At 60.3% G+C, this 54,430-nt stretch carries 40 protein-coding genes and 1 tRNA gene; 17 read left to right on the top strand and 24 right to left on the bottom strand.

Annotation, left to right across the window (positions count from 1 at the left end):
* A partial coding sequence (locus tag AC6FTP_RS07245) for an NUDIX domain-containing protein (RefSeq protein ID WP_497206241.1) occupies window positions 1-367 on the top strand: 367 nt, incomplete at its 5' end.
* Here AC6FTP_RS07245 and AC6FTP_RS07250 read toward each other — a convergent pair.
* Window positions 354-7,442 carry a beta strand repeat-containing protein gene (locus AC6FTP_RS07250; protein WP_497206242.1) on the bottom strand — a complete coding sequence of 2,363 codons (7,089 nt, stop codon included), beginning with the start codon at window positions 7,440-7,442 and terminating at the stop codon, window positions 354-356. The genes AC6FTP_RS07245 and AC6FTP_RS07250 overlap by 14 nt on opposite strands.
* Window positions 7,443-7,522: 80 nt before the next feature.
* The gene (locus tag AC6FTP_RS07255; RefSeq protein WP_497206243.1) at window positions 7,523-8,887 is read right to left on the bottom strand and encodes a DUF1552 domain-containing protein; all 1,365 of its coding nucleotides are present in this window, start codon (window positions 8,885-8,887) and stop codon (window positions 7,523-7,525) included.
* Window positions 8,888-9,071: 184 nt separating this feature from the next.
* Between AC6FTP_RS07255 and AC6FTP_RS07260 the strand changes: the two genes are divergently transcribed.
* The 5 genes from AC6FTP_RS07260 to AC6FTP_RS07280 all read left to right on the top strand — a co-directional run bounded on the left by AC6FTP_RS07260 (window position 9,072) and on the right by AC6FTP_RS07280 (window position 16,520).
* Window positions 9,072-10,208, top strand: a complete 1,137-nt coding sequence (locus AC6FTP_RS07260; RefSeq protein ID WP_497206244.1) for a c-type cytochrome domain-containing protein — start codon at window positions 9,072-9,074, stop codon at window positions 10,206-10,208.
* A gap of 86 nt (window positions 10,209-10,294) precedes the next feature.
* Window positions 10,295-12,313 carry a c-type cytochrome domain-containing protein gene (locus AC6FTP_RS07265; protein WP_497206245.1) on the top strand — a complete coding sequence of 673 codons (2,019 nt, stop codon included), beginning with the start codon at window positions 10,295-10,297 and terminating at the stop codon, window positions 12,311-12,313.
* A gap of 180 nt (window positions 12,314-12,493) precedes the next feature.
* The gene (locus tag AC6FTP_RS07270) at window positions 12,494-13,156 is read left to right on the top strand and encodes a hypothetical protein (protein WP_497206246.1); all 663 of its coding nucleotides are present in this window, start codon (window positions 12,494-12,496) and stop codon (window positions 13,154-13,156) included.
* A 59-nt stretch (window positions 13,157-13,215) separates the two neighbouring features.
* A complete protein-coding gene (locus AC6FTP_RS07275) occupies window positions 13,216-14,520 on the top strand; it encodes a cytochrome c biogenesis ResB family protein (RefSeq protein WP_497206247.1) in 1,305 nt (434 codons plus the stop codon).
* 20 nt (window positions 14,521-14,540) lie between these two features.
* On the top strand, window positions 14,541-16,520 hold the full coding sequence (locus AC6FTP_RS07280; protein ID WP_497206248.1) for a cytochrome c biogenesis protein: 1,980 nt from the start codon (window positions 14,541-14,543) through the stop codon (window positions 16,518-16,520).
* Window positions 16,521-16,585: 65 nt separating this feature from the next.
* On the opposite strand, the gene AC6FTP_RS07285 is transcribed toward AC6FTP_RS07280, so the two are convergent.
* The 10 genes from AC6FTP_RS07285 to AC6FTP_RS07330 form a co-directional block, all read right to left on the bottom strand.
* Window positions 16,586-16,676 (bottom strand) — tRNA-Ser (locus tag AC6FTP_RS07285).
* A gap of 126 nt (window positions 16,677-16,802) precedes the next feature.
* Window positions 16,803-17,327 (bottom strand): ferritin, encoded by a 525-nt coding sequence (locus AC6FTP_RS07290; RefSeq protein WP_497206249.1) that lies wholly within the window; start codon window positions 17,325-17,327, stop codon window positions 16,803-16,805.
* A 29-nt stretch (window positions 17,328-17,356) separates the two neighbouring features.
* A complete protein-coding gene (locus tag AC6FTP_RS07295; protein ID WP_497206250.1) occupies window positions 17,357-17,557 on the bottom strand; it encodes a hypothetical protein in 201 nt (66 codons plus the stop codon).
* Entirely contained in the window at window positions 17,554-18,657 is a 1,104-nt protein-coding gene (locus AC6FTP_RS07300) for a S41 family peptidase (protein ID WP_497206251.1), read from the bottom strand. The genes AC6FTP_RS07295 and AC6FTP_RS07300 overlap by 4 nt, the downstream gene beginning before the upstream one ends.
* Window positions 18,654-19,466, bottom strand: coding sequence for a bifunctional hydroxymethylpyrimidine kinase/phosphomethylpyrimidine kinase (gene thiD / locus AC6FTP_RS07305; RefSeq protein WP_497206252.1), 813 nt, complete (start codon window positions 19,464-19,466; stop codon window positions 18,654-18,656). The genes AC6FTP_RS07300 and thiD overlap by 4 nt, the downstream gene beginning before the upstream one ends.
* Window positions 19,467-19,515: 49 nt before the next feature.
* Complete coding sequence (locus AC6FTP_RS07310; RefSeq protein WP_497206253.1) at window positions 19,516-21,711, bottom strand: molybdopterin oxidoreductase family protein; 2,196 nt, start codon at window positions 21,709-21,711, stop codon at window positions 19,516-19,518.
* Between the two features lie 2 nt (window positions 21,712-21,713).
* Window positions 21,714-23,261 carry a DmsC/YnfH family molybdoenzyme membrane anchor subunit gene (locus AC6FTP_RS07315; protein WP_497206254.1) on the bottom strand — a complete coding sequence of 516 codons (1,548 nt, stop codon included), beginning with the start codon at window positions 23,259-23,261 and terminating at the stop codon, window positions 21,714-21,716.
* Window positions 23,258-25,000 (bottom strand): NirA family protein, encoded by a 1,743-nt coding sequence (locus AC6FTP_RS07320; protein ID WP_497206255.1) that lies wholly within the window; start codon window positions 24,998-25,000, stop codon window positions 23,258-23,260. Before AC6FTP_RS07320 ends, AC6FTP_RS07315 begins: the two co-directional genes overlap by 4 nt.
* Window positions 24,990-26,612 (bottom strand): diflavin oxidoreductase, encoded by a 1,623-nt coding sequence (locus AC6FTP_RS07325; RefSeq protein WP_497206256.1) that lies wholly within the window; start codon window positions 26,610-26,612, stop codon window positions 24,990-24,992. The genes AC6FTP_RS07320 and AC6FTP_RS07325 overlap by 11 nt, the downstream gene beginning before the upstream one ends.
* 29 nt (window positions 26,613-26,641) lie before the next feature.
* A complete protein-coding gene (locus AC6FTP_RS07330) occupies window positions 26,642-28,033 on the bottom strand; it encodes an alginate export family protein (RefSeq protein WP_497201336.1) in 1,392 nt (463 codons plus the stop codon).
* Between the two features lie 244 nt (window positions 28,034-28,277).
* On the opposite strand from AC6FTP_RS07330, the gene AC6FTP_RS07335 reads away from it, so the two are divergent.
* Window positions 28,278-29,618: a voltage-gated chloride channel family protein gene (locus tag AC6FTP_RS07335; protein WP_497206257.1), complete on the top strand. Its 1,341-nt coding sequence runs from the start codon at window positions 28,278-28,280 to the stop codon at window positions 29,616-29,618.
* A gap of 57 nt (window positions 29,619-29,675) precedes the next feature.
* On the opposite strand, the gene AC6FTP_RS07340 is transcribed toward AC6FTP_RS07335, so the two are convergent.
* The 5 genes from AC6FTP_RS07340 to AC6FTP_RS07360 all read right to left on the bottom strand — a co-directional run bounded on the left by AC6FTP_RS07340 (window position 29,676) and on the right by AC6FTP_RS07360 (window position 34,773).
* Window positions 29,676-30,536, bottom strand: coding sequence for an ABC transporter ATP-binding protein (locus AC6FTP_RS07340; RefSeq protein ID WP_497206258.1), 861 nt, complete (start codon window positions 30,534-30,536; stop codon window positions 29,676-29,678).
* A gap of 17 nt (window positions 30,537-30,553) precedes the next feature.
* Window positions 30,554-31,474 carry an ABC transporter ATP-binding protein gene (locus AC6FTP_RS07345; RefSeq protein ID WP_497206259.1) on the bottom strand — a complete coding sequence of 307 codons (921 nt, stop codon included), beginning with the start codon at window positions 31,472-31,474 and terminating at the stop codon, window positions 30,554-30,556.
* Between the two features lie 20 nt (window positions 31,475-31,494).
* Complete coding sequence (ntrB, locus tag AC6FTP_RS07350; RefSeq protein ID WP_497206260.1) at window positions 31,495-32,337, bottom strand: nitrate ABC transporter permease; 843 nt, start codon at window positions 32,335-32,337, stop codon at window positions 31,495-31,497.
* 70 nt (window positions 32,338-32,407) lie between these two features.
* Complete coding sequence (locus AC6FTP_RS07355; protein WP_497206261.1) at window positions 32,408-33,670, bottom strand: CmpA/NrtA family ABC transporter substrate-binding protein; 1,263 nt, start codon at window positions 33,668-33,670, stop codon at window positions 32,408-32,410.
* The gene (locus tag AC6FTP_RS07360) at window positions 33,667-34,773 is read right to left on the bottom strand and encodes a CmpA/NrtA family ABC transporter substrate-binding protein (RefSeq protein ID WP_497206262.1); all 1,107 of its coding nucleotides are present in this window, start codon (window positions 34,771-34,773) and stop codon (window positions 33,667-33,669) included. The genes AC6FTP_RS07355 and AC6FTP_RS07360 overlap by 4 nt, the downstream gene beginning before the upstream one ends.
* Window positions 34,774-34,880: 107 nt before the next feature.
* Here AC6FTP_RS07360 and AC6FTP_RS07365 point away from each other — a divergent pair, with 107 nt between their 5' ends.
* Window positions 34,881-35,786 carry a LysR family transcriptional regulator gene (locus AC6FTP_RS07365; RefSeq protein ID WP_497206263.1) on the top strand — a complete coding sequence of 302 codons (906 nt, stop codon included), beginning with the start codon at window positions 34,881-34,883 and terminating at the stop codon, window positions 35,784-35,786.
* Window positions 35,787-35,789: 3 nt separating this feature from the next.
* Here the strand turns inward: AC6FTP_RS07365 and AC6FTP_RS07370 are convergent, their stop codons facing one another.
* Window positions 35,790-38,507 carry a DUF1592 domain-containing protein gene (locus tag AC6FTP_RS07370; protein ID WP_497206264.1) on the bottom strand — a complete coding sequence of 906 codons (2,718 nt, stop codon included), beginning with the start codon at window positions 38,505-38,507 and terminating at the stop codon, window positions 35,790-35,792.
* A gap of 98 nt (window positions 38,508-38,605) precedes the next feature.
* Window positions 38,606-38,836 carry a hypothetical protein gene (locus tag AC6FTP_RS07375; protein WP_497206265.1) on the bottom strand — a complete coding sequence of 77 codons (231 nt, stop codon included), beginning with the start codon at window positions 38,834-38,836 and terminating at the stop codon, window positions 38,606-38,608.
* A 214-nt stretch (window positions 38,837-39,050) separates the two neighbouring features.
* On the opposite strand from AC6FTP_RS07375, the gene AC6FTP_RS07380 reads away from it, so the two are divergent.
* Entirely contained in the window at window positions 39,051-40,751 is a 1,701-nt protein-coding gene (locus tag AC6FTP_RS07380; protein ID WP_497206266.1) for a phosphopantetheine-binding protein, read from the top strand.
* A gap of 4 nt (window positions 40,752-40,755) precedes the next feature.
* On the opposite strand, the gene AC6FTP_RS07385 is transcribed toward AC6FTP_RS07380, so the two are convergent.
* Genes AC6FTP_RS07385 through AC6FTP_RS07400 form a run of 4 tightly spaced genes read right to left on the bottom strand, consistent with a single transcriptional unit; the run spans window position 40,756 to window position 44,131 of the window.
* Window positions 40,756-41,997 (bottom strand): glutamate racemase, encoded by a 1,242-nt coding sequence (locus AC6FTP_RS07385; RefSeq protein ID WP_497206267.1) that lies wholly within the window; start codon window positions 41,995-41,997, stop codon window positions 40,756-40,758.
* On the bottom strand, window positions 41,997-42,380 hold the full coding sequence (gene cdd / locus AC6FTP_RS07390; RefSeq protein ID WP_497206268.1) for a cytidine deaminase: 384 nt from the start codon (window positions 42,378-42,380) through the stop codon (window positions 41,997-41,999). The genes AC6FTP_RS07385 and cdd overlap by 1 nt, the downstream gene beginning before the upstream one ends.
* 48 nt (window positions 42,381-42,428) lie before the next feature.
* The gene (locus AC6FTP_RS07395; protein WP_497206269.1) at window positions 42,429-43,478 is read right to left on the bottom strand and encodes a DUF5685 family protein; all 1,050 of its coding nucleotides are present in this window, start codon (window positions 43,476-43,478) and stop codon (window positions 42,429-42,431) included.
* A 38-nt stretch (window positions 43,479-43,516) separates the two neighbouring features.
* Complete coding sequence (locus tag AC6FTP_RS07400; RefSeq protein WP_497206270.1) at window positions 43,517-44,131, bottom strand: DNA-3-methyladenine glycosylase family protein; 615 nt, start codon at window positions 44,129-44,131, stop codon at window positions 43,517-43,519.
* Window positions 44,132-44,224: 93 nt separating this feature from the next.
* Between AC6FTP_RS07400 and AC6FTP_RS07405 the strand changes: the two genes are divergently transcribed.
* Window positions 44,225-46,318 (top strand): alpha/beta hydrolase family protein, encoded by a 2,094-nt coding sequence (locus AC6FTP_RS07405; RefSeq protein WP_497206271.1) that lies wholly within the window; start codon window positions 44,225-44,227, stop codon window positions 46,316-46,318.
* 340 nt (window positions 46,319-46,658) lie between these two features.
* Here the strand turns inward: AC6FTP_RS07405 and AC6FTP_RS07410 are convergent, their stop codons facing one another.
* Window positions 46,659-47,009 (bottom strand): fibronectin type III domain-containing protein, encoded by a 351-nt coding sequence (locus tag AC6FTP_RS07410; protein WP_497206272.1) that lies wholly within the window; start codon window positions 47,007-47,009, stop codon window positions 46,659-46,661.
* 340 nt (window positions 47,010-47,349) lie between these two features.
* Between AC6FTP_RS07410 and AC6FTP_RS07415 the strand changes: the two genes are divergently transcribed.
* The 7 genes from AC6FTP_RS07415 to AC6FTP_RS07445 all read left to right on the top strand — a co-directional run.
* Window positions 47,350-48,018 carry a tetratricopeptide repeat protein gene (locus tag AC6FTP_RS07415; RefSeq protein ID WP_497206273.1) on the top strand — a complete coding sequence of 223 codons (669 nt, stop codon included), beginning with the start codon at window positions 47,350-47,352 and terminating at the stop codon, window positions 48,016-48,018.
* Window positions 48,019-48,036: 18 nt separating this feature from the next.
* Window positions 48,037-48,216 (top strand): type I restriction enzyme endonuclease domain-containing protein, encoded by a 180-nt coding sequence (locus AC6FTP_RS07420; protein WP_497206279.1) that lies wholly within the window; start codon window positions 48,037-48,039, stop codon window positions 48,214-48,216.
* A 145-nt stretch (window positions 48,217-48,361) separates the two neighbouring features.
* Window positions 48,362-49,375 carry an AAA family ATPase gene (locus AC6FTP_RS07425; RefSeq protein ID WP_497206274.1) on the top strand — a complete coding sequence of 338 codons (1,014 nt, stop codon included), beginning with the start codon at window positions 48,362-48,364 and terminating at the stop codon, window positions 49,373-49,375.
* A 323-nt stretch (window positions 49,376-49,698) separates the two neighbouring features.
* The gene (locus AC6FTP_RS07430; protein WP_497206275.1) at window positions 49,699-50,613 is read left to right on the top strand and encodes a DUF58 domain-containing protein; all 915 of its coding nucleotides are present in this window, start codon (window positions 49,699-49,701) and stop codon (window positions 50,611-50,613) included.
* A gap of 419 nt (window positions 50,614-51,032) precedes the next feature.
* Entirely contained in the window at window positions 51,033-51,518 is a 486-nt protein-coding gene (locus AC6FTP_RS07435) for a hypothetical protein (protein ID WP_497206276.1), read from the top strand.
* Entirely contained in the window at window positions 51,515-52,543 is a 1,029-nt protein-coding gene (locus tag AC6FTP_RS07440; RefSeq protein WP_497206277.1) for a VWA domain-containing protein, read from the top strand. Before AC6FTP_RS07435 ends, AC6FTP_RS07440 begins: the two co-directional genes overlap by 4 nt.
* Before the next feature lie 180 nt (window positions 52,544-52,723).
* Window positions 52,724-54,430 (top strand): vWA domain-containing protein (locus tag AC6FTP_RS07445; protein WP_497206278.1); only part of this gene is annotated, 1,707 nt, incomplete at its 3' end.

The raw sequence follows: 54,430 nt of genomic DNA on the forward strand, positions 1-54,430 counted from the left end.
GCTCGTCGGGCAATGGCGCTACTGCCATGAAAGCTACGAGTGGGAGATTCCCGAAGGCGGCTGCCCGCCGGGAGAAGACCCTGCTGAGTGTGCCCGCCGCGAACTGATGGAGGAGACCGGTATCCGGGCAACGATCATCGAGCCGCTGCTCTCGGGCCTTCAGCTCTCAAACTCGACGACGAACGAGGTCTGCGACCTCTTCGTGGCACGGGGGCTGACGATGGGTGAGTCGGCCCCGGAGGAGACGGAGAAGCTGAATGTGTTGCGACTGCCTTTGAGGGAAGCGATTGCGATGGCGATGGATGGGCGGATCAAGGACAGCCCGAGTGTGCTGGCGCTGCTGAGGCTGGCGGTCACGGACGCGTGACCCGGAGTCGCATGAAGCGCTGGGCACCTATGTTCATCGGGGTGCTATCACGGACAACGAGGGTCGTGCTGCTGCTGGATTCGATGACGATGCCGGAAGAGGTCCAGGCGGCTGGATTGGCTAGGTCGTTGGTGATTTCGACAATGTAGGTGAGGTCTGTCGCCAAAGGATTTTTGGTGATGGTGAATCGGAGATGTCGGTCGCTGGCCTGGGGCACGACGTCGAGCGCCATGTTGGCTGCGGAGGGATTCGAACTGTTGGGTGATAGCCCCAGGGCGTATTCGAGCAGGTTGGGGATGCCATCGAGATCCGTGTCGGCGGTTTCAGCCGAGTCCCCGGTCTGGCTGACAGAGCCGAAGTTCTGCTGCCACCATGTCTGGCTGGGGGTGCCGGTGACGGTGACGACAAAGGATGTTGTGACTGTGGTGCCTGAATCCTGGGCTCCGAGGGTGATGATGGCACTGCCAACTTTGTCCGTCGCTGGAGTGACCGTTACCGTGCGGTAGATGCCGGTGCCGCTGATGTTGATACTGCTCAGGGGCACCAGGGCAAGGTTGGAGGACTGCTTGGTGATCGTCAGAGCTGTGATTGGCGTTTCCAGATCATCCATGCTGAAAAGCTGGGAAGAGGTGGAGCTGTTGAGAGGGATGGTTTGATCGCTCAAAGCGGTGATCGACGGGAGGTCATTGCTGCTCGTCACGTTTAGAACAAAGCTGTCCGAGGCCGTGAGGATGCCATCACTCACGGTGAGGGTGATGGTCGCCGAGCCGAACTGATTGCTCATCGGGGTGATTGTGACCGTCCGACTGGCACCGCTGCCTGCCAGTACGACGGCGGCATTGGGAACGAGAGCTTGATTGGAGGAACTGATGCCGACGGGCAGTGCGCTGGCCGAAGTCTCGGCATCGCCCACAGTGAATGCAATGGCACTTGTGGCGCTGTCTTCGCTGATTTCGAGGTCGGCGACATTGCTGATCGTCGGCGCTGTGTTTGGCAGGCTGGTGCCGGGTGCGGTGAAGTTGATGCCCGGAGCCGTGGAAACCATGACGGTAGCGGGAATGGCCACGCGTGAGATGCCAGGGCCGGACCAGGCGACGGAGACATGATCTCCACCGCCACCTTCTTGCTGCTGGGCCTCGATCCAATACACTTTGCCGGCAATGAGCGGGATGGTGGCAGATCTCTGGGCGCTGCTCTGATCCCAGGACTGGTAGTTCGTCCAGCCATTCACGGAGGCGATCAGGACTTTGTTTGCCTGATAGCCATCGGTGCTCAGATAGAGGCGGCAATCATCATCGCCCGCGATCCAGAAGGTGTAGTCACCCGTCGTCTGCGGCTTTAGGTAGGAAGTAAGACGGCGTGAGTAGTTGTCGCCAACTCCCTGGGCACTCGTGAGCATGGTGCGTGTGCCGGTGAAGCTGGGCGTGCCAGTCCAGGACTCATTCCAAAAGGCGGTGGTGCCGCTCCAGCGCTGCTCGACCACGGCCTGAGCACCGGGATTGCAGATGACATTGATCACGCCATCGCCAGAGGCACCGAGATCATCTGTGGCGCGGACGATGAGCTGAATGCCACCGGGATTCGGCAACGAGGCTGGCAGCACCAGTCTGAGCTGACCGCTAGCATTGATGGCAAAGATGCTGCTCGCATTACCGCTGACGATGGACCAACCAGTGATGGTGCGTCCCGGCTGCTCTGTCGCCGTGGCTGTGGTGAGCACGGTGTTGGCCGCCTGACTGGAGGCGGCGGTGATGAACAAGGTATCCACAACCGGCAGGCCTGGGTCGATCAGGGCGATGGTATGAGCCGAGGGATTCGAGAGCGAGGCACCGACGGGGTTCGAGATCGCCACGATGATGCTTTCTGGCAGCTCATTCACGGCGTCTGTGATCAGCGAGAGCGGAATGGCTTTCATCTGCTCGCCTGCAGCAAAGGTCAAAGTACCGGGAGTGAGCGTGTAGTCACTGCCTGCGGTGGCGGTGCCTGAGGTGGAGTAATCAACCGTGATGGGCGTGCTGCCCGCAGGACGGTCGAGGATGACCTGGAGAAGAGGCTCCGTGCCATCGGTCTCCAAACGTGTCGTGTTTGAGGTAGCCAGACGGACGGTGCGAGGTGCCGTGTCCGCCACTGGAGATGTGATGGGGGTTCTGGCAAAGCCAGGGCCCTGCCAGGCCACTGAGACGTGATCCCCGCCGCCACCTTCCTGATGCTGGACTTCCATGTAGTAGGACTGACCCGCGACGAGGGTGATATTGGCCGACTTTTGTGAGGCATTGGCATCCCAATTCTGGAAGCCTGTCCAGCCGCTCAGCGTGGCAATCTGAACCTTGTTGGCAGCATTTGCGGTCGTGCTCAAAAAGAGCCGCGATGAGTCATCCGAGGCGATCCAGAAGTTGTAAACGCCGGAGGTCGGCGCGGTGATCTGCCCGGTGATGCGGCGTGAAAAGTTGTCCGCCACATCCTGAGGTGAGGTGAAGCCCGTCAGGAAGGAGGTGGAGGATGGCGTGACGGTGTTCCAGGTGTTGTTCGTGTAAACCGTGCCTGTATTCCAGCGCTCCTCCGTGACCAGAACCGGGGTGGCATCGTCAAAGATGGTGACGGAATTTTGACTGCGACCGCTGGTCAAAGTGGCATTGAAGGGGCTGAACAATTGCAGAAGCGCGAGCTCACCACTTTCCATGACGGCGTCGTTTTTGACGCGAATGCGGATGTTCTGCGTCGTCATCCCCGGTAGGAAGGTGAGCATGCCGCTAAGGATCGGCCGGTTGCCATTGGCGGCATCGACAAAGGCCCAGTCCACGTCGTCACCCGATGCACTGCCTCCGGCTGAATGGTAACGCACGGTGATCGTGTTCGGAGAGGCGGCTGACAAGACGACGGGGATGTCCCGATACTCGCCGAGGGCTCCGGGCTGCTCGCTTGTGACGAGGGAGGATTGCTGGAAGCCGACCGTGATGGCCGGGGATTCATTGTCCGTGATCTCAAAGGTCGCCGAAGCGGGGCGATCTGCGCCATAGCCAGTCCCGGGCAGCACGGTGAGTGTCACGGTTTCGGTGCCTTCAGCGGCGGTGTCATTGATGGGGGTCATCACCAAATTGACGCCCGACTGAGTGTCTGGAATGACGACGTTGCCGCTGAGTGTGGCGTAGTCGCTGCCATTGGTGGCCGTGCCGGAGATGGCATAATTAACGGTGAGATCGCCCGCCGTGAGCGTGCGTGAGAAGTAGAAGGTGCCGCTCGTCGGTGTGGCCTCGCCGGGTGCATGATTGTAAGTGGAGACCGAGACACGATCCGCACCGCTGTCATTGTCCTGGATCACCATCTCGGCGCTGGCGTCATTGTAGGCGCGGTAGTTGGCGGAGGGTGTGATGGTGACGACGACGGTTTCGGTGGCCTCGGCAAGGGTGTCATTGCTCAGCGGGATGGTGACGGTGGTATCGTTGGAGCCATTCGCCGGGACGCTGACGCTGCCTGACAAGGCCGTGTAGTCGCTGCCTGATGTCGCCGTGCCGCTGACGGTATAGTTCACGGTGATGTTGCCTGTGCCATTGCCGATGGAGCGGAACACGAAGGTCGGATTTGTGCCACCTTCCGTGCCAACATTGCCAGAGCGGACATTGATGAGCGGTGTGTCGGCATTGTCCGTGATGTTCACCGTGCCCTGGAAGACACTGCCGATATTGTAGCCGTTATTGAAGTTGGCGATGGCGAGTGTCATGGACTCGACGGGCTCGGCGACGTCGTCGTCATAAGGAGAAATGACCACAGGAGCGCTGGTGGCACCGGCAGGGATGGTGACCTCTCCGTTGAGTGCGGCATAGTCCGTGCCGTGCATCGCACTTCCAGATAGGCCATAATAGACCTTCAACGCAGCAGCCGTGCTTCCGGTGCGGGTCAGGAGGAAAAGGCCGCCATTGGCCGAACCCTCGGCTGCGCTGGAATCAGGCACGCTGACGCTGACATAGGGCGTGTCATCATCGGTGATCGTCACGGTGGCGGTCGTCGCCGAGGTATCGCGGATGTAGGCCGCGTTGGTGTTTATCGTGGCGATGACGTCCTCGGGCGTTTCGATCAAAGAATCGTCAATGGACGTTACCGGCAATGTGAGTGAACTTTGCCCCGCTGGGATCGTCACGGTGGTGGGCAGCGTGCTGTAGTCGGTGCCGTTCGTGGCCGCGCCGGTCCATGCGATGGACAGATTGAGGTCTGCATCCGTGCTGCCAACGCGAGTGAAAAGGAAACTGCCCGTATCGCCGCTTGGCGCTTCCAGCGCATAGGGATCAGGAGCCGTGACTCTGACCTGCGGCAGCGTGGTGTCATTGTCCACCACGGTCATGACGACCGCGCTGGCCGTTTGGGCAAAGTAGCCCGTGGCACCGGCGAGCTGCATCGTGATGGTCTCCGGGCCTTCTGCCGTCGTGTCCTGCACGCCGCTGGAGTTCACCGCAGCCACACTGATATCGAGTGAACTCGCCCCTGCGGGAATCGTGAAGGCGCGGAAGGAGCCCGAGGTGACAAAATCCGGCGTGAAGGTGTAGTCCGTGCCCTTCGCCGCCGTGCCGCCGACGGGTGAAACCAGCACGGTCAGGCTGGCATCGGTGCTGCCTGTGCGTGTGAGTCTGAAGGTGCCATTGGCTCCGCCTTCATTGGCATCGGCGATTTTTGCGAGGGTCACAAAGGTGGCCGAAGCAGCCGTCCAGTTGGCCGTGTTGGTGCCCGCCACCACGGTGAACGGATTGGTGAAGCCGGGAGTGAACGAGTATCCCGCCAGTGTCGCCGTGAGGGTTTGAGCGCCAGTCGAGATACCGGCCAGCGAGTAGCTGCCATCGGCATTTGTGTAGCTGGCTTTGCCACCGCCGGAAACATACACGCCCTGCAAAGGCTGCCCGTCCACGGTGATGCTGCCGCTGATGGTTTGCCTGCCGTGGCTGCCGACATTGATCACGATGGATCGCCTCACCACACCGCCTTTCATGTCGGAGACCGTGAGCATGGCATTGACCTGGGCGGCGGCGGTGAAGGTGCGGGTAAATTCAGCGCTGTTTGTGCCGGAGGTGCCGTCATCAAAGAGCCAGTGATAGGCCAAAGCATCTCCATCAGCATCCGACGCCGTGGCCGTGAAAGTCACACTTCCACCCACAGCGATCGTGGTAGCACTGGCCGCGAGTGTGGCGGTCGGTGCCGCATTGCCTGGAAACGGTCCGCGATTGTAAGCGATGTCGAGTGAGGGCGGGTTGGTGTTGTTTTGACTGAGCACCGTGAAGTGCATGTCGCCTTCATGATCGGAGAAAGTGCGCCCGATGGCGATGCCGCCATCATCTTTGCCATTCAGGCTGCCTTGAGTCGTATCGAGCAGATGCCCGGCGTTTGAACCCATGCCGCTGTAAATCACGAGCGCGTTGTTCGCGAGGAAGCCGCCGCGAGCCGGGTGATACTCGATGTTGTACTGCCGCACGCTGTCCTTGGCGACATTCAGGCCGTAGCGCTTGCCCTCCTCCAGCGTCGGCTGGTCGTAGGCAAAGATGCGATACACGCCATTGCCTTTGGCGAGGTGCATGTAGCTGTCCGGCAGCCAGGCGAGAGCGCGTTTGCTGATGATGTTGTAGTGCGCACTGAAGCCGCCACTGCCGCCCATGACATCGAAGGGATTGCCATACTCGCCATTCTGTCCGTAGCCGTAGGGTGTGCCGTCCAAAGAGTCCCAGGAGTTGGCGTGATTGCGTCCGAGCGAGTGCCCGATCTCGTGATTGAGCACGTCCATGCCATTCCAGGTGATCCACACGCTGGTGCCGCCGCCCCAGGAGATGCCTTCCAACCGTGGCCCCTGGTTCACACGCACGATGATGCAGTCATACTGGCTCGGGTCATAACCCGCCGATCTGGCTGCCGCGCGTGAGTCGTTGTGAACGAGCCCAAGACCATCCACCTCCGCATCCTTGGCTTTATACCAGGCCACGGTGCGTGGCAGGGTAAGGACCGGAGTGACGGTGGTAGTTTGCGTGAGCTTACCGTATGAGTTTTCCAGATAAAAACGGGCGTTGTCGCGCATGTCCGCATAAGCCTGCTCCTCCGTGTTTGGCTGGGCCATTTGGTCAGGATAAGTAACTCGGATGTAAAGGCAGCGCAGGTTGCCAATGGCACGCGATGAGGTGCCGGGGAAGTTATCCATGAAGAAGCCTCCACCGCCGGGACCGCTGGACTGGATGTAGGTGCGGAAGTCATCCTCCAGCACGCTGACATGGGCACCATTGCAGAGCGTGATGATGCGGCTGCCGATCTCCACCGTGGGAGACACTTCCGTGACCGTTTGACCTTCCGAGACAGCCTCGGTCGTCAGGCCGGACACGGGGCAGGTCTCCTCCACCAAAGTGCCGCTGGGGATTCGCTCGCCCGTTTCCAGCCGACGGACGGCATTTTCAGCCACCGCCATGTCTCGGTCGATGGAGATGCCACGCAGCGGCACCCCCTTTTTCGACATCACTTCCGTGAGTTCCCCAAAAACATGCGCTTTGTAGCTCACGCCATCCGCTTCGAAGTAGCGCAAAGTCAGGCCTTCCGGCGGCACCGGCACGCCTGGGGCAGGTCGGCCGAGATAGACATTGTAGTCCCCCTTGGACGACACCGGCTTTTCGAGCTGAGCCACGACTTTTTCAGGCAAGTCCTGCCTCACGACACGCGGCACCGCCTGCTCCAAAGCACTGCGTGGGTCCATCTGAATCAGTTGTTTAAACCAGGGCCGTCTCGCCGTGGCGAGTTTTACGCCTTCTTCCTCCAAAGCATCACGCTGGGCTGGGTTGGCCGCCAGATAACGCTCGGTCCACGAGGTAAATTCTGCCAAGACCTTCTCCCGATCCGCAGCCTGTAGGTTTTCGGGCAGTGGCGTGACGGTTGCTGCCACGGAACCTGCCGAAACAGGCACGGTGGGGGCGGATGGCACGGCTTCCACCTTCTCAGCCTGGGAGATCGCCGTCTGAGGGGATGGATTCGTTGGGTTCGAAGCCCCACCGAGAGCCCAAAATAGGATCACGACGACGGCGAAAAAGAGGCTGACTAGGAAGGCACGTCTCAGGGGCATTTCTAGAAATTACAAGAAACGACCTAATGTGGCGAGTTCCATTTCGCCAAAGCTTCAAAATATTGCAGACGAGAGGTGGATCAGCCCACCTCGAGCACGCCGGTGCTGTCTCCGACTTTCTCGGCACGCACGCCCATGCGGTCGAGCATGGAGAGGTAGAGATTCGTCATCGGGGTTTCGCCGGGAAGGACGACGCGCTTGCCCGGGGTCCAAGTGCCACCGGCTTTGCCAGCGACGAGGATGGGCAGGTTGTCGTGGTTGTGACGGTCGGGGTCGCCGATGCCTCCGCCCCAGACGATCATGCTGTTGTCGAGGACGTTGCCTTCGCCTTCCTGGATACCTTTGAGTTTGTCGAGGAAGTAACCGAACTGGCGGAGGTAAAAGCGGTCGATCTTGCCGAGCTTGGCGAGTTTGGTCGGGTCTTTCTGGTGGTGGGAGATGCCGTGGTGCGCATCTGGAACGCCGATGTCGGGGAAGCTGCGGTTGCTGCCATCGTGGGCGAGCATGAAGGTGGCGAGGCGGGTGCTATCGGTCTGGAAGGCGAGGGCGAGCAGGTCAAACATCACGCGGATGTGTTGCTCGTAGTTGTCCGGCACGCCTTCGGGCACGGTCATGTCCTTCGGAAGCTGGGCGGTGAATTTCTCAGCGCGCTCGATGCGCATCTCGATGTCGCGCACGGACTCGAAATATTCGTCGATCTTGCGTTTGTCATTGCCGCTGACCTTGCCCTGGAGGGTTTTGGCCTCCGAGAGGACGGTATCGAGGATGCTTTTTTGCAGGCGCTGACGGCGGGCACCATCGGCCCCACGGGCACCGGAGGCACCGAAGCCAAAGAGGCGCTCGAAGACGAGTCGGGGGTCCATCTCGGGAGCCATGGGCATGGTCTCGTTCTTCCAGGCGAGATTGAACTGGTAGGCGCACGAGTAGCCGCTGTCGCATCGGCCCGCGCTGCGTTGGCCGTCGGTGCTGAGTTCCAGGGATGGCAGGCGGGTGAGATGGCCGATCTTTTGAGCGGCGATCTGGTCCACGGAGACGCCGAGCTGAATGTCTGCCCCGGCGGTCTTCTTTGGCATGCAACCGGTGAGGAAGGTGGCGGTGGCGCGGGCGTGGTCGCCGCCGCCATTGCCATGGGAGCGGGCGAAGTCCTGGGCGAGGCCGGAGACGACCATGAATTCATTGCGGTGCTTCTCCAGTTCTTTCAAAGAGGTGCTGAGTTCATAGCTCGCGCCTTCGCCAGTGGGGAACCACTCGTTCACGTTCACGCCATTCGGCACATACAGCCAAGCCGCGCGGAGCGGGGCCTTTTTCACAGGAGCCGCTGCGGCAAAGGCACGGCTGCCGAAGGATTCCAGAAAGGGCAGGCTCATCACCGTGCCGAGTCCGCGCAGCACTTGGCGGCGGCTCAACTGGTGCGAGGCAGAGGCGGTCTCGTGAAAGGGGTTCATAGGGGGGTAAATGGCATACGTTTAGCACGAAGCACGCCTTTCCTGTTTTTGCCTGTAAGGTCTGCTGTGTTCTTTGGTCACAAGAATGGACATCTGATTCGCATGATCCGACATGGTTTCCTTTGATGGATTGCCTTTCCAACATGCGTTGGTAACTCTGGCGATTCACAACCCTGTTCCCTACATGTCCGCTTCATCCCCCCAATACGACGCGCCCAAATCCTACACTCTCATCTGGGTGCTCACTCTCCTGCTCATCGTTGGGTTTGTGATAGGTCTGCTGATTTTCCCGCCGCTCTATGAGGCCCCCAAATCGGATGCTTCGAGCAGTGTGCTCTTCGTCGGGCGCTTCCACCCGATCCTACTGCATCTGCCGGTCGGTGCCCTTGGGTTGCTCTGCCTGATGGAACTCATCTGCTTCACCCGTCGGGGGGAGGAAAGCTTCGGTGCCGGGGCTTTGCTCACCCTTCTGGTCGGCTCGGCGGGCTCGGTGATGGCGGTGCTGGCGGGTATCATGCTTTCCCGTGAGGGCGGGTATCAGGGCGGGAACTTCACCCTGCATCAGACCTTGGCGCTCCTGGGCACCGCTGGCGTGCTGCTGGCGCTCGTGATCCGCATCTATGCAATGGGGCATGACAATCGTGAACTCATGCACGCCTACCGCGCCGTCTTCTTTGGCAGCTTCGGTCTTATGGGGCTCGGTGCCCACTTCGGCGGAAACATGAGCCATGGAAGTAAGTTCCTCACCGAGCACGCACCGGAGCCGATGAAGTCCCAGATGATCGCCATGGAAAAGTGGATGCTCAGCTTTGTCGAGAAGCCGAAGGCTGAGGTTCCAGCTCCAGCGCCTGAAGCGCCAACGCCAACACCCGCACCTGTTCAGCCCACGCCGGCACCGGTCGCCGTCGCTCCAACTCCGAGCCCGACGCCTGTTACTCCCCCGACTCCAGCTACCTCGGCAGGCAATGACAAGCTCGTCTTCCAGCATGTGATCCTCCCCATTTTCGAAGCCAAGTGCAACAAGTGCCACGGTGAGGAAAAGCAGAAGGGCGAGCTGCGGCTCGACACCTTCGAACTCACCATGAAGGGCGGAGAAAACGGCGACAACATCGTGGCCGGCAAGCCCGCCGACAGCCTGACCATGCAGCGGATCGACCTCCCCGCCGATGACGATGAGCACATGCCGCCCGATGGCAAAGACCAGCTCACGCCTGCCGAAACTGCCGCCATTCGTTACTGGATTCAGTCCGGTGCCAGTGCCACGCAGAAGGTGTCCGAGGCGCAATTTCCGCCTGAGGCAAAAGAAGCTGTCAAACTTTGATCCTGCCGTGCCTTGGCAAGGGATGACGTGTTCGATGCGTTACCTTGGCCGCTTTCCATTTCAGTTAAAACGCCCCCAAACCACCCATGAAGAAAACTCTGCTGCTTCCGGCCCTCCTCGCCCTGAGTCTGCACGCTGCCGACCAGCCTGCTGCTGATCCCGCCCTCAAGGCCGCTCTCGACAAGGTCAACGCCACCGGTGCCTCGCTCATGCCCATCGCTGCCGATGGCAAGACCTACCGCTTCACCGCGCTGAATGTCGCCAAAGAGTTCAACGATGCCGGGCTCGCCCCGCTGGCACCCATCGCAGACAAGGTTGTCTCGCTCGATCTGGCCCGCACGAAGGTTACGGATGCTGGATTGGCCGCTGTGGCCGCGATGAAAAACCTCACCGAACTGCACCTCGAAGGTACCGCCGTTAGCGACGCCGGACTCGACCACCTGAAAGGCCTCGCCGCCCTCGAATACCTGAATCTCTACAACACCAAAGTCACCGACGCCGGACTCACCAAGATCGCTGGCCTCGCCAAACTGAAGTCGCTCTACCTTTGGCAGAGTGGCGTGACCAAGGCAGGCGTGGCCGCTTTGAAAGCCAAGCTTCCGAAGACTCACATCAACAACGGATGGACCGCCGAAGATGATGCCAAGCCCGTGGCCGTCGTCGCTGCTGCACCTGCTGCCGCAGCACCTGCCAAACCCGCAGATGCTGCTGCCAAGCCAGCCGCTGCACCAGTTGCCGCAGCGCCAGCCGCCGGTGGCAAACTCGACCCCGCCATCGCTGCGAAGGCCATCGTGTATCAGGACATCATCGCCCCGATCATGCAGGCTAAGTGCGTCGCCTGCCACGGTGAGGAAAAGAAGAAGGGCAAGCTCCAGCTCCACACCTTTGCCGTCATCATGAAAGGCGGCGGCGATGGCAACAACACCGTCATTCCAAAGAACTCGAAGGACAGTCTCATGCTCACCCGAGCCAATCTGCCCACCGACGACGATGAGCACATGCCGCCGAGCGATGAACCGCAGCTCACGAAGGAAGAAGTGGCCCTCCTGAAATGGTGGATCGATACCGGCGCCTCCGAAAAAGACACTGTCGCTGCTGCCAAGCCCACACCCGAAGTCGAAGGCGCCCTCGCTGCCCTCCTTGCCAAAGGTTTGCCGAAAGCCAGCGCCGCCGTCGCCAAGGTCGAGAAGCCCAAACCAGCACCACTGACCGATGCCGAGAAGAAGCAGGTCGCCGAAATCTCGGCGAAGATGCAGGCTCTCAATGCCAGTCTCATGCCGCTCGCTCAAGACACCGAGCAGCTCCGCCTGAGCGTCATCAATGCCGCCGACAAGTTCGGTGACAAAGAACTCGCCCTGATCGAGCCCATCGCCGCTCACGTCGTCTGGGTCGATCTCGCCCGCAGCCAGGTCACCGATGCAGGCGTCGCCACCCTTGCAAAGCTCGCGAACCTCGAGCGCCTCCACCTCGAAAACACCAAGGTCACCGACGCAGGCATCGCCAAACTCGGCGCGTTGGCCAAGCTCGAATACCTCAACCTCTACGGCACCAAAACAACCGATGCTGGCATCAGCAAACTCAGCTCTGCCAAAGGCCTGAAGAAGCTCTTCGCTTGGCAGACTGGCGTTACGAAAGCTGGAGCCACTGCCCTCGAAGGTCAGATCCCCGGATTGAAAGTGAACGTTGGCCTAAGTGAAGCCGAAATCGCCGCCCTCACCGCTCCACCGCCAGCGCCTCCGGCTCCTCCACCAGCTCCCGCCAAGCCAGACGCTGCAAAGAAAGCCGATCCCAAAGCCGCTCCTGCAGCCAAAGGCAGTGACGTCATCAAGACGGCTATGAAAACCCACTTCAAACCCGACGACGCTCTTTGCAAAAAAGTCGCCGCTGGAACCGCCAGCGATGCCGACCTGGCTACCATGCTGAAAATCTGCCAGGACATCTGCGCCGCCACCCCACCGAAAGGTGACAAAGCCGCCTGGGTCGCCAAATGCCAGGCACTCGTCGGTGCTGTGAAGAAGATCCAGGCCAAGGACGCCACCGGAGTCGCCGCCTTCAAAACGGCCTCGAACTGCAAAGCCTGCCATACCGATCACAAGGGCTCGTAATCCACCCGCTCCTGCAAGCCTCAACAAATCATCTGGAGGCCGACAATGCGTCGGCCTCTTCCTTTTAAGAGCGATCGATTGTCGCCATTTCACATCTCTGCATCGCCGCCTCTCGTATCTCCGTGGTATTCACCAAGGTTGCTGCTAATCATCCCACCCCTCACGCGTTCCCCTCACACGATGAAATTCCTCCAGCCATGCAACGCGTTGCTCGCTTGCAGCCTCTTGTCCGTCTCCTGTGATCGTTTGGACGAGCGCGAACCCATCACGGAATCCCGTGAGCTCTCCAGCTACGCTCGCAAGCCAAACGTCGGTATCGACAGTGCCACACGCTTTTTCGATGACGCCGAGCCTGCGGAAGACCCGAATGCCCCGCGTGAGCATCCCCTCGTCTGGAAATCCCCCGAAGGCTGGACCGAGAAGCCCACGAGCCAGATGCGCCTTATTGACTTCACCTTCGGCCCGAATGGCGAAGGCGAGTGCTATCTCTCCGCCCTGCCCGGCCCCGCAGGCGGCCTCGCGGCAAACATCAATCGCTGGCGTGGGCAGATCGGTGCAGCGCCACTGACCGATGAAGAGATCGAAAAGCTGCCACGCAAAAACTTCCTCGGTGGTCCCGCGCATTTCGTCAGTGTCGATGGCGATTTCAAAGGCATGGGCGATGCCGCTGATGCCAAAAAAGACTACCGCCTCTACGGCCTCATCCATCAAGCCGCCGAGCTTACCCTCTTCATCAAGATGACCGGCCCAAAAGCTCTCGTGGAGCAAAACACCGCCGCCTTTGAATCCTTCTGTGCCTCCGTGGATTTCCGCAAACGCAGCCAGGAAGCACCTCAGCAATAACATTCAGGCTACGGCATTCCTTCGTCATTCGGATTTAGTCATTCGCCATTTTCTCCACCGTGTCTTTCCTCTCCCGCATCTTCTCCTTCCTCGCCAGCTTCGGGCTCGCGACCGTCGTGCTCACGCTTCTGCTGGTGCTCACGTTTCTCGGCACACTTGAGCAGGCCGAGTTCGGTCTCGTCGCCAGTCAGGCACGCTACTTCGAGTCTGTCTTCGTCGATCGTATCGACATCGGCGCGTGCTGGCGTGCGCTCGCACTGGATGTGTATTGGAACATCGGCAACGTCGTCCTGCCCACGCCCATCCTGCCCGGCGGTTATTCGCTCATGGCCATCTTGTTCGTGAACATGTTCTGCGGCGGCATCATCCGCATCCGCAAGGCCCCGCGCACCGTCGGCATCGTCATCTCCCACTTCGCCATCCTCTTCATGATCGCCTCGGGTGCAGTGACCTATCACTTCGCCAAAGAAGGCATGCTGAACCTCACCGAAGGACAAACACACGATGAATTCCAGAGCTTCCACGAGCGCGTGATCGAGATCGAAAAAGTGCAGCCCGAGGGCCAGAAGCGCACGGCTCTCGTCATCGACCAGCGCCTCTTCACCGATCTCTCGAACAGCAGCGATCACGGCAAAGCGCGAACCTTCACGCACGACAGCCTGCCCTTTGATCTCACCATCACGAACTGGAAACAACACGCCGAACCCAAGCGCGACAAAGTCGGCGACCGTGGCGATGCCGTGGACGGCTTCTTCATCCAGGAACTCTCGAAGATTGATCCGAAGAACGGACAACTCCTCGCCGATGAAGCACTCTCGCAGGCTTGCATCGCCGTCGTGAAGGACAAAAAGGGCGGGCCTGAGCAACGCGGCATCCTTTGGGAATACGCCGCCGCGCCGTGGACCGTCACCGTCGGCACCGACAAGTATCTCATCAACATCGGCCGCCGCAGTTACAAGCTGCCCTTCGCCATTCGCCTCGACCATACCGAGCAGGAAAAGCACCCCGGCACTGAACGCGCGCGCCGCTTCGCCAGCAAGGTCACGAAGCTCCACGGCACCCGCGAGGAAAAGCGCGAGGTCACCATGAACGAGCCCGTGCGTGGTGAAGGCTATGCCATCTTCCAGAGCACCTTCGATGATGGCTCCCGCAGCCAGAGCAAAGTCAAAAGTTCCGGCTTCCAGGTTGTGGAAAATCCCTCCGACCACTGGCCGCTCATCTCCTGCATCATCGTCGCCATCGGCCTGCTCATTCATTTCGTCATGATGCTCTCACGCGCCATGAAGTGGAACCCCTGGATCGCCGTCACCGCCTCCCTCGTCATCACTGCCGGTGGCTTCATCGTCGCGTATTGGAAACTGTAAGCCCTGAACCGCCCGCACCTATGTCACGCTCCCTTTTCGCACTTGCCTCAGCTTTCATTCTTTCGGCATCTCAGGCCGCCGACCTCCCCGCGCTCGATCTATTCCGCGATGCCGAGATCACCGCAATCTACGATGCCATCCCCGTTCAGGAATCGGGCCGCATCAAGCCGCTGCAAAAGGTGGCCAACACCCGCCTGCTGAGCTTCCGCGCACGTCAGAGCATCTGGCTCACCGACAACGGCGAGATGGACGGCGGCAAGCCGCTCATCGATCCCGCCACGCAAAAGCCCATCGTCAAAGAAGGCGACAAGCCCGTGAAACTCACCGGCACCCAATGGCTGCTGATGACCTGGTTCCGGCCCGATATCGCGAAGACGGTGCCGCTTTTCAAAGTTGATAACTCCTCCGCCATCGCCGAACTCGGCCTGCCCACGAAAGCCAAGCGCGACCAATACACCTACGCCGAGATCGAGCCCGCCCGCGACGTGCTCATGAAGAAGATGACCGAGTATCGCGCACTGCCTGCAAAGCAGATGAGCCCCGAGCAGCGCATGATCGTGCAGCTCGCCTCCAGCTACCTCGACTTCGAGATGATGATGGGCCACTTCGACTTCATTCGCGCGCCTTTTGGTGAAGCCGAACTGCCAGCAGGAATGACGAAGCCCATCCGTCTCTCTCAAAGCCTGTCGAAGGTCATTGAAGCGCTGAAGACTGGCGGAGCGCCGATGCAGATCCCGTGGTTCCGTGAATTCTTCAAGACCGCCCTCGGTGCCATGATGTCTGGCAATGCCGAGTCCCAGCTCCGCATCTTCCCTCTCACCGACAAAACCAAAGAAGTCTGGAGCGGCCCGGGCGAACTCATCTTCGAAGCCATGAATGGCAGCGCCGCACCGACCGCCGATCAGCTCCAGTGGCTCGCCACCTATGAAGATGTCTTCCTGTCCCTGCCCGATGCCGCGAAGTTCAAAGCTGCCTCACAAGCACTGCTCACGAAGATTCAAACCACCGCCAAAGAACGCGGTGAAGCGCAGCAGGTCGGCCTGGAGCTGCACTCGATCAAAGCGGACTACTTCTTCAAAGCGCAGTGGGCCTTCCTCGTCGGGCTCGTGCTCGTCGGGCTCACCTGGATCTCCCCCGGCTCGCGCTTTGACAAGATCTGCAAGCTGCTCGCCTGGCTCGTGCTCGGCTATGCCACCGTGCTCGCTGTCGTCGGAGTCATCGTGCGCTGCCTCATTATGCAGCGTCCACCCATCACCACGCTGTATGAGACCATGCTCTTCATCGGCTCCGCCTGCGCACTCTTCGGTCTCATCGCTGAATGGATGACCAAGCGCGGGCTCGGCCTGCTCATCGCCGCCGTGGCCGGTGGTGCGTGCATGTTCCTCTCCATCCAGTTTGATACGGCGGAGGCCACGGACAATCTCCAGCAGCTCCAGGCCGTGCTCATCACGAACTTCTGGCTCTCCACTCATGTGCCCATCATCAATCTCGGCTACGCTGCCTGCATGGTCGCTGCGCTGATCTCGATGATTTACTTCATCCAGCGCATCTTCGGCATCACTAAGACAGGACAAGAGAATGCCCGCTTCATGACCAAGGTCGCCTATGGCTTCGTCGCCACAGGACTGCTACTTTCCCTCGTCGGCACCGTCCTTGGCGGCATCTGGGCGAACTATAGCTGGGGCCGCTTCTGGGGCTGGGACCCGAAGGAAAACGGCGCACTCATGATCGTACTCATGTGCCTCGTCATCCTCCACGCCCGCCTCGGCGGCTACATCCGCGAGATCGGCCTGCACTGCTGCAATCTCATCCTTGGCTGCATCGTCATCTTCTCCTGGTTCGGAGTGAACCAGCTCGGCGTCGGCCTGCACGCCTACGGCTTCACCGATGGCACTTGGCCGAAAATCTACGCCTTCTGGCTCTGCCAGATCGCCCTGCTTTGCTACGGCCTCTTCATCGCCTGGCGCGAAGGACGTGCTAAAAGCACGGTCGCAGGTTAATGGCTTCAGTGGAGAGGAGGACGGATCTTTATGCCGTCCTTCGGTTCCCTGGTTTTATTTAACAGTGGCGGTGAGGGAGGGATTCGAACCCTCGGTAGCGGTTAAGGCTACGCATCTTTAGCAAAGATGTGCTTTCGACCACTCAGCCACCTCACCAAAAACTGTTTTCCCGCAGGGGCGGGATGAGGGCGCTATCTATCCCGACACGGGCGCGGGCGTCAATGCAAAAGATGCTCCCTCGATGAATCTTCTCATGACGCGAATCTGCCGTCCACAGCCTCCTCAGGCCGCTTCTGCGCCGCCGCTGGCTGGTGCAGCTTTGCGGGTGCCGGCCTCACGGTCGAGCACGAGCAGGCTGGCAGGATCATTGCCCGCGAGTTTCAGGCGGTCGAGCATGTCGCGCACGGTCTTTTCTTCCTCCATCTGCTCATTGAGGAACCACAGAAGCAGATTTTTCGAGGCGTGATCTTTGACCTGCTCAGCCACTTCAAAGAGATCGTTGATTTGCTGTGTGACCTTTTGCTCCTGCTTGAGACTCATCTCGAAGACTTCGAGTGGGTTCTTGAAGGCGGCTTTGGGTTTGGCGATGGGCTCCAGGACCACGGCAGCATCACGATCCACCACATACTGGTAGAACTTCAGCGCGTGCATCGTCTCTTCACGGCTCTGATTGAACATCCAGCTCGCAAAACCTGAGTAAGGCGTCTGCTCAAACCAAGCCGCCATGGCGAGGTAGATGTAGCTGGAGGACATTTCATTGTTGATCTGCTCGTTGAGCAGCTTGGCGAGTTTTGGATTCAAGGTCATGGCTGAATGATAGGACGGAATGGGTTCGATCAATCGAGAATATGCGCCTGCGAGAAATCGGTTACCCGCAGTTCCACGGCTGCGAGGTCTCCAGGTGAAAGCACCACGGTGGGTTCATCATTGGCACGAAAGGCGATCACGGCTCGCCCATTTGCCAAAGTGGCATGCCAGGCGCGCTCGGTGTGTTGACTTACGATGGTGACTTGAGTGGGAACCGTTTCAGGAATCATGGGGCGCGTGTGGCTTTGCGGATCGTCGGGGAAGGCTCACGCAGCTTTTGCTCCCAGGGCAGACTCGCCCCATCGAGATGCGTGCGAGTGAGCAGGATGTCCACTGCTCGCTGAAGCACTGTGTCATGAACAGGCTGCTGTGAATCAGCGGAGGGCTTGCCAGCGCTGCGGCGGATGTACTCTTCGAGTTCGGGGTTCTTGCGTGCCACGAGAGCTGCCTCGTTGTAGCGCGGACGGGGTTGATCAAAGACCGTCTGCTTCAATGGCGGCGGGTTTGAGGAAGGGAAGAGCTGGCGTTTCGAGTCGAGCGGCAGATCAATGGAGAAATCCACCGGCAGGCCGAGTTGGAAGAGAGAGGAGTCATCCATGAGCAGCATCTCGGCTCGGGCGAAACGCAGCAGCCATTCGTCATCAAGCGGCTGTGTCTCGTAGCGCACGGTGGCCCCGCGTGTGCGGGTGCCGAGGATCACGGCCTGCTTCCTCTGGCGTAACACGGCGGCAATCGTTTCCCCCAGATTGTTCGTTTCCTGATCGACGAGCACGAGCAGAGGTCCGGTCCAGATCGGAGCCCTGTGGCTGATGAATAGTTGTGAATCATCGCGCCCGACCTGCTTGAGTTTAAAGATCAACTCACTCTCGGGGATGAAACACTCCAGCATCGCCGCAGCAATATCGAACTCACCCGGTGCAGCAGCACTGCGTAGATCGAGGATAAGATGGGGCAGACCCGCAGTCCTAAACTCGCGCAGCTTTGCCTGAAGTTCGCTGATCTCAGCCTCGGCGTATGACTGCGGACGCAGGTAACCGATCTCGGCTGTGAGCTTCTCAGCGATCACACCCGTGGCGGTGACTGGCCTCAGGGCATCTGATTTCCGAATCAGTGTGGCCCCCAGATAGAGTCGCTGGAGCAGCCCCTGCAAGGCAGCGCGGTTGAGTTCATCGAAGTTCAGTTCGTTGGAACGAATGTAGTCGCTACGCAGGATCTGAAAGGCGTTTTGAATGGCCGCCTGAGAGACACCTTCGATCTTCGGCGTATCTCCAGCCCTGGCGCAAAGGGCAAAACCGAGGCTGGCGATCAGGATTATAGGCAGGTGCTTCATTCCGGAGTCTGGTGAAGATGATTCAGAGCATGAACGATGCCCGCCCTGTGCGTCCAGGCGAAATGTTCGTCAATAGCCCGGCTGACGAATTCCTTGGCCTCGGCGACAGCGCTGGTGAGATCCATCCCTTGTCCGAGGCAGGCTGCGATGCCTGCCGAGTAAGTGCAGCCTGTGCCATGCGTCTGCACGCCGTGTGTGCGCTCGGCCTCCAGCCAGACGATGGAGTCACTCAGGCATAGCACATCATCGGCGGAGTCATCTTGAAGGTGCCCGCCTTTGACGAGGACATTGGTTTGATAGGTTTGTGCCAGATCAGAAGCACAGCGCTCCATCTCCTCGCGTGTGGTGACAGGCGATCCCCAGAGCACTTCGGCCTCGTCCATGTTCGGCGTGATCAAAGTGGCCTGCGGCAGCAACAGAGATTTCACCGCCTGCACAGCATCATCTTCGAGCAGCTTTCCGCCACTCGTAGCGACCATCACCGGATCAATGACGAGAGGTATTCCACCGCCGAGTTCTTTCCAGATCTGTGCCACCGCCTGCACCTGCTCTGCACCACCGAGCATTCCCGTTTTCGCAGCACGAATGGGGAAAGCCTCAAACAAGACGCGGATCTGATCGACAATGAAGTCCGCATCCATCAGGCAGATTTGGGAAACCTTTCCGGGTGTCTCCGAAACGACGCTGGTGACTGCCGTGAGTGCGTAGCCACCCAGGGCGGAGACCGCCTTTAAATCAGCCTGGATGCCCGCGCCTGCGGAGCAGTCCGAGCCAGCAATGGTCAGGATGGTTGGAATGGAGTCGGCCACACCGCATTCATGCATGATCACGCAGGAAAGGCCAAGCAGAAACAAGCCCTCAAGCTATCTCCACCCGTACTGCCGAGTGCTTGTAGCTTGGCTGGCGGCTGTGGGGATCAAACGACGCGTGGGTGAGCTGATTCACTCGCGGGTCATGCATCGGCAGATAGACTTCGCCGGGCTTCACACATGAAGTGAGGCGTGCCTTAACGGTCAATTCCGCGCGCTTGGTGATTACCCGCACGGGTGAGCCATCACGGATGCCGAGGGAAAGAGCATCTTGCTCGTTTAAGTCGAGCATCAGCTCCTCCGGCATCATCTTCGCCAGCACGGCTGATTTGCCCGTGCGTGTCTCCGTATGCCACTGCGCGCTGGTGCCACGTCCGGTCATCAAGATAAACGGGAACTCATCACTTCGCTGCTCCGGTGCAGCCACGGGCGCATCAAACACAAACTTCGCCCGCTTGTCCGGCGTGAAGAATTGGCCGTCCGCTAAAAGCCGTCGCTCCTTGAAACTCGAAACCTCAAACTTGGAACCTTGATCCCGCGAAAGCGGCCACTGCACGCCGCCGCTTTTGCGAATCATCTCATGCCCATTGATGCCCATGATGTCGCAGGGCTGGTTCTCCGTGCAGCGCTGGAGCACACGAAAGACGGCCTCGGGGCTTGTCCATCCGCGAAACAAATCCTCGCAGCCCCAATAGTGCGAGATGAGGCGGAAGATGTGAAAATCGGCCAGCGCCTGCCCGGGAGCACGGCTCACTTTCGGGCTGTAGCCGATGCGGCGTTCGCTGTTGATGAAGCAGCCTTCTTTTTCGCCCCACCCAGCGGCAGGGAGCACGAGATGCGCACGTTTGGCGGTCTCAGTGGTGCAGTACATGTCCTGCACGACGAGGAAGTCGAGCTTGTCGAGCACGCGGTTCATCTCGTTCTGGTCGATCCACGAGTGACTTGGATTCGTGGCGACAAACCAGATGGCTTTCACGGTGCCATCATCGGCAGCTTTAATGATCTGGTCATACGCGAGACTGGGCCGGTCAGGGATGCGCTCGACGGGGATGCCTGTGGCAGCAGCGACCTTTTCACGATGCGCTGGATTGCGGAAATCATGGCCGCCGAGGAGGTTCGTCGTATTTGAAAACAAGCGCGAACCCATGGCATTGCACTGCCCCGTGATGGAGTTGGCTCCTGTGCCGGGTTTGCCGATGTTTCCAGTCATCAGCGCCAGATTGATGATCACCTGCGCTGTTCGCGTGGCCTGGTGGCTTTGATTCACGCCCATCGTCCACCAGAAGGAGACGCGCGGAGTGCCTTCGATAATTGTTTTAGCGAAGTGAGCGAGGCGTTCAGCGCTGATGCCTGTTTCGGCGGCGACTCGATCCGGTGTGAAGTCAGTGACAAACTTCGCGAACTCGTCGAAGCCGTTTGTGTGTTCGCTGATGAATGTTTTGTCGAGTCCGCCATCGCGGATGATGAGGTGGGCAAGTCCGTAAAGCAGCGTGAGATCACTCTTCGGCTTGATGGCGTAGTGCTGCGTGGCCGCCATCGCAGTCTCGGTGGTGCGTGGATCGACGACGATGATCTCGGGGCTGCGTTTATTCCGCAGCACTCGTTGCCACATGATGGGATGCGCGATGCACGGATTTGCACCGATGAAGACAAGCACATCGCTCTCCTCGAAGTCGGCATAGGTGAAGGGCGGCGCATCGAAGCCGAAGCTCTCTTTGTAGGCGGTGACGGCGGTGGCCATGCACTGGCGCGTGTTGCCATCGCCGTGGATCATGCCCATGCCGAATTTTGCCAGCGCACCGAGGAAGGCCATCTCCTCGAACATGATCTGCCCCGTGCTGAGAAACGCAGCGGCCTCGGGGCCATGCTTGTCGAGGATCTCGCGCATCTTGTCGCAGAAGTAGCGGAGCGCGGTGTCCCAATCGACCTCCTTGCCATGCAAGATTGGCATCTTCGCGCGGTCAGGCGCATCGAGCACACTGAGCGCCTCCCAGCCCTTCGGACAAGCCGTGCCGAGGTTCACGGGGTAGTCGGGATCAGGCGTGAGATTGATCGCCTCGCCATCTTTGAGATGAATCTTCAAACCGCAGCCAGTGGAGCAGAATCCGCACACGGCTTTCGTCATCGCATCCGGCACCAATCGCGATGGAACCTGCCCGAGACCAAACTTCGCCGGCTCACGCACGAGATCGGCGGTGAGCGGTCCATTCCACTCGCGGAAGGTCATGGCGGGTGCGGTGATCATGGTCAGTTTCCAGGCATCTTGGAGCCTGCGGCGGCGGTGAAGAAGTAATGACGCTCGATGAGCTGACTGGCAAACGTCAACACCAGCGAGATCGTCAACATCCACGGCCTCGATGCGGATGCGGCGACCAACACGGGGATCAGCAGTCCAGTGGCGACGAGAAGCAGTGCGCGCAGTTCGATGTGATGTGGCAGATGCTCTCGAAGAATGAGTGCGGATTTATGCCAGAGGCAGGTTTCATCCTCCAAAGCCAGCCGATAGCGCGAAAGCTCCCAGATGGAGAGACTCCAGCGGAAAAGGAGAGTGAACGCCATGTCCCATGAGGCGATGGCTAGCTCGGTCCAGCTCCAGACCACGGCGCACAAACCAGCGCCTAGCAGCAGCATTGTGCCGAGGAACTTGCCTGCGGTCATGCGTAGCGACCAAAACGGTCTGCGTGTGTCCACATACACCATCACCGAGCAAAGCACGGCGGCGAAGGCGGCAAAGGCGGTGCCTGTGACGGCGAGACGCAGCCATTCCATGTTTCCCAACCACCAAGTCGCCGCAATGGCTGCGCCTCCTCCTGGCAAGGCCCCGAAGGCGAGGATCTCGCGTGACAACCATGATTTCTTCCAGCCAAGGAAGGCTCGCCAAGCCTTCAGCGGTTGCCCGAGATGCAGCGTGCTCAAGGCGATGCCTGCCAGGCCAAAAACAAGTGCTGCTGCGCTGGTGATCGCGGCTTGATTCAGCGTCAGCACATTCATCCACAAGGCCACGGCACAGCCGATGAATGCTCCAGCGCTCATTTGCGTGAGCACCAGCATCCAGGCGAGTGGCGGATGGCCGTGATCGAGTTCGAGACGGCCTGCATCGGCTGCCTTTGCGGCACTGGGGATGGGCTTCGACGAAACGTAAGTCGTCGTTGGCCGCGTGTAGCTCGAATCAAAGGCTCCAGCGATGATCTGACCCTGATCCGGCACATCGCTGCGTTTGACGGCTTTAATCTTGATCGCTTCGTTTGGGCAGGCCTGCACGCAGGCAGGTGCCTCACCTTCGGCGAGGCGGCCCTGGCACATGTCGCACTTGCGCACGATGCCGCGCTTAAAGTTGAACTTCGGCACGTCATACGGGCATTTCAAAATGCAGTAGCTGCAGCCGATGCACTGATCATCCAGATGGCGCACGATGCCCGTGACAGCATCCTTGTCATAAGCCAGCACCGGGCAGCCATTCGCACATGCCGGATCTTCGCAGTGATGGCAGGCGGTGGTGACAGTTTGTAGATACGGCTGCTTCCGCGTGCCGACGAGCAGGCCCATGTCACGCCAGCTTTCATCGTCATCGAGACCATTGAGTGAATGGCAGGCCGCTACGCAGGCTTTGCAGCCAGTGCAGGCATCGAGATTGACTTCAAACGCATACTGCTCGCCTGGCTGCGGCTTGCTGAGTGGAATCAGATGCGAGAAACGCTCGTGCACAGACTTGGAGTCGTACTCATCGGCAAACAGAGCCACGGGTGTGCGCAGCGTCTGCTGCTCACGCAAGGCTTCTGTCAGGCAATAGCTCATGCGCAGAACGCTTCCTGAAGCTGACCCACGGTGTGACGATTGCAGAACGCGTGGAAGGATTCATCGGCTCCGCGCTTGTCGAGATAACCTTTGAGCATCGCTTCGAGTGTCGTGCCGAGTGATTCAAAGGCCACTCCGCTGAAGATCTGGCGGCCGATCTTGCGGTTCTCACCGAAGCCGCCGCCGACGGTGATGTGGTAGCCTTCACCACTTTCGGATTTCACCTTGGTGCCGAGTAGACCGATGTCGCCCATGAAGTGCTGGGCGCAGGAGTGGGCGCAGCCAGTGAAGTGGACATTGATGGGTCTGTCGAGCTTCACGCGCTTGTCGAGGTAGTCCATCATGGCGATGGCGTGGCCTTTCGTATCACTGGCGGCAAACTTGCAGTATTTGTTGCCGGTGCAGGCGATGAAGCCGTTGCGCAGATGCGAGGTCTCGCAGGGAAAGCCGAGCTTCTTCAATGACTTCGCCAAGGTGGCTGCATAGGCCGTTTTGACATTCGGAATGATGAAGTTCTGCCAGACCGTGAGCCGAACCTCGCCGCTGCCATAGCTGTCGGCGAGATCAGCGAGCCGGTCGAGCTGCTTGGCGGTCATCTGCCCGACGGGGACGGTGGCGCCGATGTAAACAAGACCTTCCTGCTTCTGCGGGTAGGTGCCGACGTGCGAGTGACCCTGCTGCGAGAACGTGCGCTTTTCCTGAATCGGCGATTCGGGTGCGAGACGTGTGAGCTTGAACTTGAGGTGCTTTTCGGCCTCCACGAGCACGCCATCGAGTCCTTTGTCTTCGATGACATACTTGAAGCGCGCCTTCTTGCGGTTCGTGCGGTCGCCGAACTCGATGAAGACGCGCAGCAGGGCGACCATGACATCGTTGAGTAGCTCCGGCTTCGCGATGACGCCCCAGTCGCTGGCGAAGGTCTGATGACCGGTGACGCCGCCGAGAGCGATGCGGAAGTAGATTCCGGGTTCGATGCCTTCGCTGTTTTCACCGATCTTCACGGCGCTGGCACCGATGTCGTTCGTGTCTTCGACAGCAGAGATGAGACCGCCGCCGTCGTAGGCGATGTTGAACTTGCGAGGGAGGTCGTAGAACTCTTTCGAGCCGATGATCAGCGTCGCGAGTTCGTTCACGAGCGGGCGCACGTCGATGATCTCGTAGGGATCATAACCCGCACATGGATTCATCGTGATGTTGCGGATGTTGTCCGCGCCTGCGCCTTTGGAATGCAGGCCGCAGCCTTGGATGCGTCGGAGCACTTCGGGGCAGTTCTTGGGCTCGATGAGGCGGATTTGGAAATTGTTCCGCGTGGTGATCTGGATGTAGCCCGTGGTGAGTTCGCGCGCGATGGCGGCGATCTCGCGGAGCTGGTAGCTCTTCACCACGCCGCCGGGAATGCGCAGACGGCACATGTAGCCATCTTTAACCGGGTTCAGCCAAAACAGGCCGTTCCACTTGAAGCGGAAGACAGACTCAGCCTCGGGCTTCGCATTCCAACGAGCATCCATGACAAGCTGCTCGATGGCATCGAAGGGATGAAGCTCACGTTTGATCCGCTCTTCTTTGGTCAGGTCGTCGAGCGATGGACCTGCGGGTGCTGCGACAGGAGCGGGAGCGAGGTCACCAAACGACACGCCACCAGCGGCGATGCCTGCGAAGAAGCCTTCGAGATAACGCTTCTGCTCGCTTGAGAAGTCGCTGTTCATCCGGTTCGCGAGTGTGGGTGGTTCAATAGACATCGCGGGCATAGCGTTTCTCCTTTTTCATTTGGGCGACATAAGCAGCGGCTTCGTCGGTGGATTTGCCTCCAGCGGTTTGAATGATGCTGTGGAGTGCGTCATCGACGTCCTTGGCCATGCGTTTGGCATCGCCGCAGACGTAGAAATGCGCGCCTTCCTCCAGCCATTGCCAGAGTTCGCTGGCGGCTTGGAGCATGCGGGTCTGGACGTAGATTTTTTCTTCCTGATCACGGCTGAAAGCAGTGTCGAGGCGCGTGAGGAAACCTTTCTGCACCCACTCGATGATTTGATCGTGGTAGAGGAAGTCGGTGGAGCGCTTTTGGTCGCCGAAGAAGAGCCAGTTTTTGCCACTGGCACCTGTGGCCTCACGCTCTTCGAGGAAGGCGCGGAAGGGGGCGATGCCGGTGCCAGGGCCGACCATGATGACGGGCTTGGTGAGGTCGGTGGGAAGGCGGAAGTGATTGGCGGTGTGGAAGTAGATGCCGGTGGTGTCGCCAAGCGCGAGGCGATCCGAGAGAAATGTCGAGGCGACGCCTTTGTGCTGCACGCCGTCAGTGCTGTAGCGTACGGCTCCGACGCAGAGATGCACTTCATCGGGATGCGCTTTGACGCTGGAGGCGATGGAGTAGAGGCGAGGTTGGAGCTTGCGGAGGTTTTCGAGGAAGGCTGGAATCGTGATGCCTGCTTCGGGTGTCTTTCCAAGAAGTTGGCGGACTTCGAAGTGCTTCAGAAGTGCTTCGCGAAGCGTGCATGTGATGCCGCTTTCGAGAGTGACAGATGTTTCAGGATCAAAGCCGTGTGCTGCAATGACAGCATCGACGACTTCGGGGCAGTTCTGAACGAAGACGCCGAGGGCATCGCCGACTTCATAAGTCAGCCCGCTGTCTTTGAGTGAGAAAGCAATGTGGCGCGTGTCTTTGCTGCTGCCTTTGGTATTCAGTTCGATGTTGGCGAGGAGCGGGGCAGGGAAGGGTTTCTTTTTCGACCAGCCGGTGTCTTTTTCTTCGGCTGGTGCGGGTGATGAAGAAGCTGAGGAGCCACTGAGGATCGTGAAGGCGCTGGCAGACCACTTCTTGGCGAGGTCATCGAACTCCACATCGCAATCCACGCGATCGACGATGCGAGTGGCACCGAGTTCAGCGAGTCGGGCATCGAGTTTCTTCCCGGCGAGGCAAAAGGTGTCGCCGTAGTTTTTATCACCGAGTGCGAGGACGCTGTATTGCACACCGTCGAGCTTCGGACTGGCACCGTTTTGATTGATGGCATCCCAGAAAGAGATGGCGTTGTCAGGCATGTCACCCTCGCCCCAGGTGCTGGTGATGAGGAGGACGTTCTTGTCTTTGACGAGGTCGGCTGGTTGCAGCGAGTCGAGGCCCGCAGCTCGCGCTGCAAAGCCCCGACTCGCCGCTTCCCTGGCCAGCCGCTTGGCCAAACTTTCCGCGTTGCCGCTCTGACTGCCGAAGGCGATGAGCAAGGATCGTTTCGATTCCGTGGAGGCTTCTCCAGCCACTGGCGCACCTCGATTCAAGACTCCGGCGAGGAAGCCATTGAGCCAGGCGCGCTGTTCAGCGCTGAAGGGGGCGTTGTCAGGAATGAGGGGAACGATTTTCATCTGTCAGAGCGGCTTGAGAGATGAGCGGTTTAGAAATCAAACTGCACCTGGAGGTAACCGAAGTGCGCGTTGTCGTCGGCACCGGTGTCGGCGAGGTAGTCGCCTGCGAGGAAGAAGCTGTAACCAGCCTGGAGAGCGACATGCGGGCTCCATTTATAGACGGCGGTGACGTCAAACTCCTGGCCACGATAGCTGCTGGCATTGTTGGCTGCGGCATTGAGGGGGCGGACGCGAGTTTGATTGTTCACACGGCGCCAGGCGTCGTTGTTGTCAGCATTGAAGTAGAGATGGTAGTCGAGCATGACCTTCAGCTTGGCCGTGGGGGAGAAGCTGATGTTGAGCTGAGGGTTGTGCATGTTGGACCATGCGGTGGTGTCCATGTAGCCGTAGAACATGTGATTGGTCGGATACAGGTTCTGGAAGGTGCTGACGTCGCCGTCTGTGGCATCACTATCACCACTGCCGTAGTTGTATTGGAGGCCGATGCGAGGCTTCCATGAATGTTTGAAGTTGTAGCCAGCGGCCCAGTTCCCTGCGAAGGCGGTCAGGTCACGACCAGAGACTTCACCTGTCTGGAAGGCCATCTCCATGCTGTAGTCGAAGCCACCCAGTTTCTTGGGGTCACCTTTCCAAAGGGTGCCGAAGGTGTAGAAGCTGCTGTCACCGAGGCGGGCACCGAAGTCACCATTGCCCTGGTCACTCTTGTGGTAGGCGTAGAAGTCGGTGGTGGTGTTGATGGGCACCCACTGTGTCGCGAGGTAAATGCCGCTGAAGACGGAGTCCTGGTTGTTCTGATCATCAAAGACCTGCGACTGATTGAACTCACGATCTTTAAAGCCGACAGGGCTGGAGGTGAAGAGGTCCAGTGCCCAGCCGGTGCCAGCATAGCGCAGCTTGATGGCATCGAAGGTGCGTGCCTGGTTCAGCCATTCGAGTGGGCCGACGAGGCGCTGGTCACCATAGCTGAGGAACTGGCGACCAATGGTGGCGCTGAGGCCTTTCTTGATGTCACCGAGCTGGACGTAGGCTTTAAGAATGTCGAGGCTGTCATCGCCCTCGGAGCCAAAGCTGCCTGGGCTGCCGATGTCATTGTTACGACTCCCGCCGAGTTCACGAACGTCTTGGCCCTGCACATAGATCTTTAGCCAGTCGGTCATCTGGTAGCCGAGGCCAAGGCGGAAGCGCTGGAGCAGCCAGGTGGCATCCTGCGGGCCGTTGATGTCGCTGTTGAAGTCGAAGTTATTCTCGCGGCCTTCGAAGCGCATCTTCTCCTGGACATCGACGGTCACTTTGCCGTCGAAGAAGGTGATGGGAGCGTAGCCTGGAGGTGGAAGCGGCGCGGGGGCCGCTGGTGGAGCTGACGGAGTGCCTGCGAAGGCGAGTGAGGCCGATGCGAGCAGTAGGAGCGCTGTTTGATTCATCTCGGTGTTTTGGGTATGGGTGTTGTGCTTTGGCTACGCGGCGGCTGTAGGGAAAGTGTGAGATCGGGGTGATCGTGACCCTGTATGACTCAGCCATGAGCGTGCCAATTGGCCGCGCTGAAATGAATGGCAGCCTGAATCCTATTCGTCCTTTCGATGAGGATCATTCATGCATGGCTGGGAGCTCTCGTCGGACTGCTGCTCGCACTGGAAGGTGGTCATGAACTCTCTATGCTGAGAGTTCATGTTTCTTAAACGCTCCTCTCTGCTCTCTGATGTGACGCATCTGCTTCGCTGGACGGCGCTAGCCTTGCCTGTAGCTGTGCTGGCCGGAACCGCGACGGCGTTGTTTTTGTGGTCGCTGGAGGCGGTGACGAAGCTTCACTGGCAGCATCCGTGGCTGCTGTGGCTGCTGCCGGTGGGCGGGGTGGCGGTGGGTTTGATGTATCACCATCTCGGCAAAGGATCGGACAAGGGGAACAACCTGCTCATTGATGAGATCCACGAACCCGGCGGCGGTGTGCCGACGCGCATGGCTCCGCTGGTGTTGCTGGGCACACTTGTGACGCATCTGTTCGGCGGTTCCGCCGGTCGTGAAGGCACGGCGGTGCAGATGGGCGGGAGTCTGGCGGACATGCTGGTGCGCTTGCTGGGCGTGGGGCGGGAGAACCGGCGGCTGATGCTGATGTGCGGCATCGCGGCGGGCTTTGGCGCGGTGTTTGGCACGCCGCTCACCGGCGCGATCTTTGCCATGGAGGTGCTCGTCATTGGCCGGGTGCAATACGAGGCGCTGATCCCGGTGCTCATCGCCAGTGTGGTGGGGGATGCGACGTGCTCCGCGTGGGGAGTTCATCACACGGTTTATCATCTGGATGTGGCGGCGAACGCGGGATCACATGCTCCTCTGGAAGCGTTGCTTCTCGGCAAGGTGGCACTGGCTGGCGTGGCTTTTGGTTTGGGCGGGTGGTTCTTTTCCGAGCTGACACACTCGATGCAGCGCGGCTTGGCGAAGCTGGTGCCGTATGCGCCGCTGCGTCCTGCGCTCGGCGCGGTGGTGGTGATCGTGCTGGTGTATGTGATGGCCACTCGTGACTACCTGGGGCTCGGCGTTGAGGCTCCACCTGGAGGTCAGGTTTCCATTCTTGCTTCCTTTCAAGAAGGGGGTGCCACGCCGCTGAGCTGGCTTTGGAAAACGATCTTCACTTCCGTCACACTCGCCAGCGGTTTCAAAGGTGGTGAGGTGACGCCGTTGTTCTTCATCGGCTCCACGATGGGGAATGCACTCGGGTGGCTGATGCATGAGCCGGTGGCGCTGTTTGCAGCACTTGGATTCATCGCGGTCTTCGCCGGTGCGGCGAATACGCCGCTGTCATGCACAGTGATGGGGATTGAACTCTTCGGCGCGCACTATGCGGTCTATTTCGCAGTGGCGTGTTTTGTCTCTTACCTCTTCAGCGGCCATTCGGGCATTTACTTGTCCCAGCGGGTCGGTGTTTCAAAGAAGGGTGGTGAGCAGCTTCCAGGCAGGACCTTGCGTGAGCTGAAATCGGCAGTGCAGACAAAAACGGATGACAGGCAGGAGTGAAAACAACAACGGCGTGCTGTGGCACGCCGTTGAGTGAAGGATGATCTGGTCTATGCCTTACGCAGCGATGCCTGAAAACGGCAGGCCATGAGAGGCGAGTTCAGCGGCCATGTCGGGGCTTGGCTTGAAGGTGGGCTCGCGGCTGGGGCGGATGTGGGATTTGTCGTTGAGGAAGGTGATGAGGTGCTCGCGCAGTTCGTAGTAGCGCGGGTCTTCCATAATCTCTTTGCGATTGCGCGGACGCTCGAAGGGGATGCTCAAAATGTCGCCGACTTCGGCTTCGGGGCCGTCGGTCATCATGACGACGCGGTCGGAGAGGAAGATGGCTTCATCGACATCATGGGTAACCATGAGCGTGGTGATGCGATTGCGGCGCCAGAGTTCGAGGAGGACTTCTTGGAGCTCGTAGCGGGTGAGTGAGTCCAACATGCCGAAGGGCTCATCGAGGAGGAGCATCTTTGGCTGCAAAGCGAAGGCGCGGGCGATGCCAACGCGCTGTCTCATGCCTTGGGAAAGCTCGCTGGGGAATTTGTGCATGGCATCGCCAAGGCCGACGATGGTGAGGTAGTACTCGGCCATCTGGCGACGCTCGGCTTTGCTGGCGGTGAAGTACACTTGGTTCACGCCGAGCATGACGTTTTCAAAGGCGCTCATCCATGGGAGGAGGCAGGGCGACTGAAAGACGATGCCGCGATCCGGGCCTGGGCCGCTGGCTTCTTTGCCAGCCAGGATCATGTTGCCTTTGCTGAGATCGCTCAAACCGGCGACCATCATGAGTACGGTGCTTTTTCCGCAGCCACTGTGACCGATGAGCGTGGCGAACTCGCCCTCTTTGAGCTTGAGGTTGAAGTTCTTGACGATGGTGGCCGGGCCCTTCGGTGTCTCGTAGGTTTTCCAGAGACGGTCCAGCTCGAGCATTTTTGGATTCGGAACACTCATACGGCCACCTCCACTTCTTCACGATGGTTGTCGGAGCGGCGTTTGGGGCCGCGACGGTTTTGGAATTCCATGCTGCGTAGGTTGTTGAGGTCTTCGGGCAAGATGTCGGGCAGGCTGAGTTTGACGGATGACTTCACTTTGGTGCGGCCTTTGGCGTCGAGGAGAGTGGTGATGAGCTGGGTGCGGAGTTTCTTGAAGCGCGCGTCGTGGTTGATGGCTTTGCGATCACGCGGGCGCTCGATGTCCACCAGCATTGGCTCGCCAAGCGTGGCGGGTGATGTCGGCAGAAGAGGAATGACTTTATCGGCGACGAGGATGGCCTCATCGGGATCATTGGTGATCCAGATGACGGTGGTTTTATTCGTCAGCCAGATGTCGGCGATCTCGTCCTGGAGCTGCGCGCGGGTGAGTGCGTCGAGGGCGCTGAGCGGCTCGTCCATCAGCAGCACTTTCGGCTGCATGGCGAGCGTGCGGGCCACGGAAACACGCTGCCTCATGCCGCCTGATAGCTCCTTCGGCAGCTTGTGCGCCGCTGGGGTGAGCTTGACCATCGTGATGTATTTCGCGACGTGTTCCTTACGCTGTTCCTTGGTCCAGTCTTTGAACACTTCATCGACGGCGAGGGCGATGTTCTCTTCCACGTTGAGCCAGGGAAGGAGAGAGTAGTTCTGGAAGACGAGACCACGATCCGGGCCTGGGCCGGTGATGACCTCACCAGAGATGGATGCGATGCCGGAGTCAGGCTTCACCAAGCCGGAGATCAGATTGATTAACGTGCTCTTTCCCGACCCCGAGTAGCCGACGATGGCGATGAACTCACCCTCCTCGACAGACAGATTGATGTTTTTGAGCACTTCGGTCCTGGAACCGGAGGGGCCAAAGCCTTTGGAGGCGTTTTTGATTTCGATGAGAGACATGGCGGCGGCTTGTTTCTCGGTTAGATGCTTTTGAATCGGGCTTCCACGAGGCTCATCAGCCTGTCGAGCGCCCAACCAACGAAGCCGATGGTGAGGATGCTGAGGATGATGCTGGTGTAGAGGCCGTTGTTGTACTCGTTCCAAAGGAAGTTGCCGATGCCGACGCGGCCAGTGAGCATCTCCACGGCGACGATTACCAGCCAGGCGATGCCGAGGCTGAGGCGGTAGCCGGTGAACATGTAGGACAGGGTGGCTGGCACGAGCACCTTCCAGAGTGTTTTCCACTTCGAGAGCTTGAGCACTTTGGCGACATTCAGGTAATCCTGCGGCACAGCGCGGACACCGACGGCGGTGTTTAGCACGGTGGGCCACATGGCGCAGATGGCGATGGTGAAGAGCGCGCCGAGGTCATTGGCGTTTTTTCCCGCACCCATGAAAAGCACGACGCCGAGCGGCATCCATGCGAGGGGCGAGACGGGGCGCAGGATTTGAATGATGGGGTCAAACATGCGTGTGAAGGCCTTGGAGAGGCCTAGCATGAAGCCGATGGGAGTGCCGACGAGCAGGGCGATGAAGTAGCCTTTGGCGACGACAACGAGCGAATACCAGGTGAAGCGGAGGATGCCCTGATCGAGCTCTTCTCGTTTGGCGAAAGGTTCGACGATGTACTTCTTGGTTTTGTCCCAGGTTTCCAGCGGGCTGGGCAGATCTTTGATGAAGCCGGTCTTCACTTTTTTGGTGAAACCGGAGGGTGTTTTTTCTTCGCGGACTCCGCCTGAGATGGCGGTCCAGATGAGGAGTACGGCAAAGATGCCACAAAGGGGCATCAACCAGTGGGCGAGTTGTTCTTTGGTGAATTTCATGGCAGCGGCGGCTGAGAGGGGAAAAGGAGCGCCGGTCCGGGAAATGAACCGGCGCACCTGGGGTGTAGGGCTAGCCCTTGATGTTTTTGATGGCGGCGGAGAGGGCGAATTCTTCGGGTTTGGCTGGGTCAAAGATGGCACCGTCCATGAAGGTCTCGGTCTTGTCATCGAGCATACCACCGGTGTAGCCGATCTCCTTCATCGCCTCTTCATAGAGGGCGGTGCCGGCGATGGCTTTGGCGACGCCGTCGTAATCAGGTGCGCCTTCGACCATGCCCCAGCGGCGGAACTGGCTGAGCCACCACTTGATGTACTTTGGCTGCGGGTAGTTGCAGTTCCGGCTGCTGAAGATCATGTAATCTTCGTCCTTCTTGGTGCGACCGTCGCCGTAGTCGAGTTCGCCCATGAGGCGGCTGTAGATGACTTCGGGCGGGCAGTTCACATAACTGGGTTTGCTGATGATCTCGACCTGCTCTTTGCGGTTGCCGAGGTCATCGAGCCACACGCTGGCTTCGTGGAGTGCTTTGAGCACGGCTTTGACGGTCTTCGGATTGGCCTCGGCGAACTCCTTGGTGAAGGCGCAAACTTTTTCAGGATGGTTCTTCCAGATCTCCTGCGTGGCGACGCTGGTGTAGCCGATGTCTTCTGCGATGGCGCGTGCGTTCCATGGCTCGCCAACGCAGTAGCCGTCCATTTTACCGACCTTCATGTTCGCGACCATCTGCGGTGGTGGGATGGTGGTGAGGGTGATGTCGGAATCTGGATTGATGCCGCCGGCGGCGAGGTAGTAGCGCATCCACATGGCGTGAGTGCCGGGCGGGAAAGTCATGGCAAAGGTGAGCGGTGTGCCTGCGGCCTTGGCTTCATCGACCAGCGGCTTCAGCGCTTTTGGATCACCGGCGACCTTGCCTTTGAATTTGTTCGCCAGTGTGATGGCCTGTCCGTTGCGATTCAGAATCCAGGGGAAGATCATTTCCTTCACTGCCGAGCCGCCGAGGCCCATGGAGGCGGCGATGGGCATGCCGAGGAGCATGTGCGTGGCCTGATTTTCGCCGGTGGTCAGTTTGTCACGAATGACAGCCCAGGAGGCTTCTTTGCTGACGGTGGAGTTGATGCCGAACTTTTTGAAGAGGCCTTTCTCATGCGCGATGACGATGGGTGAGCAGTCGGTGAGGGCGATGATGCCGAGCTTCACATCGGGTGCTTCAGGGGAGTCATCGGCATAGGCGGAGCCGACCCAGCCTGCGGGGAGACCGGAGAAGAGGGTGCCAAGTCCGGCTGTGGCAGTGCGCTGGAGCAGGGTGCGGCGTGAGATGGGGGTGGTGGGGTTCATGCGTGGGCGAGTTTCTGGCGTTTGTTGGGTTTGCTGGGGCTGGCGGCGGCTGTTTGGGGAAGGGGGATAGCGCTGGAGGTCCAGCAGGCGGCGAGTGCGGCGGAGGCTTCGGCACGCTCACCCTGGGTGATGAGGCCATGGATGATGAATTGATCGAGCAGCCAGCGTCCACGCTCACCGGTGGGCTCATTGGCATCGCGGCGGTGGAAGATGTGGAAGTTGGTCACGTCAGCACTTTTGCCGGTGCCAAGATCAAGCGGACCGACGAGGGAGCGCTTCAGGATCTCTTCATCTTTGCCGAGGAAGTAGCCGCTGCGTACGAGGATGCGGGCGACTTCGGGGCGGTTTTCAGTGACATCACAGAAGGCGCAGGCCTCGCGCAGTGCGGCGACGATGGCGGCGGCTTGATCGGCATGGCGTTCGATGAATCCCTCGGTGGTGAGAAGCACTTTTTCAGGATGACCGGGGGCGAGCTGCTCGCTGGTGGCGGCGATGAATCCGAAACCGCGTGCGACGGCATCACTGTTCCAGGGTTCGCCCACACAGCCCCCGTCGATGAGGTTGGCTTCGAGATTGCCGACCATCTGCGTGGGAGGAAGCACGACGATGCGCACCTCTTGATCGACATCGATGCCACCCGCGGCGAGCCATTGGCGAAGCAGGAAATAGTGAGAGGAGAAGCGCGAGACGGTGCTGAAGGTGAAGCGCCGCGTGGGCATGCTGCGGATGAGCTTCTTCAGACTGGAGGCATCACGCACGCCCCGGTTCCAGAGGTCGCGGCTCAGCGTGATGGCGTTGCCGTGGAGATTGAAGACGAATGGGGCCACCACCCGGCAGGGAGGTGTGTTCAGACCAAGACGCATTGCCAACGCCAGTCCCGCGATGGCGTGAACGGCATCCAACTGGCCGTAGAGCAGCTTTTCCCGAATGGTGGCCCATCCCACTTCACAACTTAGATCGACCCGGACGCCATGCTTGCGGAACAGCTCCAGTTCACGGGCCACGAGGAGCGGCGCACAGTCGGTGAGAGGTTTGAAACCAATCCGCACAGGCTGAACGACACCGCTGAGAGCGGTCTTGGAGAGTGAAGCTGACTTTGGCATGACGCTTCATCACATCAGCATTCGCAGTGCCAGCGGGCCAAGTTCTACTAGAAATGAGGCGCGAAGTTTTTCACTTCGTGTATGAATGGGATTCATTCACCCATTTCATGCAGACACTCGATACACGCCAGCTCCGCGCCTTCGTCTCTCTCGCCCGCAGTGGCAGTTTTACTCAGGCGGGGCGTGAGCTGCATCTTACCCAGAGCGCCATCAGCCATGCCATCAAGGCGCTGGAGACGGATCTCGGCTGCCAGCTTTTTCATCGTCAGGGCAAGAGCGTGCACCTGACTCATGCAGGCCGCGAACTGCTGCCGAGTGCGGAGACGATCCTGCAGATGATGACCCAGGCGCGCTCCACGCTGGGCACGCTGGATCAGACGCCGCGCGGCAGGCTGCGCATCGGCTGCACCACGGCGGCGGCTCAGTTCATCCTGCCGACGGTGTTTCGTGAGTTTAAGGAAAGCTTCCCGCTGTATGAGATTAAAGTCATCTGCGGTGAGACGCCGGACACCATCGAGAAGCTGATGAAGGGCGATGTGGATCTCGCGGTGAGCCTGCGGCCTAACGATGTCTCGCGCCTCGAATGTCACACGATCTTTGACGATGAACTGGAGTTCCTCGTCTCGCCGCTTCATCGCTGGGCAACGAAGCCGCCGAAGCTCAAGGACGCTGGCGAGGAGACCTTCATCGTGGCGAGCCGGAACAGCCTGAACTTCACGCTCATCCAGGAGTTCTTTATGAAGCAGGGCGTGCGGCTGGGGAACTTCATCGAGCTGGGAAGCTCGGAAGCCACGAAGGAACTCGCCAAGCTCGGCATCGGCGTGGCCATCGCCGCCCGATGGATCGCGCGGCAGGAGATCGAAGCGGGGCAGCTCGTGGCTGTCTCGATGCCGAAGGGCAAACTCAAGCGCCGCTGGGTGACCTCGACACTGAAAGGTCGCGTGCTCAATCTGCCTGAGCGAACCTTTGTCGGGCTATGCGAGGAAGTGGGGCGGCGGATGCTGACCCACTGACCGTCACTCGATCCGCATCTTCTGGAAGGGGGCGCTCTCGCAGACGGCGAGGATCATGTCCTGGAGTTTGTAGCCGCTGGCTTTGGTGCGACGGACGATCTCGTGGACGGCGGGCTTGTCGCTGTAGCCGAGTCCTCTGCCGAGGGCGTAGGTGAGGAGGTTCTCGGCGAGGTTGCGAGTGAAGTCATCCGCCATGTCTCGGGCGAGGATGGTGCGGAGTTCGGTGAGATCTTTGAACTGCTGGCCACGCACGAGAGTGCCGGAAGCGTCGATGGGATGCTTCTTTTCTTCAGCTCGGAAGCGGCCGATGGCATCGTAGTTTTCAAAGGCAAACCCGATGGGGTCCAGGAAGGCGTGGCAGCCGGCGCAGGAGGCATTGCTGCGGTGTTCGGCGAGTTGCTCACGGAGCGTGAGATCGGAGAAGCGGGCTTTCTTTTCATCCAGTGGCGGCACGCCGCCGGGTGCAGGTGGCGGCGGAGTGCCGAGGATATTTTCCAGCAGGTATTTGCCGCGCTTTACGGGCGAGGTGCGCGTCTGCTCGGAGGTGAGGGTGAGGATGCTGCCGTGGGTCAGGATACCGCCACGCGTGGTGCCCTGGAGGGAGACTTTTTCGAACTTGTCGCTCTTCACACCCTGGATGCCGTAGAAGTTGGCGAGCTTGCGATCCATGAAGCTGTAGTCGGCATTCAGGAACTCAATGACACTGCGGTTTTCCTTCAGGATGTGGTCAAAGAAGGTCTGGCTCTCGCGCTTCATGGCGTAGGCGATGCCGCCCTTCCATTCGGGGAAGCGGCGTGTGTCTGGGGAGACGATGTCCATGTCCCGCAGTTGCAGCCATTGGCCGGCGAAGTCTTCGGTCAGTGCATAGGCATGCCAGTCGCTGATCATGCGGTTGATCTCGGTGGAGAGGTTTTTACGAAGCTCGTTTTTCGCAGCGAGCTGGAGCAGTTTGTCATCCGGTGGCGAGGACCAGAGGAAGTAGGAGAGGCGGTTGGCCAGGCTGTATTCGTCGATGTCGGCGATGCCATTCTGCGCGGCTCCGGCTGGCTGTGGCGAGATGCGGAAAAGGAAAGCCGGGGAGACGAGCATGCCCTCCAGGGTGTAGCGCAGGGCACCGAGCGGGGACTCTCCTTCCTTCATGGCGAGATCGGCAAAGGCCTGCCACTTCGCCTTTTCATCGTCACGGATGGGGCGGCGGAAAAGACGTGTGCCGAGCTTCTCGATCAAGGCGGGTATCTCGGCGACTTGGATGCCGCCGCCTTTGGCGAGCGGGCCTTCGAGTTTGACCTGATGAATCCACAGATTGCGGTCCTGTTTTGTGGCGGGGTCGTAGAAGTCGTTCATGAACCAGACCTGAAGTTCATGATTGCCAGCGGGGAGGTCTGTCTCGACGTGGAACCACTGTGGAGCTTGGTTTTTCGCAGTGACGGAGAAGGCACCGACCGTTTTTCCTGCGATGCGCAGCTCAGTCTTTGCGGGTTCGTCGCCGGCCTGTTGTGCGCCGACTTTGAGGGTGAACTTGTATTTGCCTGCCTCGGTGATTTCGACGCCGTGCTTGATGTAGCCGCTGCTGGCGAGTGACATCGCGCCTGTGTCACGACCGGCATCGCCTTCGCCTTTGTCGAAGTCTTCGCCGCTGAGCTGGAGCACGGGCAGGCCGACGGGTTTATCGCCGATGAGCCAGCGGAGGAATTTGCTGCCACGCGGGGCGAGCAGGCCGGAGGGGCCCTGGATGTCGATCTTATCGAGGGCCACATTGCGGTCGCGCTTCGAGGCGTCGGGGTTCATCGGGTCGCTGTGATCATTGAGGAAGGCGACGGAGATCCTGGATTCACCAGCATTGAGCTGGACGGTCTTGGTGATGCGCTGCCAGGGCCCTTTGTCGTCTTTCCAGCGAGTCGTGACATCGTAGGTGGAGACGTCTTTGCCATTCACACGGAGGGCGATTTTGGCGGGTTCGTTGCCTGCTTCGGTGGCGGCGACATGGACGGTGACGAGATAGCTGCCACTGGCCGGCGCGGTGAACTTGCCCATCGCTTCTGCTTCACTGTGAAACCAGCGCACGCCGTCGCTTTCATCCGTCTTGCCTTTGTGGCTCCACATCTTCTTGGCGGTCAGTTCCACATCAGCATGCTCGGGCGTGGAGACATCGAAAGCATCCGCCGCGACTTCCTGGGAGGCGCGGAGGTATTTCTCCATGAGCATGGGAGAGAGGCTGAGCACGTCGCCGATGTTGTCGAAGCCGTAGCCGCTGTCGTCCGGCGGGAACTCCTTGGCCGGGCGTGTGTCCACATAGAGAAGGTCGCGGATGGTGTTGTTAAATTCCGTGCGATTCAGGCGGCGGGCGGTGACATGGCCGGGGTCGGGCTTCGTGGGGTCGAACCAGAAGACGGAGTCATCGATCCAGGCCACGAGGTCATCGCGCTCCTGGAGGGTGGGTTTGTCCTTCTTTTCCGGCGGCATCACGTGGGTGATGAGCTGCTGGCGGACATGGTCCCACAGGACGAAGTCTGCGCGCATTGCCGCATAGTCCGTGTGCTCGTCGAGGGTAAAGTCACCCTTGTCGGTGCCGTCGGAGTGGCAATCGTAGCAGTACTTTTCCAGAAGCGGTTTGATCTTCTGGTCAAAGGCAGCCTGCCCGCGTGTGGCGAGGGCATCAGCCGCCGGGGCTAGCATCGGCGTCAAAAGGGCGAAGGGGAAAAGCAGGCGGAGCACGGTCATGGGGGGCTGACAGTTACGAACGTGGGGAACACAAGATTTCCCCTCATTTGACGGCCAACCTGCCGCTGAATCTCGGCTCGTCAAAGCCGCTCGACGATTCAGGAACGCTTCTGCTCGCTGCTGAAATTCGCCCAGACGCGGTGGTAGGTGTAGGCCATCGCCATGATGCCGACGCCGAGGAGGATGGCGCGCATCGGGTCGGTCTGCGTCACTGGAAACATAGGATCAGTCGTGGCGAGAACGCCGCCGTCAGCCTGTGTCGTCGCCGCCGCTTTCATGCAAATCACGGCGAGCGCGGTGGAGGTGAGCCAGTAGAGGGTGGAACGCATTTTTCGGTTGGGTGGGGGGAGTTTCTATCTAGCCCGCTTTTCAAAGACAACCCCAATTTGAATGGGGATGTTTAGACACTTGACCAACCTCCCTTTCCATTCTCAGCCCACCGCCCCTTTCTTGGCGAAGTCTGACTGTCGATTTCGCATCGTGCTGACTCGCTGGCTTGACCCTCGTTAAGGTGTCCCTACTATCGCGCGCCCAACCCCCCCGATGCCAGCCACCGAAACCCTCTCCCAACTCGAACTCCGCGTCCTCGACCTCGTCCGCAATGAGGTGCTCCAGACGCCTCCCGGATTCACCGTGGAGGGCGATCTCTTCGAGGCGGGCCTCGATTCCATGGCGATCATGCAGCTCCTGCTCCTGCTGGAGGAGCACTTTGGCTGCGCCATCCCGGTCGGCAGCGTCTCGCGGGCGAACTTTAAAAATGCCCGCGCCATCGGCGCTCTGCTCGTGGCTCAGGGGTATGAGGTGCTGGAAGAAGACACGAACACGGCTCCAAAGCCTGCCGAAGTCGCTTCTGAGCCTCTCCCCATCGCCGCGCCTCCGCCCGCCTTATCCCAGGAAAAGTTTTCCATCCTGCCACTGCGTGACTGCGACTTCTTCACCCATGCCTTCGATGAAATGCTGCGCAAGGCAGGGCAGGGGGGACACATCGCGCATTCCTTCATCGAGCTGGATCGCATCCCTGACGTGGCTGCGCTGAAAAAGCTGCTGCTGGAGCTGCCCACGCACTTCCCCTTTCCCATCTTCACCGCGCAGCTCAAGCAGCCGTCCTTTTTCTCCCTGCCGCGCTGGGAACCAGCACGGAATCCCCGCCCTCTGGAACTGCACCTCTGGTCGCAGACCGGTTCGCCGGGGAAGCTTGCGGACCAGGGCGCTACGGAGTTCGGCGACCTGCAAACGAAGCTCGATGACATCATCAACACGTCTTTGCCTCAGCATGACGACGGCTGGATCAACGTGCGTTTCGACCTCGTCGAGAAAGCCGACGGCACCTGCGTCTTCGTCTTCTCCTGGAGCCACCTGATCATGGACGGCATCGGCGCGGAGTATTTCCTCGTCGAACTGAACCGTCTCCTCGGTGGCGGCGGTGAGCCAGTGCCCGCCTTTGATCTCACCGACCTCGCCGACCCACGCGGCTGGGGTGAGCGCTGGAAGACCGCGAAGGTCATGCCCGACTTCTTCGACAGCGTCATGAAGAAGCCCTTCGAGGCACTCGGTTCCGCGAAGCTTTCCGAAGGCCGCGCACACTTCCAGGTCATCACCCTGACGGAAGCGCAGACCCAGGAGGCAGCGCAGCGCAGCGCGACCATCTCCGGGCCGTTGATCAACATGCCTTTCCACCTCGCCTGCGCCATGCGTGCTCATCAGGCCGTGTTCGCGCATCGCGGGATCAAGCCCGAGTCGCTCATGTGCTGCGTGCCGATTCAGGTGCGCAAGAAGGGCACCCGCGGCCCCCTCTTCCAGAACCATCTCACGATGTTCTTCTGCAATCTCCTCGCCCAGGATCTCGGCACGCTGGAGGCCTCCGCAGGCTCCCTGCACAAGCAGCACACCCGCTTCATCAAAGACAAGATCGGCGATGCCTTCCGCGATCTCATGTGGATGATGCGCCCCATGCCGCCGTGGCTGCACATGTTCTTCATCAACTTCCACATGAAGGGCAAATTCAGCTCCTTCTACCACAGCAACACCGGCCTCTTCGCCCCCGAGCTCACCCGCTTCGCCGGAGCCGCCGTGACGAATGCCTACCACGTCCCCAGCTTCTCCGATCCTCCCGGCACGGGCGTCTTTGCCAACGAGAAGAACGGCCGCCTCGTGCTAACGCTCTGCTGGCGTGAAGGCACGATCACCGAGCCCGAGCGCGCCATCTTCATCGATCAACTGATGGGCGATCTCGGCGTGCGCTGAGTCGTCACTCGGCCAGTCGTTTCCACACTTCGGGCAGCTTGGTCTCGATCAGCTTTCTCGTAGTCACGGGGATGCGTTCGCGGGTCATGGGCACGTTCACGGTGTCCTCCCGATCCAGCTCGCCGGGCAGGCGCGAGTATTTGAAGTCCTTTTCCAAACCGCCATCCGCCGTGAGCTTGAGATCGCTGCGCAGTGGGTTGGGGATCGAGAGGTAAAAGGTGTCGCGTCCGGTGCTTCCGCTGGCCCGGATTCGGGCGGCTGCCAGTTCACGGAAAAGCTCCCGCGCGGTCCATTCGGCGGGATTCACATACTGAATCTTCGGGGCGATGAGCTTTGCAAAAGCTGCATCATCTCGCAAAGCCGTGAACGCGGTATCGATCTCCGACTGCACGAGCGGGAAGTGAGTGCAGCCGAGCACCACCGTGCTCAGGGGCGATACTGCGCCGCTCTTTGCATGAGCCTGCATGAGTTCGCGGACATCGAAGCTGCATCGCTCGGCCACGCTTTCTTTGAAGGCAGGATCTCCCTCGATCACTCCCGCGAGGTTCGCGCTGCCTTGCTGCGTGATGGCGGGCACGCTGCGTCCGGCGAGACCGAGGGTCTGGCTGATCACTCGCGGATACGCCCCGCTCGCGCAGGTGCCCACGGTGGCGAGCACACCTACCGCTCCATCGCGATGTGCTGCCTGTACGCCGCAGGCACCAGCCTCGACGACGCCGACGACGATGATCGGCAAGCCCCACGCCTTCAGCGCCGAGCGGATGTCCTCGATGCCATAGGCCGTGGCGGTGTTGCAGGCGATGACGAGCGCCTTCACGGGTGGCTTGTCCTGCCGGAATGATTTTGTCTGCGGATCAAACCAGCGTTTGCCGAGCAGAAAGATGGCGTCTTTGACGATGAGTTCGCGCAGGTAATCCGTGCGCCCGGCGCTGGAGTAGTTGCCGTAAGGCATGTTCGCCTGATCGCCGAAGTATTGGAAGCGCTCGTCGGCAAAGTCGGGTCTGCCATCGCTGCCGGGCTGGAGCGTGTCGTTGTGGAAAGCATCCAGCGTCAGGATGGCCTCCAGCACGGTGAGTCCGCCGATGCCTGAGTCAAAGACGCCGATGGGCAGGTCGCGCGTGTCTTTCTTCAAAGTCGCCACCTCGAAGCTGTAAGCCACCTCACCCTGCGGATGCTCACGCGCGTGCTGCACGAGATCGGCGGCGAAGGTGCTGCTGGCGAGGAAGAGGGGGAGGAGCCGTTTCATCACAGGGCGAAGGTTTCTGGCAGCAGTTCGGCGATCGTCATGGTCACAGGTTTGCCATCGCGGAGGAAGGTGATCTCCGTGGCTCCGCCGGGCAGTGAAAATTCGGCGAGCACCTGCCTGCAAGCCCCGCAGGGTGGAAACTCATGACCGAGACACACGACCGTGGCTCGCACGATCTTCATGCCTGCGCCTTCTTCGGCCACGGCGCGGAAGACGGCGTTGCGCTCGGCACAGATGGTCAGGCCGTAGCTCGCATTCTCCACATTGCAGCCAGTGAAGATCCGGCCCGTCGTGGTTTCCAGCGCGCAGCCGACCTGATACTTCGAGTAGGGCGCATAGGCCTTTGCGGCCACGGTTTGAGCGAGTGTCAGGAGATCAGACATGCGCGCATCATGACACGCAGCGATGGGAAGCGGAAGGTCGAAAATGCCTCACGGCGAGCAATCGCAACCGCAGCACTCGATGCCGTCGCCATCGCAGGGATTGCAGTCGCACATGGAGCCACCAAGTTTAGGCATGCGGCAACAGCGGACGCAGTCGCAGCAGTCTGACGGGCAGCAGTCCCATTTGCTACAGCAGCCGTTCTCTTTGCGACCCATGCGTTCGAGCTTCGGTTGCGGGCGCTTGGCTCCACCCTCGCCTTCACGCACCTGGGCCACGCGTTGTTCAGCTCCGTCGATGAGCACGGCTTGGAGCAAATCTCGATGGCGATGCAAAGGCAGGCTTTGAAAGGCGGCGCGAAGACGAGTCAATGCGGCTTCCAAGTGCGGCAGCAACGCCTCGCGACGGCCGGAAAGGTGTGGGAAGGCGTGCAGGGGATTGAACTGACCTCGGCGCTGATCCTTTGCCCAGTCGTCCCAGGCATCCTGCGCATAAATGAGGAAGCCGAGGCTTTCGCCAAGCTGTTGCAGCGCGGGTTTGGCCGCAGGTGCATCGGCCACAGTTGCGAGGTGGGCGACGATCTCTCCAAACGCGGCGCTGGTGGGGCGGGCGCAGTCGTGGAGGCTTGCGGTGCTGCTTTCAATCTGGCTTTGCCCGGCCATCCAGGAGCGGACTTGAGTGACAGGAAAGTTCATCCCATGCAGCAGGCCCAGGGCATCGCCGATGGGGCGATCCAGCGTGCGCGAGCCGAGTCTTGCGGCCCAGCGTCGCCAGCCGCGTTCATCGTGCGTGTCGTCATCGAGCTTCGCGCTGAGGCCGCAGATCGTGACAGCGGCGGTGTATTGCAGGACGGCGCTGTCCGTCACGAGATCACGCGGCGTGGCGAACTTGTTGCAGCAGGTCGTCTGGCAAAACTGCGGCGGACTTTCAGTCAAAGCAGAGCCGAGCAGCGCGAGGAAGGTGCTGTCCCGATTCACCAGCCAGCGCGCCCAGGCTCCGTAGTGGCGATGAAGGCTGGTGCCGAGGCCGCAGAAGTGCGCGCGGTAGAGAGTCGCCGCCTTTTGGCAGCACATGGAGGGACCGGGAAGGTGGCCGAACATTCGGGAAGTCTAGCGATGCGATGATTCGCGGGCAAGACTCACTTCTTCGAAGCATCGGCAGCGCGCCAGAGATACCAGGCGGCGAGCGTGCGATGCGGCTGCCAGCGCTCGGCGTGGGCGCGGAGGTCTTTGGGCTTGGGCATGTCGTCCAGCTTTTTGGTGACACGCCAGCCGTTGCGCACGCCGAAGTCATCGCTGGGGAAAACATCGGCGCGACCGAGGGTGAAGATGAGCAGCATCTCCACCGTCCAGCGTCCGACGCCGCGCACCTCGACGAGCCGGTCGATGAGTTCCTCGTCGGGAAGTTTCATCGCCGCAGCGCGTGTCGGGATGTGGCCGGAGAGTGTCTTCGCGGCGATGTCGCGTATGGCCAGCAGCTTGCTCAATGAAAAACCGCAGCCACGCAGCGCGGCCTCATCGGCATCGAGCACCTGGGCTGGCTTCGGAAAGCGAGTGCCGGGGAAGTGCGCTTTGAATCGGCGGAGGATGGCCTCGGCGGCATTGGCATGAAGCTGCTGATGCGCCACGGCACTGATCAGTGCTTCATAAGGCGAGCGCTTCTCTGGCACGAGCGTGCAGGGGCCATGCGCCTTGATGAGCCGACGCATCACGGCGCAGCGTTTGGAGAGATGAGCTTCGGCATCAGAATGCATGACGGCATTGTAGGCGCATTCGCCAGAATGCGAGCACGCGATGGGGATGAGGGAAAGATGCCCATCCTGCGCCGGGTATTGCTGAGACCCACCATGAACCCTGCTTCCACCACTCATCGTCGTGACTTCCTGCAAACCGTGAGCCTCAGCGCACTTGGCGGGGCGTTGTTTCCGATGTCATCGACTTCCGTGGCTTCAGCGGCGGAGGTGGTGAAAAAAGAAGCCGTTACGGCACTGCCTGCGCTGAATCGCTTTCCGCGCATGATGCAGGACTGGCTGGTGACGGAGGTGCGGGCGGCGGAGTCGCGCGGAAATGAGAAGCGTGAGGCTTTGAAGACAAAGGCGGATGCCGAGGCTTATGTGAAGTCGGTGCAGGCGCGCATCCGCGAGTGCTTCGGGCCGATGCCGGAGAAGACGCCGCTGAATGCGAAGGTGACGAATACGCTGGAGCGTGAGGGCTATCGGATTGAAAACGTGATCTTCGAGAGTCGTCCGGGGTATCTGGTCACGGGGAACCTGTATTTGCCGAAGGCTGCCAAGCCGGTGCCGGGAGTGATCGGGGTGTGTGGACATTCGCTGAATGGCAAGGCGGCGGAGGCTTATCAGAGCTTTGCGCAAGGTCTGGCTCGGCAGGGCATGGCCTGTTTCATCATCGACCCGCCAGGGCAGGGGGAGCGCTTCCAATATCTCAACGAGAAACTCGGCTCCCGACTCGGCGGTGGGACTTCCGAGCATAACCAGATGGGCAATCATCAGGTGCTCGTCGGCGATGTGCTGGGCGGTTGGTTCGCCTGGGATGCGATGCGGGCGCTGGATTATCTGCTGACGAGATCGGAGATCGATCCGCAGCACCTCGGCGTGACGGGGAACTCAGGCGGCGGCACGCAGACGACCTGGCTGTGCGGCCTGGAGCCGCGCTTCACCATGGGCGCGCCATCCTGCTTTGTGACGACCTTCCGCCGTGATGCCGAAAACGAGCTGCCGCAAGACTGTGAGCAATGCCCGCCGGGTGTTTTGGCAGCGGATCTGGATCATTGTGACTTCCTTGCCGCGATGGCTCCGAAGCCGGTGATCATCATGGCGCAGGAGAAGGACTACTTCGATGCGCGTGGCTCAGCGGAGACTTATGAGCGGCTGAAGAAGCTCTACACGCTGCTCGGCAAGCCGGAGAACATTCAGCTTCACACCGGCCCTGATCCACACGGCTACACGCAGTCGAACCGCGAGGCGATGTATCGCTTCTTTGGCAAGGTCACGGGCATCGCCGCATCAGCGACGGAACCCGTGATGAAGATCGAGACCGATGCGGATCTGCAATGCACGCCGGAAGGTCAGGTGGCTCGGCTGGGCTCGAAGATGCTGATGGCCTACACGCGTGAAAAGGCGGAGTCGCTGGCCGCGAAGCGAGGCGCTTTGCAGGGCACGGCATTGGTGAAGGCTGTGCGCGAGGTTTTGCAGCTGCCGCCCCTGCCAAAGTCAGCGCCGGATTACCGCATCCTGCGCACTGCGGGTGCTCGGCAATATCCAACCAAGAACTACTGCACCTATGCCGTGGAGACTTCGCCAGAGGTTCATTCTTTGGTCACGCGCTTGAGCGAAGAGACGCTGACCTCCCGCCTGCCGCGTGGGCAAAAGAAGGCGGTGCTGTATGTCTCGCATCGCTCCGCCGATGCCGAGCTTCGTGACGAGTCGCTGGTGAAGGAGTTGCTGGCCGCTGCACCGGAGGCGGCCTTCTTTGCCTGTGATGTGCGCGGCATCGGTGAGTCCCAGCCGGACACCTGCGGTGTGAATCAGTTTCTGCGGCCTTACGGCAGCCATTATTTCTACGCGGCTTATGGGCTGATGCTCGGCCAGCCGCTGCTCGGTCAGCGGACTTACGATGTGCTGCGCGTGCTCCAGCTTCTCGTGGCAGCAGGGCACACGGAGATTCATCTGGCTGGCAAAGGCTGGGGCGCTTTGCCTGCCATCTTTGCCGCTGTGCTCAGCGCCGATGTGCAGCAGGTGACGCTGAAAAACGCGCTCACGTCCTTCCATGAGATCGCCGTGCATGAGGACTACCAGTGGCCCTATGCGGCGATGCCCTTTGGCGTGCTGGAGCACTTCGACCTGCCGGATTGCTATCGTGCTTTGGAGGCGAGGAATCTCCGCCAGCTTGAGCCCTGGGGCGCGGGCGATGGGATGTCCTGAGCCGCTCGAATAACTCCGCCAAGCCCGCGCTCCTCGGTGAAGGCCGCGCTCTTTGGCCGGGGGGATTTCCTCGAGCAGGACTGGCAGAAGAATGAAGGCAGGAGAATCATGAGAATCCTCCTCATGGGAAGCGTGGCGCGCCAGCAAAGTAGCCATCTCGCTCCCGCGAGATGAGCCTGGGACTTTCGCCATCACGCGCCCAGAACGCCGTTCGTGAATCTTTGCAGACGGCCAGGCTGGATGCTCCTCTCGCGGAGCGAGAGGGCTACGCTGCTTCGCCTGCTCGTGCCCGGTGTTTTCAAACACGGCCTGGGCGGATCACCCTGCCTGTCGAAAACCCTCAGCCCGCGATGCGGCGCACGGGCGCGCTCCAGTTGCTCTGCCCGGATGTCCCGGAGGTGGCCATGCGGAAGACATAGGTCGCGCCCAGCCGCGGCAGGGTCAGCTTTTTCTTGCGGCGACCACTCAGAGGAATCTGCACCGGCTTCTCGCCTTCGACACCGTATTCCAGGAAGTAGAGGAGGGCATGTTTCACCTTGTCCCAGGTCAATGTCACCGTGCCTTCCGAAATGCCCGGCACCACCTGCAAACCCGAGGGCGGGGGCAGCGGCCCCACGGCCTGACGTGCCCGCTGCACGCCCAGGGCGCTGGACAGGATCACCCGCTTGTTCCCATAGGCGATGCTCTGCACATAGGCTGCACGCCGGTCCAGTTGTCCGGGCGGCTTACGATGCCTCGCCGACGGCCTTCAAAAAGATCATCTTTGTTTCATTGAATACTCGCGAACTCGACGACGACGGCGTGCGCGACCTTAGCGGGTTTGTCCTATCATCGAGAACGGTTACGACAAGCATGACCGCTTCCCCGCCCTCGAAGCCGCTTGGCCCGGCATCGCGCCTGCCTTACCCCTATTCCTCGCCGGCGACAATGCGCGCCTCCAGACCGTATGCGAGGCGCTACACCGTTTCCTCGAGTTTCAAGGCCGCTGGGATGAATGGCTCGCTCTCAGCGAAAAAGCCGAATCCAAGGCTGTGGCAGCTGTCGATTATTTTCAGGCTGGCTGGCGTGCCTCTCACATCGGATACATTCACTCTCTGCGCCAACAGGCCGAGGCCGTGCTCACCTGCGCTGAGCGCGCTACTGCGCATTGGGACCGAGCCAAGGCTGGTGTCCGCGAGCGCGGCATCGCGATCCGCCTGCGCGGCATCGGCCATCAGTTGAAGGCGGAATACCTCGCCTCCATCGCCGCCTATCGCGAGGCGCTTGATCTACATCGCAGCCTCGCTGCCGAGAGCAGAGATGTGGCCAGCAGTCTGAACTCGCTCGCCGAAGTGGAGCGTCTCTCCGGTGATTTCCTTGCGGCGGAAGAACATTATCGTGAGGCATTGCACGTGGCACTCGTCATCGATCACATTGATGGCGTGGCCAATTTCACTGGCAATCTGGCTGAATTGGCCTTGGAACGGGAGGACTGGCCAGCCGCCGAGACCTTGGCGCAAGAGGCTCTGTCATTAGCCGAAGCCGTTCACCGCCAGGAATTGATCGCCAGGAGCAACCACCGCCTCGCCCAAGCTCTCGTGCGGCAGGGCAAAGCTCCCGAAGCCCTGCCACACGCCCGGCTCGCGGTGGAAATCTACACCCGCCTCGGTTCGCCAGACCTAAAGGTTGCGTGCGCAACGCTACGCGAGTGTGAGCGCTGATACGGCACCACCTGCGACATCATGCATGGCTTTAACTGGGACAAGTGGACGAGCGGCAAACCTACCGAGCGCCTCCAACTCATCCCCGCCGGACAGGAGCAGATCCTCGAACAGGAAGACGGCAAGAAGCGCTGGGTGCAGGTGGTGACGGAACTTTCCCGCGCCTTCGCCCTCTGCGCGAAGCCACGGCTAGGCTAACAGGAGTGCCCACGCTCCTCTCATTTTCGGGAAAGGATCGGCGGAGGTGGGGCAATCCGTGAACCAAAACACCCGGCGGCGACGTTTTGAACGTGAGTCTCCTGTCTTGACTCTTATCCCGCCCCCATTGACCTTTCCCGCTCGCATGTCAGACACGCCCGCCTCCTCGCCCACCGATTCCTCCATCCCTGATCAGGAAACCATCGCCAAGTCCGCCTCGTGGGTGCCGCCGCTGCGTGCGGAGATCGCCCGGGTGCTCGTCGGCCAGACGCATCTGGTGGATCGCCTCCTCGTGGCACTTTTGACCAATGGTCACGTGCTGCTGGAAGGTGTGCCCGGTCTGGCGAAGACGCTGGCGGTGCGCACGCTCTCCAGCGCGCTGCACACGAGCTTCAAGCGCATCCAGTTCACGCCCGATCTCCTGCCCGCCGACGTGGTGGGCACGATGGTCTATCTGCCGAAGGACGGAACGTTCACCCCGCGCCTCGGACCGATCTTTGCCAATCTGGTGCTCGCGGACGAAATCAACCGTGCTCCGGCCAAGGTGCAGAGTGCGTTGCTGGAAGCCATGCAGGAGCGGCAGGTCACGATCGGCGACACGAGCTACAAGCTGCCCGACCCCTTCATGGTGCTGGCCACGCAGAACCCCATCGACCAGGAAGGCACCTACACCCTGCCGGAAGCCCAGCTCGACCGTTTCCTGCTGAAGGTGCGCGTGGATTACCCGACGCCGAGCGAGGAGCGCCAGGTGCTGGATGCCATGGCGACGAGTGCGCCGAAGCTGGACGTGAATCAGATCATCGAGGCCAAGGACATCGTGGCCAGCCGCCAGATCGTGAACAGCCTCTATGTGGATGAAAAGATCCGCGACTACATCGTGGCGATCATCCACGCCACGCGCAATCCGGGCCCCATCGCCCCGCATCTGAAGCTGCTCATCCGCTGCGGTGCCTCCCCGCGTGGCACCATCAATCTCGCCCTCGCCGCGAAAGCCTATGCCTTCCTCGCCGGACGCAACTACGTGACCCCGCAGGACATCAAGGACCTGGCCCCCGACATCCTCCGCCATCGTATCCTCCTCAGCTACGAAGCCGAGGCGGAAGGCGTGACGAGCGAGGACGTGATCAAGCAGCTCCTCGATAAACTTCCGGTGCCCTAAAGGTTCTCGGTTCGCCGTTCTCGGTTCACGGTTGGTGAGTGCGGAAATCCTGTTTCTATGACGATCACGAGGTTTGAAGACATCGAAGGCTGGCAACTGGCGAGGGAACTCTGCCAGAAGGTCTTCCGTTTGTTTGCTGAGACGGGCCTGACCCGCAGCAAGATCGGAGCCTTCATCCAATACCTCACCAACAACCCAAAGCCCGCCATCAAGCCCCAAACCCGCCTTTCCCAACCACCAAGAACAGGCAACCAAGAACAGCGAACGGCGAACCGAGGACAGGCAACCGAGAACAGGCAACCGAGAACCGAGAACAGCGAACCGTGAACCAGGCGAAGCCAGAAACCGAAGACGAACGCCTCACGCGTATATTGAAGCGCGTGCGGAAGATCGAGCTGATCACGCGTGGCATCGTGAAGGAGACGCTTGGTGGTGCTTATCACTCGCGCTTTAAAGGACAGGGGATCGAGTTCGATGACTTCCGCGAATACCAGCCCGGTGATGACGTGCGCTTTCTGGACTGGAATGTGACGGCGCGCATGAATGAACCCTTTGTGCGAAAGTACATCGAGGAGCGCGAGCTGACCGTGATGCTCGTCGTCGATGTCAGCGGCTCCGGTGACTACGGCAGTCATGAGGACAGCAAGCGCGAGCGTGCGGCCGAGGTGGCGGCGGTGTTTGCCTTCAGCGCGGTGCAGAATCAGGACAAGGTCGGGCTGATCCTGGTCTCTGATCAGATCGAGCATTACCTGCCTGCCCAAAAAGGCAGCTCCCATGCCCTGCGCTGCCTGCGCGATATTTTGAATCATCGCCCGAAGAGTCGGAAGACGAATCTCGCTCCGGCGCTCGATCTGGCTTTGGAGCGCATCGCGCATCGGGCGCTGGTGATCGTGGTGTCGGACTTCCTCACACCGGATCAGGCCTGGGAGCACAGCCTGCGCCTGCTGGCCGCGAAGCATGACGTCGTCGCCGCGCAGATCACCGATCCTCGTGAGTGGGAACTGCCCTCGGCGGGTCGTGTGTGTTTGCAGGACCCGGAGACGGGCGAGCAGTATGTGGTGAACACCTCGCACCCAGCCGTGCGTCGTCAGTACGCGCAGCGCATGAGCGAGCGCCAGGAGTCCCTGAACCGCACGCTGCGCAAAAATGGTGTCGAGCGTCTCGATGTGCGCATGGATGACGACTACGTCCCGGCGCTGAAGACCTACTTCCGCTCACGCAAAAGGAGGAAGAAGTGATGATTCGCCCGCACAATCATGAATCTCAAGGGCCCTGCCTGGAGTTGGGCTCTTTTGAAGCCCAAGGGGCTTCCGCATCACAGCGAAGGGTTGCCCCGTTTGAGGGGCTACCCTGGAAAACAAATTTGCCACATCAGGTTCAAGGAGGAACCCCAAAAGGGTTCCGCACCGGCTCGCGCAACGAATGGTCTGCTTTGATCCGCCGCACCTCATCGGCACTCGGAAGGTTGAGCGACCGCATCCGATACGGAACCCCGTTGGGGTTCGTCTCTGGTGGGGACAAACCTGACTTCTTTTCCAGGGTAGGCGCTGCTGCGCCAACCCTTCGCTATGATGCGGAAGGCCGTTGGCCTTCGTTGCTGGCACTGGGGATTTTATTTCACACGCCCCTCCTCGCCCAGGCGCCGCAGGCTCCGCCCTTGCAGCCGCTGCCGCATCCCGAGCTGCCCGATCCTACGCTGGTGCAACCCAGCCCTGAGTGGTGGGTCTATGGTGCTGCGGGTGCCCTCGTGCTCATCCTGCTCGCACTCGTCATCTGGTTGCTGCTGCGTCCGGCAAAGGCCAAGGCTCCCCCGATGAAGAAGCCATGGAATGACGCCATGAATCGCCTGCGCGACATCCTCGTAAAGTCCGCCCAGCAGCCGCCCACGCAGACTGCTGCGGATGTCTCCGAGGCGCTGCGACTCTACTTCCTCGAACGCTACAAGATCCCCGCTCCCTTTCGCACCACGCAGGAGCTTTTTGTCAATGGTGGCGTCCCTGCCACCTCGCTGAAGTTGCAAAAATACGCGCCTCTCGCCGATCTCTGGGATCAGCTCGCCTTTGCCCCCGTGCCTACAAATCACGGCGAAGCCACCGCTCTCGTGCAGAAAGCCATTTCCCATCTCGAGGAGGACCGCTCATGAGCATTCCCTTTCTCCCCAACCTGATCTTTGGCCGCCCTGAGTGGCTGCTGCTGCTGCTGCTCCTGCTGCCGCTCATGGGCTGGTGGCGCGGACGCACGGGCAAGGCACCGACCATTGCCTTTTCCACCGCATTCATCCTGCGTGAGATGGGCGTGAAGACGCGCAGCGCGCGCGGTGGCTTCACCTTCGGTCTCGTGCTGCTCAGTCTCACCGCCGCCATCTTCGCCCTCGCTCGTCCGCAGAAGGTGATCTCGCATGATGAAGAGAACACCGAGGGCATCGCCATCTGTCTCACGGTGGACGTTTCCCTCTCGATGCTCATTGAAGACTTCTACATCGGCGGCCTGCCGGTGAACCGTCTCGTGGCCGCGAAGCGTGTGATGCGCGACTTCATCCGTGGTCGTAAATCCGACCGTGTCGGCATCGTCGCCTTTGCCGGAGCGCCGTATTATCCCTGCCCGATGACGCTCGACCGCGAGTGGCTGGAATCCAATCTGGAGCGTGTCCAGACCGGTATCATGGAAGACGGAACCGCCATTGGTTCGGGACTTGCGGCGGCAGCGCGTCGTCTGGATAAAGAAACCGTCCCCAGCAAAGTCATCATCCTCCTCACCGACGGTGCCAACAACAGCGGCAAACTCAGCCCGCAGGACGCTGCGAAGCTCAGTGCCACGCTGGGCATCAAGATCTACACCATCGCCATCGGCACCCCTGGCGTTCACATGATCCCGCTGCCGAATGGTCGCGTCATCACCAGTGGTCGTCAGGAGTTTGACGAAGGCACGCTGCAAGCCGTGGCCAGCATCGGCGGTGGCACCTTTTACATGGCTCAGGATCTCGGAGCCTTGCAGGACATCTTCGAAACCATCGACAAGCTCGAAAAGAAGGAGATCAAAAAGCGCACCATCTCCGAGACCGAGGAGCTCTTTTTCTATCCGCTCACTGCCGCCGCCGCCCTGCTCGGCCTGGCACTGCTCCTGCGCCTCACGGTCTTAAACGCCGCGCCGATGGCGGTGGCCACCTAGCGGTGAAATGACGAATGACGAATTCCCGAATGACGAAAGAAATTCCAATCTCCAATGACGAAGTTCAGAGCGCTCTGAAGGACTGGGAGCTGTCATGCGGTCTCGACCACTCTACGCCATTCGTCATTCCGGCTTCGTCATTCCTTCGTCATTCGTCCTTCGGATTTCGTCATTCCTAAAATGTCCTTCCTCGATCCCAAGCTCCTCTACTACCTCCTGCTCCTGCCCTGCCTGGCGGGATTGAAGCTGTGGGCGGACTTGCGTGCCCGGAAGGTGCAGGAAGCCTTTGCCGCGCCGCGTCTGCGTGACTCTCTAGTCACGGGTGTTTCCGCTGGCCGTTCGTGGTTGATCTTCAGCATGCAATTACTCGCGCTGGCCGCCTTCATCGTCGCGCTCGCCCGACCGATCTGGGGTGAGGACAAGGTCATCCAAAATGAGTCCGGCAGAAACATCATCATCGCCATCGACAGCTCCCGCTCCATGCTCGCCAACGACGTCGTGCCCGACCGTCTCACGCGTGCCAAGCTTGCCGCGCAGGATCTCATGCTCGCGCTCAAAGACGACCGCGTCGGGCTCATCGCCTTCGCCGGTAACTCGTATCTCCAGGCACCTCTCACCACCGATCACGACGCTGTCGTGGAAGCCATCCAGTCGCTCGATTTTACCTCCGTGCCTCGCGGCGGCAGTGAGATCGGACGTGCCTTGAAGCTCGCCATCGAGACCTTTGAAAAAAGCCCGGCCAAGAACCACGGACTCATCCTTTTCAGCGATGGCGGCGAGCCCGACTCCGAGATCACCGCCTACGCGCAGCAGGCTGCGAAGAAGAACATCCTCGTGCTCACCGTCGGCGTCGGCACGGAAGGTGGAGCCCTCATTCCTGACCCCGATCCAGATCGCACGGGTGACTTCGTCCGCGATCAGCAAGGCAACGTCGTGAAGACCAAACTGGAGCCGCAGCCGCTCCAGGAGATCGCCAAAATCACGCGCGGGCGTTACCTCAAGCTGGGTTCCCAGCCTCTCGCCGCCGGCGTCGTGCGCGACCTCGTCTCCAGTCTCCAGGCACAAACCAATGCCGCACGCGAAATGGTGAAGCCGATTGAGCGTTTCTACTGGCCGTTGTCTATGGGAGTGTTGTTGCTCCTTTCCGCCTGGATCATCCGCCCCACCTCACGCATGAAAACGCCCGCCCCAGCCCTCGCCCTCCTGGTCTTCGCTCTCATCGTGCCCGAAGCCAGCGCCGCCTCCAATCAAAAAGCCGAGCCCACCGCTGCGCATGAAGCCTACAAGCGCGGCGAGTATGACCACGCGGTGAAGCTTTACGACGATCTGCTCAAGGAAGCCCCGAGCGCCCGGCAGAAGCCGCTCTTCGCCTTTGGTCTTGGTGCCGCCGCGCATCAACTCAAGGACTACGACAAGGCCGTGGGTGGCTTCAGCCAGGCGCTGGAGAGCACGGACAGCGGCGTGCAAAATCAGGCTCATCGCGGCCTCGCCCATAGCCTTTATGATCAGGGAGACAAAGCTCTCGCGAAGCAGCCCAAGTTCACCGTCAAAGCCTGGCGTGACAGCGTGAAGCACTTCAATGCAGCCCTCGCCATTGAACCCGAAAACAAGGAAGTGAAGACGAATCGCGACTTCGTGCAGAAGCGTCTCGATGAGTTGCAGGAGCAGCTCAATCAGCAGCAACAGAAGGGTGACAAAGGCAACAAGGGCGACAAGAAAAAGGGCAAGAAGGGTCAAAAAGGCGAAAAAGGCGAGCAGGGGGAAGAGGGTGAAGAGGAAGGTGAAAACGGTGACAAAGATGGCGATGGCGTCAGTGAAGAAGACAAGTCACGCAAAGAAAGCCTTGGCAAACAAGAAGGTGAAGAAGAAGGCAAAGGTGAGGGTGAA

The organism is Prosthecobacter sp., assembly GCF_044378005.1.
In the GTDB taxonomy this organism is placed as follows: Bacteria; Verrucomicrobiota; Verrucomicrobiia; order Verrucomicrobiales; family Verrucomicrobiaceae; genus Prosthecobacter.

Bases quoted from the DNA above. Each gene is read 5' to 3' on its own strand.
- AC6FTP_RS07250 (WP_497206242.1), bottom strand. From the start codon at position 7,442: ATGCCCCTGAGACGTGCCTTCCTAGTCAGCCTCTTTTTCGCCGTCGTC.
- AC6FTP_RS07255 (WP_497206243.1), bottom strand. From the start codon at position 8,887: ATGAACCCCTTTCACGAGACCGCCTCTGCCTCGCACCAGTTGAGCCGC.
- AC6FTP_RS07260 (WP_497206244.1), top strand. From the start codon at position 9,072: ATGTCCGCTTCATCCCCCCAATACGACGCGCCCAAATCCTACACTCTC.
- AC6FTP_RS07265 (WP_497206245.1), top strand. From the start codon at position 10,295: ATGAAGAAAACTCTGCTGCTTCCGGCCCTCCTCGCCCTGAGTCTGCAC.
- AC6FTP_RS07270 (WP_497206246.1), top strand. From the start codon at position 12,494: ATGAAATTCCTCCAGCCATGCAACGCGTTGCTCGCTTGCAGCCTCTTG.
- AC6FTP_RS07280 (WP_497206248.1), top strand. From the start codon at position 14,541: ATGTCACGCTCCCTTTTCGCACTTGCCTCAGCTTTCATTCTTTCGGCA.
- AC6FTP_RS07290 (WP_497206249.1), bottom strand. From the start codon at position 17,327: ATGACCTTGAATCCAAAACTCGCCAAGCTGCTCAACGAGCAGATCAAC.
- AC6FTP_RS07295 (WP_497206250.1), bottom strand. From the start codon at position 17,557: ATGATTCCTGAAACGGTTCCCACTCAAGTCACCATCGTAAGTCAACAC.
- AC6FTP_RS07300 (WP_497206251.1), bottom strand. From the start codon at position 18,657: ATGAAGCACCTGCCTATAATCCTGATCGCCAGCCTCGGTTTTGCCCTT.
- AC6FTP_RS07310 (WP_497206253.1), bottom strand. From the start codon at position 21,711: ATGATCACCGCACCCGCCATGACCTTCCGCGAGTGGAATGGACCGCTC.
- AC6FTP_RS07315 (WP_497206254.1), bottom strand. From the start codon at position 23,261: ATGAGCTATTGCCTGACAGAAGCCTTGCGTGAGCAGCAGACGCTGCGC.
- AC6FTP_RS07320 (WP_497206255.1), bottom strand. From the start codon at position 25,000: ATGTCTATTGAACCACCCACACTCGCGAACCGGATGAACAGCGACTTC.
- AC6FTP_RS07325 (WP_497206256.1), bottom strand. From the start codon at position 26,612: ATGAAAATCGTTCCCCTCATTCCTGACAACGCCCCCTTCAGCGCTGAA.
- AC6FTP_RS07330 (WP_497201336.1), bottom strand. From the start codon at position 28,033: ATGAATCAAACAGCGCTCCTACTGCTCGCATCGGCCTCACTCGCCTTC.
- AC6FTP_RS07335 (WP_497206257.1), top strand. From the start codon at position 28,278: ATGTTTCTTAAACGCTCCTCTCTGCTCTCTGATGTGACGCATCTGCTT.
- AC6FTP_RS07340 (WP_497206258.1), bottom strand. From the start codon at position 30,536: ATGCTCGAGCTGGACCGTCTCTGGAAAACCTACGAGACACCGAAGGGC.
- AC6FTP_RS07345 (WP_497206259.1), bottom strand. From the start codon at position 31,474: ATGTCTCTCATCGAAATCAAAAACGCCTCCAAAGGCTTTGGCCCCTCC.
- ntrB (WP_497206260.1), bottom strand. From the start codon at position 32,337: ATGAAATTCACCAAAGAACAACTCGCCCACTGGTTGATGCCCCTTTGT.
- AC6FTP_RS07355 (WP_497206261.1), bottom strand. From the start codon at position 33,670: ATGAACCCCACCACCCCCATCTCACGCCGCACCCTGCTCCAGCGCACT.
- AC6FTP_RS07360 (WP_497206262.1), bottom strand. From the start codon at position 34,773: ATGCCAAAGTCAGCTTCACTCTCCAAGACCGCTCTCAGCGGTGTCGTT.
- AC6FTP_RS07365 (WP_497206263.1), top strand. From the start codon at position 34,881: ATGCAGACACTCGATACACGCCAGCTCCGCGCCTTCGTCTCTCTCGCC.
- AC6FTP_RS07370 (WP_497206264.1), bottom strand. From the start codon at position 38,507: ATGACCGTGCTCCGCCTGCTTTTCCCCTTCGCCCTTTTGACGCCGATG.
- AC6FTP_RS07375 (WP_497206265.1), bottom strand. From the start codon at position 38,836: ATGCGTTCCACCCTCTACTGGCTCACCTCCACCGCGCTCGCCGTGATT.
- AC6FTP_RS07380 (WP_497206266.1), top strand. From the start codon at position 39,051: ATGCCAGCCACCGAAACCCTCTCCCAACTCGAACTCCGCGTCCTCGAC.
- AC6FTP_RS07385 (WP_497206267.1), bottom strand. From the start codon at position 41,997: ATGAAACGGCTCCTCCCCCTCTTCCTCGCCAGCAGCACCTTCGCCGCC.
- cdd (WP_497206268.1), bottom strand. From the start codon at position 42,380: ATGTCTGATCTCCTGACACTCGCTCAAACCGTGGCCGCAAAGGCCTAT.
- AC6FTP_RS07395 (WP_497206269.1), bottom strand. From the start codon at position 43,478: ATGTTCGGCCACCTTCCCGGTCCCTCCATGTGCTGCCAAAAGGCGGCG.
- AC6FTP_RS07400 (WP_497206270.1), bottom strand. From the start codon at position 44,131: ATGCATTCTGATGCCGAAGCTCATCTCTCCAAACGCTGCGCCGTGATG.
- AC6FTP_RS07405 (WP_497206271.1), top strand. From the start codon at position 44,225: ATGAACCCTGCTTCCACCACTCATCGTCGTGACTTCCTGCAAACCGTG.
- AC6FTP_RS07425 (WP_497206274.1), top strand. From the start codon at position 48,362: ATGTCAGACACGCCCGCCTCCTCGCCCACCGATTCCTCCATCCCTGAT.
- AC6FTP_RS07440 (WP_497206277.1), top strand. From the start codon at position 51,515: ATGAGCATTCCCTTTCTCCCCAACCTGATCTTTGGCCGCCCTGAGTGG.